Origin of the sequence: Microbacterium testaceum, assembly GCF_001476285.1 — a bacterium.
Lineage (GTDB): Bacteria > Actinomycetota > Actinomycetes > Actinomycetales > Microbacteriaceae > Microbacterium > Microbacterium testaceum_B.
The window spans coordinates 1-50032 of record NZ_LDRU01000091.1 but is presented as its reverse complement, the minus strand read 5'-3'; the positions used below and the strand labels follow the sequence as shown (position 1 = coordinate 50032).

The following is a 50032-nucleotide window of genomic DNA, read 5'->3' as shown; positions in this document are numbered from 1 at the left end:
CCCCGCCCGACCCCGCGCACTCAGCCCACCCAGAACCTGTACGCACCGCGGCTACGGGCGTAACCTGCCCGGATGACCGACGACGACGTCCTCGCCTGGCTGGCCGACAGCGACCCGGCGCTGCGCTGGAAGGTCGAACGCGACCTGCTCGGCGCGCCCGAGGAGCAGTGGCGAGCGACGCGGGCAAGGGTGCCGCACGAGGGTTTCGGTGCGCGACTCCTCGCCGCTCAGGGCGAGGACGGGCTCTGGGCCGGCGGCGCGCACTTCCCCGCCGGCTTCGAGTGGGGTGATCCGCAGCCGTGGACCGCGACCTCGTGGTCGCTGATGAGCCTGCGCGAATGGGGAGTGGATGCCGAGACCCTCCGCCCCGACACCGTCGGGCTCATCGACCGCAACGTCCGCTGGGAGTACGACGACCTGCCCTTCTGGGGCGGAGAGGTCGACGCGTGCATCAACGCCTTCACCCTCGCGAGCGGAGCGTGGTTGGGGGCGGATGTCAGCGGCATCCGGAACTGGTTCGTCGAGCATCAGCTCGGTGACGGCGGCTGGAACTGCGAGTGGGTGGACGGGTCGACGAAGTCGTCGTTCCACTCCACCCTGAACTCCGTGATCGCGATCCTCGACGACGAGTGGCGCACCGGCGGCACCCCCGAACTGCACGCGGCCCGGAAAGGCGGGGAGGAGTACCTGCTCGAGCGGAAGCTGCTGTACCGGCTGTCGACCGGAGAGCGGCACGCGTGGGCGCATCACCTGGGCTATCCGTTCCGTTTTCGCTACAGCGCGCTCCGCGCCCTCGACCACTTCCGCGCCGCGTCCGAACGCGACGGCACCGAGCCCGACCCGCGCTTGGCCGAAGCGATCGACCGGGTGCGCGCCTCGCGCAACACCGACGGCACGTGGCATCAGGCCTCCCCGCTCGAGGGGGCGGAGTGGTTCGCCGTCGACGTCCCGGCCGGCGAGCCCTCCCGTTGGCTGACGTTCTTCGCGCTGCGGGTCCTGCGCTGGTGGGACACCGCTCGCGCGTGAGCCCGACCGGGCAGGATGGGGGAATGGATGCCACCGTGCTCGCCGTCACCTCGAAGGGAACCGTGCGAGGGTTCCGACGGGGCGGGACGGCGGTGTTCCTCGGCATCCCGTTCGCGCAGGCGCCCGTGGGGGCCCTGCGCTTCGACGCGCCGACGCCCGTCGCCCCCTGGGACGGGGAGCGCGACGCGACCGCGTACGGGCCGACGGCACAACGGGGTGACGCCGGCATCACCCTCATCCCCGAGCCGAGCATGCCCGGCGACGCCACGCTGAACGTCAACGTCTTCGCCCCCGCCGATCGGGATCCGGATGCCACCCTCCCGGTGCTCGTGTGGATCCACGGCGGGGGCTACACCTCGGGGTCGCCCGCGAGCCGGTGGTACGACGGCGACGCGTTCGCACGCGACGGCGTCGTCGTGGTCGTGATCTCGTACCGGATCGGCTTCGACGGGTTCGGGCTCATCGACGGCGCACCCTCGAACCGCGGGCTTCGGGATCAGATCGCCGCCCTCGACTGGGTGCGCGACGAGATCGGCGCCTTCGGCGGCGACCCGGCGCGCGTCACCGTCGCAGGGCAGTCGGCGGGCGGCGGGTCGGTGCTCGCGCTGATGGCGAGCCCCGCGGCATCCGGTCTCTTCCACGGCGCGATGGCGATCTCGCCCGCGATCGGGGCGGTGCCCGCCGACACCGCTCGACGCTTCGCCGCGCGCGTGGCGGAACTCGCGGGGGTGTCGGCCGACCGTGACGGGTTCGCCGGCGTGACGGAGGAACGACTGGTCGAGCTGCAGAAAGCCGCGGGAAAGCCTCCGCGCGGACGCGCGATCGCCTCGCTGACGGCGCTCCTCGACGACGGGTTGCCGCTCGGACCGGTGATCGACGGAGACGTTCTGCCGCGGCATCCGCTCGACGTGCTCGCCGAGGAGACGGGCGTGCCGCTCGTGATCGGCTCGACCGACGACGAGTTCACGATGCTCACCGCTCGCTACCGCGGCCTGCTGCGGTTCGTGCCGGTGTCGCTCGCGTTGGCGGTGCTGGGTCTCGGGCGTTCGCGTCGCCGTGCGTACCTCGCGCGCACGCGGCGACAGGGAACGGCGGCAATCCTCGGTGGGTACGCGACCGACCGGGTGATCCGCGCGACGGTGTCGCGGGTCGCGCGGGCGCGGGGTGTCGCGCTCACCTGGGTCTACCGCTTCGCGTGGCCGTCGCCCGTGTTGGGCGGCGCGTGCCACTGCCTCGACGTGCCGTTCTGGTTCGATCACCTCGACGCGGACGGGGTCAGCGCGATCGCCGGGGATGCGCCTCCGCGAAGCCTCGCCGCGCAGCTGCACGGGGCGGCCGTTGCATTCGCGCGCGACGGCGATCCTGGCTGGCCCGCGTGGGATGCCACGGCACGACGGGCGCGGGTGTTCGACGGCGCGGCATCCGTCCCGTTCGTCGAGACCGACGCGTACGCCGACGTGGCACCGCTCGTGTGATTACCGTCGCGTGAGGGAGCAGCTTTTGTTGCCCGGGAGCAACGGAGGCCGACCCCTCACGCGCCGGGGTCAGAGCGCCGGAATCACCTCGCGCTCGAACAGCGAGATGCCGGAGGTGTCGTAGGCCGCCTCGGGGAAGTAGTGGATCGCGTAGCCGAGGCCGTGGGCGGCACGCTCGCGTAGCCGCTCAACGATTCGCTCGGGCGTGCCGAAGCCGTCGGAGGCGCGGTAGTCGGCTTCGATGGCATCCGCCCGCTCGTCACCGACGTGGGGGCGGAGACGGGCCACGACCGCGGCGAGACGATCCTCGGCCTCGGACTCGGTCTCGGCCACGATCGTGTTGAAGTTGGTGGACTGCGTGATGTCGCTCACGTCGCGACCGAGCGCTTCGCAGTGACCGCGCAGCACCGCGGTCTTGTGCTCGAACTCCTCGATCGAGCCGCCGAAGTTCGTGTACGACGCGTACTTCGCCGCGATCTTCAGGGTCACCTTCTCGCCGCCGCCCGCGATCCAGAGCGGGATGCCGCCCTCCTGGAGCGGCTTCGGCTGCACGATCGCGCCGTCGACCTCGTAGTACTTGCCCGACAGGGTCGCTTCGCCCGTCGTCCAGGCCTGGTGCATGATCTCGACCCCCTCGCGCAGGCGCCCGAGGCGCTCGCCGATGGGCGGGAAGCCGTAGCCGTAGGCCTTCCACTCATGCTCGTACCAGCCGCCGCCGATGCCCATCTCGGCGCGACCGCCCGAGATGGCGTCGACCGTCGCCGCGACCTTGGCGAGGTACGCGGGGTTGCGGTACCCCATGCACGTGCACATCTGGCCCAGGCGGATGCGGTCGGTGGCGGCGGCGAAAGCGGCCATGAGGGTCCATGCCTCGTGAGTCGCCTCGGCGCTGGGGACGGGCGTCGTGTGGAAGTGGTCGTAGACCCACAGCGATTTCCACGGGCCGTCGTCGGCGCTCTGAGCGAGCGCGTTCATGACGCGCCAGTGCTCACTCGGATCGATGCCGACGAGGTCGAAGCGCCAGCCCTGGGGGACGAAGATGCCGAATTCCATGGCCTCACCCTAGGCGCGGCCACCGACATCAGGGGCCGCACGGTCGGTTTCGGTCTGTCCGGGTCGAGGTCCGCGCGCGGGGCGGGGCGGGGCGCGGTACCGTCACGCGGAGTTCTCCGGCGACACGCCGTGCGGGGCGTGCCGTCATCGGCGTGTCGGCCCCCGACTCCGCGTGACGGTACAACCCACCGCGAAACGACACCGACCCGCGCCCGGCCGTACCGTCACGCGGAGTTCCCCGGCGACACGCCGCTCCCGTCGCGCCCTGAGCGGCGTGTCCTCCCCGACTCCGCATAACGGCACACCCCCGCCGAGCACATCCCCGACCCGTCACGCGGAGTCACCGGGCGACACGCCGCCACGGCGGCACCTCCCACGGCGTGTCTACCCCGAACTCCGCATAACGGCACACCCCGCCCTCAGGGCAGATCCGCCCTTCGCTGCCACGGGAACGCCCGCATCATGCTGAGCACCGCGACGATCGCCAGCCCGAGCGCGGCGGCGGAGCCGAGCAGGGGCCCCACCAGAGGCGAGAGGCCCCGTCGCGACTCGGGGACCAGCCCGGCCGCCTGCGGCTGTGTCGTCAGCGCCGCCGCGACCGGGAGAAACTGCTGCAGCGGCGCGGCGGCGGCGATCGTCCCCGGCGCGCGCCGCAGCGGGTTGTTCGGTGCGTCCGCAGGAGTACCTCCCGTCCCGGCCGACGGCGGCACGGCGACCGGCGCTGCCGAGGAGTAGCTCACCGTGAGGGGCGACGCCGGCTTCGCGGCATCCCGGACCCCGCCCGTCGTGAGCCAGTACCCCTGTTGTCCCGTCAGGCGGTGGAAGTCGACGAAGGACTGCGGGAAGGACCCCCAGTACGCCTCGTTCGTCCCTGAGCGTGCGACCTGCCCCGCCCCCACGCTCAGGACTCCGAGGTACTGCGGGGTGACCGTGAAGCCCCCGGTGCTCGAGAGATCGGCCGCGCGGATGTCAGCCAGCACGATGGTCTGCGCAGCGATCGGGCTCCATTTCGTCATGTCGTCCATCGAGGTGCCGTAGCCACTCGCGCTCGCCGTGAGCTGGCCGTTGCCCGCCGCGTCGAGGGTGAGTCGTGGGTCCGTCACGCTCCAGTAGGTCATGCCTCCGTAGAACACGATCGTGAACGAGCCCGACCACCGGATGTCGAGCGTGCCGTCGCGGCGCGTGCCCGTGCCGCCGTCGATGACGACCTGGTTTCCGCTGGTGCTCGCGGTCGAGGCGACCGACACCGCCGCGCCCGTCGGATCCTGGCATCTGGTGGCCCAGGAGGCGGTCGCCCACTGGCCCCCCGCCGTCGGCTTCTCGATGCGCACCCGGCCATCCTCGGCGCGGTAGAGGCCGTCGTTCTCGCCCCAGACCCGGGCGCCCCCCGCGTCGCCGGCGACACCGGCGCTGAGGAAGTTGCATCCCCCCGCGAAGGCTCCACCCCCAGATTCGGCGTTGAGGCCCCACCGCAGTTGCGCATCGACGATGGTGCCGTCTCCGCCCCCGGGGTCGCCCCCGGGCCCGGGCACCGTCACGATGACGTCGTCGGGACCCGCCGCAGCCGCCGGGGCCGCGCCGAACCCCAGCAGCAGGGCGGCCGCGAGAGCGACCCGCAGGACCGTGTGCGCCCTCATCGCGGCGTTCCCGTGGGCAGCAGCTCGGTCGGCGCGTCCGGAGAAGCGACGGGCTGACCCACCGGCCCCGTGTCGTTCGCGGCAGCGGACGGCGCGGGGTCGGTGCCGGCTGACGCGGCGACGGGATGAGCGGCAACGGCCGGTGCCGGCGCGGCGACGGCTGAAGCGGTGCCGGGTGAAGCGGCGACGGGATGAGCGGCAACGGACGGTGCCGGCGCGGCGGGAGGTGATGCGGCACCGGAAGACGCGCCGCCCGGCGTGGCCGGGGTGCCCGCCGCCGCGGCATCCGTCCGCACCGTCGCGGCAGCCGCGCGCTTCCGCTTCGCACGACGCCGTGTCCGCGCGCGCACGATCGCGGTGACGATGCTCGTGATGATCAACGCGACCGACAGCGCGATGCACGCCAGGAGCAGCACGATCACCCACGTCGGCGCGGTCGGCGCGTCGGAGACGGATGCCACCGCGGTCCCGCCGCTGACGGCGACCTCCGTCTCGGCCACCGCCCCCGATCCTGCCCCGCGCAGGGTGACGAGATGCGTGCCGTCGCGGATCTCGCGCGGCACCGGCAGAGCCGCGGCGACCTCGCCCTGCGCCCCGGCGGTGAGTGGACCCACGGCCGTGAGCCCGCCGTCGAGCGAGGCGACGACCTGTTCGCCCGGGGTGAAGCCCTGGCCGGTGAAGACGATCGACGTTCCCGCCGTGACCGCGGCCGACTCGACGCCGACGCGCACGGCACCCGCGGCGGCCGGCGCGCTCGCGGCGGCAGGGGCCTCGACCCCGGAGGCGGCTGCGAACGACACCGGCGTGAACGTCTCGTTGTTCGCGTTCTTCACCCCGTGCGCGCCGATGGTGATGATGCCGCAGGTGACGCGTCGGCAATCGACCTCGGTCACGTTGCCGTCGCGGTCCTGGCTCTCGAACACCGCCCCGGGAATCACCATCGACACCGACCACGATCCGTCGGCGCCCAACGTGCCGTTCGCGGAGCTCTCGGTCTGGCTGCCCGGGAACGCCAGGAAGCGCTGGTACCCGTTGTTGTCGGCCGATTCCGCGTCGGGCACGTACCGGTAGTCCGCCCCGACCACTCCCCCGGCGCTCGGGCGCCACGACCCGCCGCTCGGGTCGTCGACCCACCCGAACAGCACGTAGATGCCGCCGAAGCCGTTCGGGATCGACTGGAACCCCGAGCCCGAGACGGTCACGTCGGTGGCGTAATCGGGGCTCGCGGATGCCGCGCCCTCGGGGCCGGCGACCGTCACGGTCCCGGCGGCCCACGCGGGGGCTCCGGCGACGACGACGCCCGCAACGGTCAGGGTCAGGGCGGTCGAGAGAGCAGCGAGACGACGAGTCAGAGGGTTCATACGTGTTCTCCGGGGATGGGGGATGCCAGGGGCGAAGCGTCGGCGACGACGAGCAGTGTTCCGCGGGGCCCGTCGACGACGTCGATCGGATGCCGATACACCCGCGTGAGCAGCTCGGGATCGAGCACGTCGCGCGGGGGCCCGACCGCGACCAGCCGCCCGTTCTCGAGCAGGACGACGCGGTCGGCGTAGGCGGCGGCGAGCCCCAGATCGTGCAGGACGACGATGGCCGCGCCCCCGGCGTTCACGCGGTCGCGGGTGCGGGAGAGCACGCGATGCTGGTGGCGGATGTCGAGGCTCGCGGTGGGTTCGTCGAGCAGCGCGATCGCGCACTCCTGCGCGTACGAGCGGGCGAACGCCGCGCGGGCGCGTTCCCCGCCCGAGAGCCCCGTGACGGCCCGGTCGGCGAAGGCCTCCACCTCACCGGCGGCCAGCGCCTCATCCACCGCGTCGTCGTCGCGCGCGGCGGCAGGGTGCCGGCGCCACGGCGCCCGCCCCATCCGCACGACGTCGCGGACGACGAAGGGGAACGACACCTCATTGCTCTGGGTCAGGACCGACCGGCGGCGCGCACGCTCGGCGACGGGCCACGAGTCCAGCACAGCCCCGTCGAGCTCGACGGATCCCGTCGCGGGGGTGCGGTCTCCCGCGAGCACGGACAGCAGCGTCGACTTGCCCGCGCCGTTCGGACCGACGAGCACGACCATCTCTCCCGCGGCGAGGTCGAGGTCGACGTCGTCGAGCACACGTCGACCGCCGACGTCGGCCGAGATCCCGCGCGCACGCAGCACCGGCGTCATCCCCATCCCCCCGACCGGCGGCGCGTTCGGCGCAAGAGCCAGAAGAAGAACGGCCCGCCGATGAGGGCGGTGAGCATGCCGATCGGCAGCTCCGACCCGGGTACCGCGGTGCGCGCGACGAGGTCGGCGGCGAGCAGCAGCACCGCGCCGCCGAGGGCACTCGCGGGCAGGAGCAGGCGGTGACCGGGCCCGAGCACCATGCGCATGAGGTGGGGCACGACGAGACCGACGAAGCCGATGATCCCGCAGAAGGCGACCGCGGCGCACGTGAGCAGGGCGATCACGACGATCGCGATCACGCGCAGCCGCTCCACGCGCACGCCGAGGTGCTCGGCCTGCCGCTCGCCGAGCGCGAGGAGGTCGAGGCTCCCGGCGAAGAACAGGCACGCGACGATGCCGACGATGGCGAGCGGGGCGACGACGGCAAGGTCGTCCCACCGAGTGCCGTTGAGCGAGCCGAGCTGCCAGAACACGATCTGCTCGCGCTGCTGCGTCGACCCGAGGTAGGTGAACAGCGCGATCGCGGCACCACCGATCGCGTTGACCGCGATACCGGTGAGCACGAGCGTGACGACCTCGGTGCGTCCGTCGGCACGCGCCGAGGCGTAGACGATCACGGTCGCGGCCAGCCCTCCGGCGAACGCGAGGGCGGGCAGGGTGAGCGGGCCGAGGAACGTGAGCCCGAAGACGATGGATGCCGAGGCCCCGACCGCCGCACCCGACGAGATGCCGATGACCCCGGGCTCGGCCAGCGGGTTGCGGAACACGCCCTGCATGACGACACCGGCGGTGGCGAGCGTCGCCCCCACCAGCACCGCCATGAGCAGACGCGGCATCCGGATCAGCCACAGCGTGGCCTCGCCGTTGACGTGCTCCATGACCGCGCCCGGCCCGACCGACAGCACGCCGAGTCCGATCCCGCGCACCGCCTCGTTCCAGGCGCGCGCGAAGGCGCCGACGACCTGATCGGGCGGGATCGAGAGCTGCCCGCTTCCGGCCGACACGACGACGAGCACCACGAGGGCCACGGAGAGCGAGCCGAAGACCGCCGGGACACGCGCGCCGATCCGTGCTCTCGGTGCGGCGACGGGTGCGGCCGCGACCGCCGTCATCCCGTCGCCTCAGGCGCGTAGACGGCGACGGCGAGCGCGTCGAGCACGTCGGCGGCGGCGGGCCCGAAGCTCAGCACCGTGGTGTCGGACATGTCGACGATGCGTCGGTGGCGACCGGCATCCGTCTGGGCGACCGCGGGGAGGTGCTCGGTGAGACCGTCGACGCCGCCCACCGATTCGAGGCCCTTCGTCATCATGATCAGCAGGTCGGGGTTCGCATCGACGAGGGCCTCGTCGGTGATCGGGCGCATGCCCTTCCAGCCGATCTCACCGGCGACGTCGATGCCCCCGAGGGCCTCGATCAGGCTGTCCGCTCCGGACTCCTCGCCGAACAGGTAGTAGACGCCCGACTGCCCCCGGACGTAGAGGAACATCATGCGGAGCTTCTGAGCGGGGTCACTCGGCGCGACGGCGGCGATCTGCGCGATCTTGGCGTCGACCGCGGCGGTGCTGCGCGCGGCGAGCGCCGCCGCCCGCTCGGGTACGCCGAGAGCCGCTCCGACCTGCTCGATGAGCGATCCGACCGATTCGAGCGACCGGTGCGAGTCGACCACGACGACCGGGATGCCGGCATCCCTCATCTGCAGGATGGTGTCCCACGGGCCGAGGCTCGTGTCGGTGAGGATCACCGTGGGGGCCGCGTCGAGGATCGCCTCGGCGTTGAGGTCGTGACCGTTCTCGGTGACCACGGGCAGGTGCGCCGCCTCGGGGAATCCCGTCGAGATGTCGCGCGCGACGACCTGGTCGCCGAGGCCCAGCTCGAAGACGATCCGCGAGAGCGATCCGTAGATGTCGAGGGTGAGGATGCGCGAGGTGTCGGTCACGGTGACTCCGGTGCCCTGCGAGTCGGTGACCGTCGCGGGCAGCACCTGCGCACCGTCGGTGACCGGCACGATCGGCGCGGCGGCCGCGACCGCGGTCGACGGCCCCTCCCACGACAGCGGGTCGGCGAGCGGCGTCACCTCGGCCAGTGGGGGCGTCGAGCCGGCGACGTCGCCGTGCGCGGTTCCTGCGGTGTCGCATGCGCTGAGTCCTGTGGCCATGGTCAGGGCGAGCGCGAGCGCGACGATGCCACGAGTCGTTCGACGGATCATGAACGTACCTCCAAGTAAGGTGAGCCTACCCTTAACATTGCCTGGAAGCGGACTTCATGCTTAGGTAAGCCTAACCTGCCTTCCAGCACCCCACCGGGGTGCACCCGCGCATGCCGTCGGGACCCGTCGGAAGGTGGAGAAGGGAACGAACGTGGATTCCTCCACGCACAGACGCCGGTTCGTCCGCGTGACCACCGCGAGCCTCGCTGCCGCTGCGATCGCCCTCGGCGGGGCTCTCGTCGCCGCCCCCGCGCACGCCGCCGACACCACCGTCGACGGCGCCGTCTTCCGCTGGGGCATCAACGCCGAATCCAACGCGGCCGCCTTCGCCCCCGGCACGGTCAACCTGCTGTCGGCCGGAATCGTCACGGCGACCTCGTCGGCCGACCGCGTCACCACCTCGAACTGGAAGCAGAGCGACGGCAACACGCAGATCCTGAAGAAGCAGTCCGATGGCAGCTACGCCGCAGCGACGTTCGCGGGCCTGCGCACCGACGCGAACGGCACCACCATCACCTCCGGGAACGGACTGAACTCGGGACACATCGCCGAGATCACCGGCGGCACCGGCACGGTCGACGTGGATGCCAACACCGCGACGATCCAGTGGACCGGGTCGTTCACCTCGGCGTACTACTCGGGCATGACCCGCTCATGGATCACCGACCCGAAGCTCACCGTCGCGAGCGACGGCACCGGCACGGTCACCGCGACCCTCGGCGGCTACGGCACCTCGATGGACGATCCCGACAAGTTCGAGACCCTCACCCCGGAGCCGAATGTGGTGATCGCCACGCTGACCGGCGTCGACGTGACCCCCACCGGATTCACCGTGACCCCCGACTACCTCGGTCGCACGATCACCGTCCCCGAGGGCTCGGTCGCCCAGGTCACCTCCGGTGCGAACGCCGGGGCCTTCCCGCAGTCGTTCGTCGACTTCCAGGTGAAGACCGGTCAGGGCTCGTACTGGTACTCCTCGGGCGGTTCGGCCGACGCGCGCAAGCCCGCGAGCCCGCTCTCGGTCGCCTACACGGCCGCGCCCGTGGCATCCGCTCCCACCGTCACCGTCTCGAAGAGCAGCGGTCTCACCCAGGGTGAGACGGTCACCGTCACGGGCAGCGGCTTCCTGCCGTCGGGCACCGCCACCAACGGCACGCGACCGCCCCTGGCCGGAACCTTCAGCGGAACGTACGTCGTGTTCGGCAAGTTCGCCGACGTCTGGAAGCCCTCGGCCGGCGCGGCCTCGTCGGCACGCTCGGTGATCGCGCAGAAGTGGGCGGTCCCGGCCGCCAGCATGGCGACCGTCGGCGGCGCGAACAGCGGCGCGATCGAGCTGAAGGAGGACGGCACGTTCTCGGTCGACCTCGCCCTGAGCACCACCGAGGCGCAGAACCTCGCCGCCGGGAACTTCGGCATCTACACGTACGCCGGCAGCGGCACCGTGTACGCCCCCTTCGAGACGTTCACCCCGATCGCCTTCGCCTCGTCGACCGACGTGATCGTCGAGGTCCCGGACTGGGTCGACAACCCCACCGGCTCGTTCGGGTGGGCGTTCGAGGGCACCTCGCCGGCCAGCCTCGGCACCGCCGTGCAGGACGGCGCGAACTTCACGGCATCCGGATCGCTCACGAACATCGTCGTGACCGACACGCGCGCCGGAGGCACCGCGCCGTACACGTGGAGCATCTCGGGCCAGGTCGGGAACTTCGCGTCGAGCACGGGCGGGTCGTTCTCGAGCGACCTGCTCGGTTGGAAGCCCAAGCTCGTCACGGCCGGGCAGACCGTCACCGCCGGCGCGGAGGTCGCGTCGACCCGCCTCGGCGGCACCGGGCTCGGGGCGTCGCGCGTGCTCGCGTCGTCGACCGCGGCCGCGAACGCCACCGTGGGAGCCGACCTGTCGCTCGTGATCCCCGGCACGACCCCGGCCGGCGACTACACCGCGAAACTCACCATCACCGCCCTGCAGTAATCCACCCGACGGGGACTCCGACGCGCGTCGGGGTCCCCGTCGCCCGTCCCGCAGAAAGCCCGCCCGTGTTCCGACGCCCTCTCACGTTCGCCCTCCTCGGCTCCCTTCTCCTCGCGATCGTCGCTCCGGCACCCGCGACGGCCGCCGACGGCGGTGTCGCCTGGAGCGTGCAGACCGCCGACAACGCGCAGGGCGCGGGTCGCGCGAACTTCACGTACGACGTGGTCGAACCCGGGAGCGTGATCTCCGACGCGATGACCGTGGTCAACACCGGCACCGAGCCCCTCCCCCTCGCCGTCTATGCCGCCGACGCCTTCACGGCATCCACCGGCGAGATCGACGTCCTCGTCGACGGGCAGCCGTCGCAGGGCGCCGGGACGTGGGTGTCGGTCGCCACGACATCGCTGTCGCTGGCGCCGGGCGAGTCCGCCGAAGTGCCCTTCACCGTCACGGTGCCCGCCGACGCGCGCCCAGGCGACCATGCCGCGGGCATCGTGACCTCCCTCACGAGCACCGACGCTTCGTCGACACTGTCCGTCGACCGCCGCCTGGGCACCCGCATCAACCTCCGGGTCGCGGGCGAGCTGGTGCCGGCAGTCGCGTTGTCCGCGGTCTCGACCCGGTACGAGGCATCCTGGAACCCGTTCGACTCTGGGCGCCTCGTCGTCGAGTACGCGCTCGCCAATACCGGCAACACACGACTGACGGGGGCTGAGACGGTCGCCACCGCGGGCCCCGTCGGCACGCGTACCCCGCCGGTGCAGCTGACCGAGGTGCTACCGGGGTCGACCGTGGAGATCGCGCGCGAGGTGCCGGCGTTCTCGCTCGGGTGGGTGTCCGGCTCCGTCGACATCGCGCCGGAGTCCGTCGGCCTGGGTGCCGCACCGCTCGCGCCGGTGACGGCCGAGTTCTCGGTCGCGGCCGTGCCGTGGAGTCTGTACGCGCTCCTGGCCGTGATCCTCGCGACCGTGCTCGTCGCGGTGTTGCTCGTGCGGCGTCGCCTGCGCGCGACGGCGCCGGACACGACAGTGCCGGGTGGCGAGGCGGCGGCGTCTTAGGTCGCGACGGAGCCTGCGGCATCCGGTCACTGCGTCCGCGACGCCGGGAGAGACTCAGGCCGACTGAGCCGCCTTCGCGCGCGCAAGGTCGACGAACAGCTCGGTGTTGAACCGGTAGGCCACCAGCACCTCTTCGATCACGCGCTCCTTCTCGTCGTCGTCCCACGGAGCGGCATCCAACTGCTCGCGGTACACGTTCTTGAACGCGTCGGGGTCGGCGATGTCGCCGAACAGGTAGAAACCGATCCCGTTCGTGTCGAAGCCGAAGTGCCGCTGCATCAGCCGGCCGATGAACTGCCCGCCCGACAGGTCGCCGAGGTAACGGGTGTAGTGGTGGGCGACGAAGCCACCCGGCCAGGTCGCCGCGACGCGGCGGATCCGCGAGACGTACGCCTGCGTCGTCGGCAGCGGGGTGATGCGCTCGCGCCAGTCGGCGCCGATGAGGAACTCCAGGTCGGCCTCGAGAGCGGGAAGGCGCGTGAGCTTGTCACTGAGGAACACGGATGCCACGGGGTCGACGCGCATGCGCTCGGTGGCCTCTTCGAGCGCCTCGTAGATGAACCAGTGCTGCACGACGAGTGCGACGTAGTCGTCGCGCGTGCCCGACCCCTTCATGAGGTTCGTCATGAAGTCGGCGCCCTCGCTCGAGGAATGGGCAGTGCGCGAGCGCTCGCGCAGGGCGACGGAGAACGGGATGACAGCACTCATGGCGCCATCATACCGAGAAGGTTAGGCGAGCCTAACCTTCTTTCTCAGTGTGGTCGCGGCTCGACCCCGAGCCGCCGGCACGCCTCGTCGTAGAGTGCGACGATCTCGCGGCGCACCTCGCGGCGCTCGGCGATCGACCCGCCCGGCCACGGCACGCGCACCTCGGTGACGGCGCCGCCCTCATCGGCGACGACCCAGTCGCCCCCGTCGCCGTCGAACCCGGTCATGCGCGCCGAACCGACGGGCGTCACCGGACCGAACGCGCGGGCGATGAGCACGTTGTCGTCGCGGTGGTCGTCGTTCATGTGGGCGAGCACGGCTCGCTGGATCTCGGGGTCGAACACGTACGTCATTAGGTAAGCCTAACTTCGCGGACCGCCCGCCCGTCCGCCGTTCACTTCCGGTCCGGCATCCGATCGACGTTCCGCGCCGGGACCGAGCAACCGCGACCCGTCACGCGGAGTCGCCGGGCGACACGCCGCTCGAGCCGCGCCCTGAGCGGCGCGTCCTCCCCCGACTCCGCATAACGGCACAACCCCGCCGGGCACATCCCCGACCCGTCACGCGGAGTCAGCGGGCGACACGCCGCCACAGCGGCACCGCCCACGGCGTGTCGCCGCCCGACTCCGCACGACGGCACGCCCCGCGGCGCAGCGCCGGCCCCGCACGACGACCCGCACCGGTGGCGACCGGCCCGCCCGCACCGGTGGCGACCGGCCCGGCCGCTCAGTCCGCGAACGGCCCGGCCGCTCAGTCCGCGAACGGCTCCAGACGCTTGTGCATCACGGCCACGGCGTCGGCGTTGTCATCGATCAGCACGGAGTGCCGGCCGAGCGGCGCGGCGACGGCGCCCAGCGTGCCGCTGCCGGCGAACATGTCGAGCACCCGGTCACCGGGGCGGCTCGAGGCCTGCACCATGCGGCGCAGCACGCCCTCGGGCTTCTGCGTCGGGTAGCCGGTCTTCTCACGTCCCGTGGTCGGGACGATCGTGTGCCACCACACGTCGGTGGGCATCTTGCCGCGCGCGGCCTTCTCGGCCGTCACGAGGCCCGGGGCCATGTACGGCTCGCGGTCCACGGCATCCGAATCGAAGAAGTAGGTCGCCGGATCCTTCACGTACACGAGGATCGTCTCGTGCTTCGTGGGCCAGCGGCGCTTGGTCTTCGCGCCGTAGTCGTACGCCCAGATCAGCTCGTTGATGAAGTGGTCGCGCCCGAACAGCGCGTCGCACATGACCTTGGCGTAGTGCACCTCGCGGTAATCGAGGTGCAGGTAGAGCGTGCCGTCGTCGGCGAGCAGGCGCCACGCCTCGATGAGCCGCGGTTCAAGGAAGCCCCAGTAATCGTCGAAGCGGTCGTCGTAGGTGCGCAGGTCTCCGCGCAGGCGCGCGTACTCCCGCCCGTGGAAGCCGCGCTGCACGACCGGCGGCGGGGGCGGCTCCTCCTCGGGGAACGTCAGCATGTTCGGATCGTCGACGGATGCCGTGTCTTCGGGCTGCTCGGCATCCGGGGCCTCTTCGACCGGGGGCGTCCACGTCGCCGACTCGACGGCCTTCGAGCGGGTCCGCCCCGTGTTGAACGGCGGATCGAGGTAGACGAGCGCGAACGAACCGTCGGCGTAGGCCGGGGTGACGGTGAGGTTGTCGGCGTGGTGGATCTCGACGCGGCCGGGTTCGGGGGCGTCGGGGAGGACCTCGGTACTCACGGGACGCGCTGCAGCCACGCGTCGGTGGCGAACTTCGTCTCGACCAGCGCCTCGGCCTCGGCGTACTCCTCGTCGGTGATGTGCCCCTCGGTCGCGCCGTACAGCGTCGTGAACGTCTGGATGAAGCGGTCGATGACCTGGTCGCGCGGGAGGCCGGTCTGGCTGCGCAGCGGGTCGACGCGCTTGGCGGCCGAGACGGTGCCCTTGTCGCTGAGCTTCTCGCGGCCGATGCGGAGGACCTCGGTGAGCACCTGACCGTCCATGTCGTAGCTGAGGGTCGCGTGGTGCAGCACCCCGCCGTTGGCGAGGCGCTTCTGCGCGGCCCCGCCGATCTTGCCGTGGGGCCCGGCGATGTCGTTGAGCGGCTGGTACACCGCGTCGATGCCGAGAGAGCGCAACGCCTGGAGCACCCAGTCGTCGAGGAAGGCGTACGAGTCGGCGAAGGTCATGCCGGCGACGAGGGATGCCGGGACGTACAGCGAGTACGTCACGATCGAGTTCGCGGCCATGAGCATCGCCCCACCGCCCGAGATGCGGCGCACCACGTCGAAGCCGTGCTTCTCGGCGCCCTCGGGATCGACCTCGTTGCGCAGCGACTGGAAGGAGCCGATGACGACGGCGTTCTCGTTCCACTCCCACAGGCGCAGCGTGGGCTTGCGCAGCCCCGCACCGACGCGGCTGGTGAGCACCTCGTCGAGGGCGAGGTTCATGCGCGGGGAGACGGGACCGTCGTGTACGACCTCCCACTCGAAGTCAGCCCAGCCGGGTGCCGTCACGAGCGCGCGGCGGATCGCGGTCGCGACCGACTCGGGCGTGAACCCGAGCAGCTGCGCTCCCTCGGGCAGCGCCGCGCGGATCGCCGCGGCGATCGTGGGGACGTCGAACTCGACCGGCAGACCGTTGACGGCGGTGTCGATGTCGTCGAGGGCGTCGTCGGGCTCGAGGAAGAAGTCGCCCGCGAGGTGGAAGCTGTGGATGCGACCCTCGCGCTCTTCGAGGTCGACGACGACCAGCTTTCCCCCGGGGACCTTGTACTCGCCGTGCATACGTCCAGCCTACGGCGGGGGCGCGGCGGCCGCGGCGGGTCTGGAGGCGCCTGGGTTGCCGCCGTCCGCCGCCGAGACTGCGTCGAGCTGACATCTCCACTGCAGCGTGCAGTGGAGATGTCAGCTGCGTGCAGTCTCGGCGACCCTCTCGACCGGAGCGGGAGCGGTCGCGGCGCGGTGCCGCCGCTCGATCGCCTGACCCGCGTACGACGCCGCGATGATGAGCGCTCCGCCGGCGAAACCGGGCAGACCGAGGGCCTCGCCGCCGATCACCACCCCCACGGCGAGCGCCCACACGGGCTCGGTGCCCATGAGGATGCTGGCGCGGGTCGCCGACGTCCGCCGCACGGCCCACAGCTGCACGACGAACGCGAAGACCGAGCACATGAGCCCGAGGAACAGCACGTCGAACCATCCGGATGCCGTGAGCCGACCGACCGCGACGGGAAGGTCGACGCCGGCCACCGCCGACGACGTCAGCGCGCACACGACGAGCTGTACGAAGACCACCGCGAGGGTACTGTCGTCGCGGCCCCGCGTGAGCCGCGCGCTCGCCGTGACGTGGACCGCACGCACCACCGCGGCCGCGATCACGAGGGCGTCGCCCGCCGTCGGGAGACGGAATCCCGCGCCCGACACCAACAGCGCGACCCCCACGACGGCGGCGATCGCGGCGACGAAGTACGACCGCGGCAGCCACGAACGCGCGGCCACGCTCTCCAGAAGCGGGGTGAAGATCAGCGCGAGGCTGATGAGCAGCCCCGCGTTGGTGGCCGAGGTGAGGTGCACGCCCCACGTCTCGAGGCCGATCACCGCGGCTTGCGAGCACCCGAGGAGCGCCGCGATCGCGAGGCCGCGGCCGCGTGGCATCCGTTCCCTCCGTGCGAGGCAGATGACCCCGAGCGCGGTCGCGGCGACGAGGAAGCGCAGCGCGACGGCAGGGGCGACGCCCACCTCGTCGGTGAGCTCTTTGGCGGCGAGGAAGCTCGCGCCCCACACCGCGGCGACGGCGATGAGGAGGACGTCGACGAGGATCTCGGGAGGGCGGCGGGTCACGCATCCACCGTCGCCCCCGAAACCCGGAAGAACAATGGGCACTTGCTTCATCGTCCCGTAAGTTCGGACTTATGGATGCCACCCACCTCCGCCTGCTCCGAGAGCTCGGCGACCGCGGCAGCGTGGCGGCCGTCGCCGCGGCGCTGCACATCTCGGCTTCGGCGGTGTCGCAGCAGCTCGCGCACCTGCAGGCGCGAGTTCCCGTCGCGCTGACCGTCCGGCGCGGGCGCGTGCTGACGCTGACGGCGGCGGGCGAGGCTCTCGCGGCGGCGGGGACGCGCGTCGACGAGGCGTTGACCGCGGCGCGAGAAGCGGTCGGAGCGTTCCTCGACAGCGACGACCGGCCCGTGCGGGTGTCGGCCTTCCACAGTGCGGGACTCGCGCTGTTCGGTGCGCTGTTGCGCGAGCTCGATGGCATCCCTCCCCTGCACCTGTCCGACGCCGATGTCGCGCACAGCGACTTCCCCGGGCTCACCGCCGACCACGACCTCGTGATCGCGCACCGGCTCTCGCACGACGCGCCCTGGCCCGCCGATCGCGTGGTCTCGACACCGCTGCTGACGGAGCCGCTCGACATCGCCCTGCCCGCGGCGCACACGCTCGCCGCGCGGGACCGGATCACGGCGCGCGACCTCGCCGACGAACGGTGGGTGTCGGTGCATCCGGGGTTCCCGCTCGCCGGGGTGCTCGATCACCTCGCGGCGCACCTCGGTCGCCCGCTCGACATCGCCCACCGCATCAACGAGTTCTCGGTCACCGCCGAGGTCGTGCGTGCGGGCGCGGCGATCGCGGTGCTGCCGCGCACGACCGGGCTGCCGCCGGCCGTGGACGGACTCGTGCTGCGTCCGCTCGCGGACGTGGCGCTGGTGCGGCACGTCGACGCGCTCGCGCGCCCCGACGCCCTGGCGTACGCGTCGGTGCGGAGCGTCCTCCGCGCGCTGCGGACGGTCGCGGGGCGCGCGACGGAGGCCGCCGGCTGACGCGAGCGCGGGCTGACGCGAGCTCGGGCTCCCGCCTCCTCGAGGCGCCCCGAGCCCGGGCCGCGCTCACAGTGACTTGCGGCATATGCACGCGGGGCGCGTGCTCGGGCGAGCATTCGGCGCACGTCACGGGATACGGCGCGGCCACCGGTCCCTTCGACGAGCCGGGCGGGAACTACGCCAGGCGCCGCGAGAGCTCCCGGAGGGCGACGAGCTGGTGGTGCGGTCCGCCACCCTCGTGGCCGTTGTAGGGGTACACGCGGATGCTCTTCTCCCCCGCGTAGTGGTTGTACGCCGCGAAGACCGTGGACGGCGGGCACACGGCATCCCGAAGTCCGACCGAGAAGAGCGCGGGAACGCTCGAACGGGCGGCGAAGTTCACCCCGTCGATGTACGACAGCACGCGGAAGACCGCGTCCTCGTCGCCGCGTCGCGTCTGCAGGTAGGTGACGAGCTCGCTGTACGGAGCCGCGTCGGTGAGGGCGACCGCGCGACGGATCGCGCTGAGGAACGGGAAATCGATCGCGGCGGCGACGAGCCCCTCGGCGAGCGCCGCCGCGGCGAGCGCGATGCCGCCGCCCTGGCTGCCACCCCACACCGCGACGCGGTCAGGATCGATCGCGGGATGCGCGCGCACGGCGTCAACGGCACGGACCCCGTCGCAGAACACGCGGCGGTAGTACGAGTGCGCGGGGTCGTCGAGGCCGTCCGTCAGCCGACCGGAGGGGTGCGGGGCGCCCCCGACCGGGTCGGGGGTCGCGCCGGGGAGGGCGCCGCTGGTCTGTCCGCGCGTGTCCATCACGAGGACGGCGAGACCCGCGCTCGGCAGCAGCGTGTGCTGGTGCGCGAGGCCGCGACCGGAGTTGTACCCGATGTACTGCACGACGCAGGGAAGCGGACCGCTCGCCCCGCGCGGCCGCACCAACCAGCCCCGCACGACATGGCCACCGAAGCCCGCGAACTCCACGTCGTCGACCTCGACGCCGCCGACCCCGCTCTCCGCGGCCGGAACAGAGCGGAACCGCGGCTCCCAGCCTTGCCCGCGCGCCTCGGCCAGGGTGTCGGCCCAGAAGCGGTCGAAGTCGCCGGGCTCGTCGCGCGGCGGACGGAAGGTCTCGAGCTGGTCGAGCGGGAGATCGAACTGCGGCATGGGGCTCCTCAGCGGTCGAGAGAACGGGAGATGTGGTCACGGGTCGCGGCGAACGCGGCGGCGCGCACCTCGGCGAGGCCGTCGTACTCGCGGTGCCCGTACGGAAGGACGGCGAGCTCGAGCTCCGCTCCGGGGGCCGCGGCGATCGCGTTCGCGACGGCGAACTGCCCGGGCGGGGGGACGTGCCGGTCGCGCAGCGCGGCCTCGACCCGCACCGGCACGCGCGCGAAACCCGCAGCGGTCGACGCGTCGAAGAAGCGGAGCACCTCACGCGCGGACGGGTGCTTCGCGACGTATCGCCGCACCCGCTCGCCGCTGCCCTCGCACGGCATCCGCAGCCGGAGGTCGTACTGCCCGAAGCTCGGCACGATCAGCGTCGCCCCGACGAGCCGCTCATCCCAGGGCAGCGCGAGCGCACCGATCCCTCCCCCGAAGCTCTCGCCGACGAGGTACAGGGGCAGGTCGCCGGCGAGCGCGCGCAGCGCCGAGCCCGCGTGCCACAGGTCGACCGCGCACCGGCCGAGCACGTAGTCGTCGATCGAACGGATGCCGTGCAGCACATGCCCCTCGGCGGGGGTGGGCGCGCCGATCCCGGCGTTCAGGCGCCCCTGCCCCCGTGCGAGGGCGAAGAAGACCGCCGCGTCGTCGGGGACACGGTCGAACTCCGGCTCCTCGCGCCCGCCGTAGCCGTGGCTGTGCACGATCCCGACGCGGGTGGGATGCCCGTCCACCGCGGTGGCGAACCAGCCGCCGAGACGCAGGCCGCCCGACACGACGTGCTCCACCGCGAAGAGCTCGCGTCCTTCGCGGCGTCCGAGCGGGCGCACGCGAGGGTCGGGGTCGATTGCGAGCGCCTCGTCGTGCCACGAGCGCCACCGCTCGGCGAAGCCGGGCGGTGGCGGCACCGGCGGCACGGCCCGCAGACCCGCGAGGTCGAAGCCGTAGTCGCCGTCGCCCGGTTCGATCGTCGCGCCCGTCACGAGCGGACCGCCGTGGAAGACTGGAAGCCCGACCGAGAGGAGCGATCGTGCTCGCCGCCGAACGCCGATCCCGCCTGCTGGCGGAGGTGCGCCGTCATGGAGCCGCGGCCGTGCCGGACCTCGCCGCCGCTCTCGGCGTGAGCGAGATGACGATCCGCCGCGACCTCGACGTGCTCGCGGCCGACGGTCATGTCGACAAGGTGCGCGGTGGCGCGCGTCACCCGCGACCCGGCGACGCTCCGGCACGAGACCTGACCGCGCAGTCGCGCCGCAACGGCGCGGAGAAGGCCGCGATCGCCCGCCACGCGGCATCGCTGGTCGAACCGGGCATGGCCGTGGGGCTCAGTGGCGGATCGACGACGTGGGCGCTCGCCCGCGAGCTGCGGGGCATCGCCGATCTCACGATCGTCACCAACTCGCTGCCCGTCGCCGACGTCTTCGCGCGTCCGGACCGTGCCGACGAACCGTACACGCAGACGGTCGTGCTGACCGGCGGCGTCCGCACGCCCACCGACGCCCTCGTCGGCCCGGTCGCCGTGGCATCCCTCGAGCACCTGCACTGCGATGTCGTCTTCCTCGGTGTCCGCGGCATGGAGCCGACGGCGGGCCTGACCACCTCGAACCTCCTCGAGGCAGAGACGAACCGCGCGCTCGTCGCGGCCGGAGGTCGCGCTGTCGTGCTCGCCGATCACTCGAAGTGGGGCGCGGTGGGGCTCACGACCATCGTCGACCTGAACGAGGTCGACCTTGTGGTCACCGACGCCGGCATCGCGGACGACGACGCGGAGGTGCTCCGCTCGCACGTCGCCGAACTGTGGGTCGCGCCGCTCGCGTTCGCCGACGAGTAAGGAGCGCCGCCCCGCGCGATGGGGGACGGCGCCGGGTCGACACCTCACCGGGCCGTGCTCGCGCGGGCGATCACCGTGGCATCCACCACGATGTGCCGCACGGGGACGTCCGCGCCCGGAGGGGCCGCCATCTGCCGCTCGAGCTCGGTGAAAGCCGCCTCGACGATGCCCTGGTCGTCGGGCGCGACCGAGGTGAGCGCCGGTACCGAGTAGCTCGCGGCGTGCACGTTGTCGATGCCGATCACCGCGACGTCCGCCGGGACGGTGAGTCCCACCGCGTGCAGCTCGGCGAGCACGCCGAAGGCGACGGAGTCGTTGGAGCACACGATTCCGTCGAACGGGGTCCCGCTCGCGTGCAGCCTGCGGAGCGCCGCCGCGCCCTCCTCGGCAGTGAACGCGTCGACGGCGACGATCAGCGCCGCGTCCTCGGCGATACCCAGGCGGGCGACGGCGTCGCGGTACCCGGTGAAGCGCTGGTCGGCGGCATCCGAGGGTCGGGAGAGACGCGGACCGATGAAGGCGACCCGACGGCATCCGACGGATGCCAGGTGCGAGGTCGCGAGGTCGGCCGTGCGCCGGTTGTCGATCGAGATGTGCGTGAACGGGCTCACGGCGATGTGCTCGCCGAGGAGCACGAGCGGCCCCGGCGAGGTGCGGCGCGTGAGGTCTCCGACGGTGAGCGAACGCGGGATGTGGATGAGACCGTCGGTCGCGGGAAGGCCGACACCGTTGGCGATGTCGATCTCGCGCTGGTGGTCGCCCTCGGTCTGCTGGATGAGGATCGACAGCCCCCGCGCTTCCGCTCCGCGCGCCAGGAGCGTCGTCAGCTCGGCGAAGTAGGGCTCTTCGAGGTTGGGCACCGCGAGTGCCACGATCCCGGTGCGCTCGCGTCGGCTGAGAGGGGACACCCGCCGCACCGTCGAGGGGGAATCGGTCATCGGTGAACTCCTCGCGCGCCTGGTCGGCCGATCGACTCTGGGGGATACGGTATCGCGGGGCATCTCACTCCTGGACGCGGAAGGCGACGACGCGCGCCTCGGGGGATCCATTGGTCGCCGTGACCGTCACGCGCGCCGCGGTCACCGCGCCGATCTCGGGCGCCACGGGGTGCGCCCGCCGGCGTCGGCGGTTGTCCGCGACCTCGGCCACCGTGCGCCAGTCGCCCTCCACCGTCTGCACCTCGACGCGGTAGTCGCGCGCGAGTGAGGGCATCACGAGGTGCGGGTCGCGGTGGTGGTGCAGCGTGTTCAGCTCGACATCGGGATCGTCGTCGAGGACGAGCACGATCTCCCGCGGGCGCACGGGCTCATCCCAGTCGAGCCGGATCCACGCCGGCCCTTCCGGCAACGGCCGCGACGCCCACAGGTTCGGACCGCCGAAGGGGCGCTGATACCCGCCCACCGCGCGCTCGGGGGCGAGCGCCTCGGACGGAGCCGTCGAACGGAACACGATCGAGCGACCGCGCAGGGGCTTCGTCGGCCATTGCACCAGCAGTTCGTCGAGGCTGACGTGCACGTTCTGGTCGTCGGCATCCGAGGTGTGGACCAGGGTCAGGATGCCGGGGGGCAGATCATCCGTCGTGAACAGCGTCACGCCGGGCTGCGCGCGAACCACGATCACGGCGTTCGCGGGAGCCTCGGGCTGCCAGCTCACGGGGGCGGTCACCCAGCGGGCCTCCCCCGCGGAGACGGGGACCGAGACACGGTGCTCGAGGTGCTCGGGGACGACGTTCTGCGCGAGACCGGTCGAGAACACCTCGACCTCGAGCTCGGTGTCGGTCTCGCTCGTGACGAGGAGGTCGATGCCATCGAGGTGCGGGTGCACCGGCACGACGATCCCGATGTCGTGCGTGAGGGGATACGGCTCGCGCGGCGCCGACTCGTGCGGGCCGAGGCCCTCGCGCACGCCGGACGCCGAGACCCGCGCGGCGAGCGCGAGGTCGGACGGGTCGGCGTCGGCCACGCCGATGAGCGGAGCGTCCTGCCGGAGAAGCAGCTGACGCAGCTCGGCGCGATGGCTCTCGTACACCCCGCGCGGCGAGGTGCCGTGGGCCAGCGCGAGCGCGGCCGCGGTGCCGGCCGCCTCCCCCATCGCGGCGCACGTCGCCATCACGCGAGCCGCTCCGAAGGCGATGTGAGTGGCCGAGACGTCGCGGCCGGCCATGAGCAGGTTGTCGACATCGGCGGAGTAGAGGGAGCGGTACGGGATCTCGAAGACGCCGTTCGAGAAGCGCTGCACCGCTCCGGCCCCGGTGGAGTACATCCCCTCGGTCGGGTGCAGGTCGATCGACCAGCCGCCGAAGGCGACGCCGTCGTCGAAGCGCGTCTGCTCGAGCACATCGCGCTGGTGCAGCGTGTAGTCGCCGACGAGGCGGCGGTACTCGCGCTTGCCGGGGACGTTACCGATCCACTCGAGGTCGAGGTTCTCGGCGTCGAACTCGCCAGAGTTCTTGATGTGATCCCAGATGCCGAGGATCACCGAACGGAGCTCGTCGCGGATGCGCTCGTTGTCGTGGACGATGTCGAGCTCGCCACCCCACTCGATCCACCAGTAGTGCGCCCCGCTGTCGCCGCTGCGGATGATGCGCGACGACGGGATCGGGGTGTCGCGGATCGACTTGGCGGAGTCGGGCGCGACGAAGCGGACGGGGTGGCCGACGTCCTTCGTGTAGAAGAGGAGCGTCGAACCGAGGAACGTGCGCTCCGCCTCCTCGGGCGCCCAGTCCTCGTCGAACTCGTCGCGCGCCTCCTTGCCGAGGCGGGCGCGCGCGCCGGCGAGGTGTCCGATCAGTCCGTCGCCGGTGCCGTCGAGGAATAGCGGCGCCCGGAACACCGTCTCGGTCTCTGCCCCCATCGTCCAGCCGGTCACCGACTCGATGTGACGGGAGCCCTCGGGACCGCGGGCGACGACGTCGCGCACGTCGGTGTTCAGCAGCAGCGTGATGTTCGGCTCGGCCCGCACGGCGTCGAGCACGACGTCGTCCCAGTGCACGGGGTTGCCGTCGGGGTTGCGGTACTGGTTCTCGAGGTAGAGCTCGCCGATGATGCCGTTCTCGCGGGCCCAGCGCTGGTTGCCGTGGGCGGTCGCGCCGCACACCCAGACGCGCACCTCCGACGAGGAGTTGCCGCCCAGGACCGGACGGTTGTTGATGAGGGCGACGCGACGACCGAGGCGCGCGGCGGCGATGGCGGCGGAGACTCCGGCGAGTCCCCCACCGACCACGACGAGGTCGAAGTCGGCTGTGTGTGTACGCATGTCGCGTGAGTCCTTCCTGCGGACGCGGGGGCGTCCGGTGCGGTGCGGGGTGGGGAGGTCGGGGCTTACTCCACGGCGATCGCCTCGATCTCGAAGACCCGGGCCACGTCCGTGGCGGATGCCGAGGGGTCGCTGATGAGCAGGCGCACGCCGTCGGCGACGACTCCGGCGGCGGGGAAGCTCACCAGTCGCTGCGTGTTGGCGGTGACGGAGCCGATGCTCGTCCACCCCGCGGACGTGCGCACCTGCGCCTCGAAGGAGCGGAGGACGGCCGCCGAGCCCGCCTCGGCGCTGTAGCCGCTGCGCACGCGCACCTCCTCGAGCGCCACCGGAGCGGCCAGGCTCAGCGAGATCCACGGCGCCGTGTCTCCGACCGCCGAGATCCACCGACTGGCGTCGCTGCAGACGCCGTCGACGGCGCGTTCCGGGCCGGTGTCGGCGCGCAGGCTCGACGAGGCGGTCGCGGTGGCGCCCAGAGCGACGTTCACCCCACCCGGGTCGTCGCGGAGGTCGGCAACCAGCTCCGACAGGAAGGTGGCCGGACCGACCGGCACGCCGCGCGGGACGACCGCCCGCGACAACCGAGCCGGGGCTGCGACCGGAGCCGACAGGTAGACCACGTCGGCGCCGTCGGTCGATCGCTCCTGTGCACGCAGGCGTTGCTGCCCGAGGCGCGCCTCGCCGACACCGGCGAACGACCAGGTGGAGGTCGCGTCGTCGCGCTCGGCGACGACCGCGCGACTGCGCAGCTCACCGCAGACCTGGGCGGTCACGACGGTGTAGAGGCGGGTCGTGGAGCCGGCGCGCGTGACGTCGACGGCCGCCGAGGTGGCGACGCCGTCGCCGAGGGCCGCCGTGTCGACGACCTTCTCGTCGACCCAGGCCGAGCCGTTCCATCGGGCGAAGCGCGCGTCGTACGCGGTGCGGTCCTTCTCGACGAAGCGGTAGCCGACGCCCGCGAGAGACGAACCGTCGAGCGCGAGCTTCGCGGACTGCACCGCCGGGGTGTAACTGCCGATGGTTTCCCCCGCCGAGAACGGCCGCCAGACGATCGCTCCCGCCGAGGCAGGCGTGATCGGCCCCGACACCATGGTGCCCGCGACGTCCGTGAGTGTCCCGGTCGCGGGGTCGTACACGGCGTACGAGCCGAGGTGACGGGCGGGGTCGGCGGGGAACGGTCCCCACTCCCACAGCACGTGCACGCGGCCGTCGGGCGACACCTCGAGGTCGTCGGGGTAGAACGAGTAGCCCGTCGCGGCGGCGATCGTCGCCTCCCGCGCCCAGGATCCGGCATCCGGGTCGAAGTGGTACAGCACGCCCTCGCGCGCCCCGTCGGCGTCCGTTCCGGTGCGCACCAGCACCCAGGCGTCGCCGTCGGCACCGCGAGCGGTCACCGGGTAGGTGATGTCGACGTCGAGGTCGGGCATGGTCGAGGTGCGGTCCACCATCGTGCGCACATCGCCCGCGGTGTCGGAGCGGAAGTAGTTCCACTGCTCGTTGTGCATCGACACGAAGGCGTGGATGACCCCGTCGCCGTCGACCACGATCGAGGGCTGGTTGTGGCCGTTGTCGTCGGCGAAGGTGACGCACGCGGTCCCGGCCGTGGCGCGCAGGCACCCCTCGGTCCACGTGCCGTCGGCGGCGCGGGAGGCGAGGTGCACCTCGTGCCGCGCGGCCTGGGCCGCGGGCGCGTTGAAGGCGAAGAAGGTCACGTCGCCCACGACGTCGAGGGGGTTCCACCAGGCTGCCTGGTTCGACGAGTCGACGGCGTACGGCAGCTCTTCGACCGTCGTGGAACCGCCGGTCGCGTGGGCAGGCGGCGTGACGATCAGCCCGAGGGCGAACGCGGCGACGACCGCCGCGCTCCCCCCGCGGAGGGTCCGCATCTCAACCGACCAGCTTCTGTGCGGCCTCGCCGGCCTTCTTCATGGCATCCTTCGGCGAGGCGGACCCGACCAGGACGGCCTGCACCTGATCGGCGATCGCCGACTCGATCTGCGAGTAGGCGGTGAACTTCCACAGGGGGTTCGAGCTCGCGGTCGCGGTGATGCGCTCGCTGAACGCCGCGCCGAACGTGTCGGACGAGACCTCGCTCGACGCGAGGGCCTCGGTCGTTGCCGGCGGGAGCCCCCGCAGCTTGTAATCGGCGAGGATCGCGTCGAGGTCGCTCGTGGCGTACTGCGCGAAGTCCCCCGCCGTCGGCGCGCCCGCCCCGTTGACGACGGCGATCGCGCCACCCCACACGAGGGCGCGCGGGGTGTCGCCGGCCTTCAGGACCGGTCGCGAGACCGGAGCGAGCTTCGCCGCGAGGTTCGCGTCGGGCGACTCCTTGGTCACCGCGCCGCGGCCCACGGGGGCGTCGTCGTACATCGCGGCGCGGCCCTGCGCGAACAGGCTGCGGGCGTCGAAGCGGTCGACATCGGCGGCGATGAGGCCCTGGTCGTAGAGGCCCTTGTACCAGGTCACGGCCTCGACGCTCGCGTCGTCGCCGATCGTGATCGTGTCGCCGTCGACGAGCGGGCTGCCGAAGGTCTGCATCCAGATGAGGATGTCCTTGAGCTGCGCGGCCTTGGTCGAGGCGGCGTAGGGGATGAGCCCGCCGCCGAGACCCTTGAGGGAGACCAGAGCTTTCTCGAACTCGTCGACCGTGGTCGGGAACGCGTCGGCCGACAGGCCCGCCTTGCCGAGCGTCTCGGAGTTGGCGATGAGGCCGATCGCGCCGATCGTCCACGGCAGGGCGTACTGCGTGCCGTCGAAGGTCGCGGCCTGCAACGCCGACGAGGTGTACCCGCGACCGGATGCCAGCGACGAAAGGTCCTGGAGCTTGCCGGTGGCCGCGAGGCTCCCGAGCCACGCGACGTCGACGTGCGCGGCGCCCGTGAACTGCCCGCCGGTCACCTGCAGCATGAGCTGGTTGATGTACTCGTTGTACGGGAAGGCGGTGCGCTTGATGGCGACGCCCTTCGCCTTCTCGTAGCTCGTCAACGTCCCCTCGAGGGCCGGCTTGGCGGACTCCTCGGTGAGCGACCACGACGCGAACGAGAAGTCGGTCGGATCACCTCCGTCGAGACCCGCGGCACCGGCCGCGGGGCCGGCGGTGCCGCTGGGCACGCAGCCCGCGAGGACCGCGGCTCCGGCGCCGATGCCGAAGAGCTGCAGCGCGCGACGGCGGCTGATGAGGGGATTGGGCAGGGATGAAGCTGACATGGGTGTCCTCCTTGACGGTGCGAGCTTGACGGTGCGAGCGCGACGGTGTGAGCGAAGAGTGAGTGGGAGCCGGTCAGCCCTTGACCGCGCCCGCGGTCATGCCGCTGACGAGGTAGCGCTGGAGCAGCATGAAGGCGATGGCCACGGGCAGCGACACGACGAGCGAGGCCGCCATGAGCTCGGGCCACGCGGTCGCCGCCTCGCCGACGTAGGTGTTGACGAGTCCCGGCGGGAGCGTCTGCTTGTCGGGGCCGGCGAGCGTGAGGGCGAAGATGAAGTCGTTCCAGCCGCGCACGAAGGCGAAAAGGCCCGCGGCGACGAGACCGGGAGCAGCCAGCGGCAGGACGATCGAGTGGATCGTGCGCAGGCGCGAGGCACCGTCGACGCGCGCCGCCTCGATGAGCTCGTCGGGGATCGTGTCGAAGAACCCCTTCAGCATCCAGACGCACAGCGGCAGGGTGAAGGTCGTGAACGAGAGCACGAGGGCGGTGTAGGTGTTCAGCAGCCCGTAGGCGCTGAAAACGCTGTAGAGCGTCACGAGCAGAAGGGCCTGCGGGAACATCTGCGACGCGAGCACGAAGTACATCAGCTGGCGCCGTCCGCGGTACCGGAACTTCGAGAACGAGTACCCCATGTAGGCCGAGACGATGACCGAGAGTACGGCCGTGATGACCGAGACGATGATGCTGTTCTGCAGGTAGGTGAACAGCTGCGGGTTCGCCACGAGACCCGCGTAGGCGTCGAACGTGATCTCGGTCGGGAAGATCTTCGGCGGGTACGAGAAGACCTGGTCGCGAGGGGTGAGCGACGTCGCGAGGAGCCAGTACACCGGCAGCAGGGCGAAGCCTCCGCACACGATGACGGCGGCCCACGCGGCGAGACGGACGCCGGGACGGTCCGAGCGGAGACCGGATGCCAGCTGCCGTCGGCGCCGGCGCGGAGTCGGGGGCACCACGGGTGGCGCGTCGGGGGTCGGGGTGACGGTGGGCAGTGCGGTGCTGGTCATCGCTTCTCGCCCCTCTCGGAGAATCGGACGTAGACGACGACGAGCGCCATGAGCAGGACCATCCACAGCAGGCCCAGGGCACCGGCGTGACCGAGGTCGAAGCCGTGGAAGGCCGTCTCGTACACCGCTGTGGCGAACGTCTCGGTGGAGCCGGCGGGACCGCCGCCAGTGAGGACGTAGATGATGTCGAAGTGCTGGAAGTTCCAGATGAACTCGAGCAGCAGGACGAGCCCGATGATCCCGCCGATCTGCGGAACAGTGATCGAGAAGAACCGGCGGACCGTGCCCGCGCCGTCCATCTCGGCGGCCTCGTGCAGTTCGCGCGGAACCGTCTGCAGGCCGGCGAGGAGCATGACCATCATCCAGGGGAAGGACTGCCATGTCTTGGCGACGATGACGGCGAACATCGCTGTGCCGGGCTGAGCGAGCCACGCCTGCGGAGCGACCCCGAGCGGTTCGAGGATCGCGTTCATCACGCCGTAGTTGGCGTTGAAGATCCACATCCAGAGGAACGAGACGACGACGCCCGGGACGAGCCACGGGATGAGCATCAGGCCGCGCATGACCTTCGAGCCGCGGATCTGGGTGTTCAGGGCGAGCGCGAGCGCGAAGCCGATCACGAAGGGGGCGATCGTGGTGCCGAGCGTGAAGACCAGCGTCTGCGCGAGCAGGCGGAGGAAGTCGCTCTCGAGCACGTCGACGATGTTCTGGATGCCGACGAACTCCCGGCCGGGGAGGACGAGGCTCTGGCGGAAGAACGCCGTGACGAGCGCCGAGATCAGCGGATACGCCACGACCACGGCCATGAGAGCCATGCCGGGCACGACGAGGAGCAGCGCGAACATGCCGCTGCTGAGGCGCTCGGGACGGGTTCCGGCCGTGCGACGCGATCCTTGGAGCGGATTTGATTTGTTTGCTTTTGTTTGTTGTTGTTTGAGTGTCGTTGTCACGTCCGTGTGCACTTTCCTCGGCATTGAGGGACCGAAAGGCCCGGGGGATGCGGATTTCTCCGAATCGGACCGCCCCAGCTTCGCGGCTTCCGCGGCGCTGGTCAATTCGACGAGGTAACGCTTAGGTCACGGCGTGTTGATTTTCGTTTGATTCTGTTTCTTCCTGTTTGCGCACATCGGCGAAGTCGACCCGCCCTTCCACGAGCTCAGGGACCTCGGCCGCGCGAGAGGCCTCGGCCGCGCGAGAGGCCTCGGCCGCGCGAGGAGACCGCGCCGCGGCCTACGCCGCGGGGAGGCGGGCGTCGAGCCAGGCGAGAAGATCAGCGCGCACCTCGGCCTGCTGCACCTCGGCGAAGATCTCGTGCCGGGCGCCGGGGTACACGAGCGTCGTGACGTCGGTCAGGCCGGATCGCGAGCGATACGCGTCGGCCAGCAGGTGCACGCTGCGCGGGCCGCCGACCGTGTCGTCACGCCCGACCATCAGGAGCACGGGGACATCGCGCTCGAGGTTGCGGCGCGGGCGACCGAAGAGCTTCGCGGCCTCGATGGGACCGAACAGCTTCGCCAGCGGCACCGAGGTGGTCAGCGGGTCGGCCACGAAGTCGCGACCGACCTGCTCGTCGCTCGAGAGCCACTGCATGCCCGAACCGCCGAGCTTCTTCCACGGGCCGTTCAGGTCGCCGGGGTTGAGAGCCCCGGGCCACCGCAGGGCCGAGCCGCTCAGGACGACGGCGTCGAAGGCATCCGGATGCCGATCGAGCAGCATCTGCGCGAGGAACGAGCCCCACGAGTGCCCGAGGAGCACGAGCGGGAGGTCGGGGTGGCGCTCGCGGATGATCTGCGTGAGCGTCCAGACCGCGTCGCGAGCGGCGCCGAGACCGCCGGGACCGAGGCGCCCGAGCTTCGCGTGATCGCCGCCCCACTGCCGAAGGCCCGTGCGTCCGTGCCCGCGGTGGTCGTCGGCGTAGACCGTAAGGCCGTCGGCGACGAGAGCATCGATGAGCGCCGCGTAGCGACCGGCATGCTCGCCGACACCGTGCAGCAGCTGCACGACGGCGCGGGGATCCTCTGCCTCGTACACGTCGTAGACGATCGTGATGCCGTATGCGTCGACGAACTCAGGCATGCGCCGATCCTAGGGTCAACCCGGCGACCTCGGTTTATTTAGCAAAACTAATGAGCTATGCTAACGAATAGAGGAGACGGTATGCGCGCGAACGATCCAGGTCCGGACACGACCCTCACCTCGGCGGCATCCGAGCTCCGCATGGCGACGTTCCGTCTGGCGCGACGGCTCCGCGCGCAGCGCGCGGTCGACTCCATGAGCGACGGACAGTTCGCGGTACTCGCGGCCCTCACGATCCACGGCGAGCACACTCTCGGCCAGCTCGCCGAGCGCGAGCGCGTCACGGCACCCTCGATGAATCGCACGGTGTCACTCCTCGAGGACGCGGGATACGTCACGCGCACCCCGCACGAAGACGATCGGCGCAAGGTCACGATCGCCCTGACGGATGCCGGACGCACCGTCGTCGACGAGACGGTCCGGCGGCGCGACGCCTGGCTCGAAGAGGCCCTCGACGGGCTCACCCCGGCGGAGCGGCAGACCCTGGCCGCGGCGGCCGAGATCATGAGGAAGGTGGCGGAGAGATGAGCGCGATGTTCCGATCCTTCTCGGTCTTCAACTACCGCGTCTGGTTCATCGGCGCCCTGGTGTCGAACATCGGCGCGTGGATGCAGGCGACGGCGCAGAACTGGGTCGTTCTCACGCAGCTGACGGACAACGACGCGGCGGCGATGGGCGTCACCATGGCCCTGCAGTTCGCCCCTCCCGTGCTGCTCGTGAGCGTCACGGGATGGGTCGCCGACCGCTTCGACCGGCGCAAGCTCATCATGTGCACGCAGTCGGCGCTGCTTGCGCTGGCTCTGAGCCTCGGCATCCTGATCCTCACCGGCGTGATGACGCTCCCCCTGATGTACGGCTTCGCTCTCGCGCTCGGCGTGGTCACCGCCTTCGACAACCCGGCGCGGCAGACCTTCGTCTCCGACCTCGTCGAGAAGGAGAACGCCTCGAACGCCGTGGCGCTGAACGCGGCGTCGTTCAACACCGCACGACTCATCGGCCCCGCGGTGGCCGGCGTCATGATCGTGGTCGTGGGCACCGGCTGGGTGTTCCTCGTCAACGCCGTGACTTTCCTCGCCATGCTCGCGGCCCTGCTGATCATGCGGCCCCACGAGCTGGTGGTCCACCACCGCCGCGGCGGTCCCGCGCGGCTCGCGGACGGGTTCCGCTACGTGGCGAGGCGCCCCGACCTCGTCGTGACGTTCTCGATGGTGTTCCTGCTCGGGGCGTTCGGCATGAACTTCCCGATCTTCGCGTCGACCATGGCGCTGGAGTTCGGCCGCGGCGCCGACGGCTTCGGCCTGCTGAGCTCGTTCGTCGCGATCGGTTCGCTCGCCGGCGCCCTGCTCGCCGCGCGGCGCGAGCGCGCCCGGATGCGCGTCGTGATCCTCGGCGCGGGCGGGTTCGCGGTGGCATCCACTCTGTCCGTTCTCGCGCCGAGCTACGGCGCCTATGCCGCGACGCTCGTGCTCACAGGCTTCTGCGTGGTGACGACGCTGACCACCGCGAACGGCTACGTCCAGACCACGACCGATCCCGCACTGCGCGGACGGGTGCTCGCTCTGTACATGGCGATCCTGCTCGGCGGCACGCCCGTGGGCGCGCCGATCGTGGGCTGGGTCGCGAGCGAGTTCGGCCCGCGCGTGGCCATCGGCCTCGCCGCCGTCGCCGCGATCGTCGCGTGCGGGATCGGCGTCGCGTGGACGCTGTCGTCGGGACGCGTGCACAGGCACGAGAGCAAGCGCTTCCGCCTCACTCTCGACGAGACGCGGCCCCTGGCGGTCGTCTCCCCGGAGCCCGAGGACTTCAGCGACGAGGTGGCGGGAACGACGCCGATCCCTCTCGCCACCGGCGAGCGCGTGCCCCGACCCGGGGTGCATCGTCCCGCCTCGCATCACCCCTGAACCTCCCGGTCAAGGGATAGCCGCCACCCAATGTAGCTAGATAAGCTAGCTACATGAACGAACGCATGGTCGGGCGCCGCTGGGCGGGGCTCGTCTTCATCAGCATCGCCGTCTCGCTGATCATCGTCGACTCGACGATCGTCAACGTGGCCGTCCCCTCGATCGTCGAGGATCTCGGGATCTCGTCGACCGAGGTGCAGTGGGTCCAAGAGGCCTACACCCTCGTGTTCGCCTCGTTCCTTCTCGTCTTCGGCAGCCTCGCCGACCGGTTCGGCCGACGACGCCTCATGCTCATCGGCGTCGTCGTCTTCGCCCTCGCCTCGATCGCGGCATCCCTCGCCCCCACCGGCGGAGCCCTCATCGCGGCGCGGCTCGTGCAGGGCGTCGGCGGGTCGATGATCCTGCCGACCACCCTGTCGCTGATCAACGCGACCTTCCGCGGGAAGGAACGCGGAATCGCCTTCGCCGTGTGGGGATCGACGATCGGCGGTATGGCGGCCGTCGGGCCCCTGCTCGGCGGGTGGCTGACGACCGCCTTCTCGTGGCGGTGGGCGTTCGGCATCAACATCCCGCTCGGCGTCCTGATCCTGATCGGCGTCCTGCTGACGGTCGCCGAGTCGCGCAGCGAGCAGCGCGCGGCGATCGACGGCGTCGGCGCCCTGCTCTCGGTGCTCACGATGGCCCCGCTCGTGTTCGCTCTCATCGAGGGGCGCACGTACGGCTGGTGGACGGTCGACACCGTCCCGACGGTCGGTGCGTGGACGTGGCCCCTCGAGCTCTCGCCCGTCCCGATCGCTTTTGCGGTCGCGGCGATCGCCCTGGTGGCCTTCATCGCGTGGGGCGTCGGGCGCCAGCGGCGGGGCCTGTCGACCCTGCTGGCGTTCGACCTGTTCCGCATCGGGTCGTTCCGCAACGGCAACATCGCGGCGGCGGTGGTGTCGCTCGGCGAGTTCGGCATCATCCTCGCGCTGCCGCTGTGGCTGCAGTTCGTCGTCGGCTTCGACGCCCTGCAGACCGGGCTCCTCCTCCTCTCGCTCGCGATCGGTTCGTTCGTCGCGAGCGGGGTCGCGGGAGCCCTCAGCGGCAAGGTCGCCCCGGTGTGGGTGGTGCGCGGCGGCCTGCTCGCCGAGATCGTGGGCGTCGCCGGCGTCGCCCTGACGATCGGACCGGATGCCACCTGGGGACCGCTCATCCCCTTCCTCTTCGTCTACGGTCTCGGTGTCGGGCTCGCCACCGCGCAGCTCACCGGCGTGGTCCTCGCCGACGTCCCGCCCGCGGCGAGCGGCCAGGCGTCCGGCACGCAGTCGACCTCGCGGCAGCTGGGCGCGGCCCTCGGTGTCGCGATCCTCGGCACGGTCCTGTTCTCGACCACCGCGGGCGTGCTCGCGGGCTCGCTCGACGCTCGTGGCCTCCCCGTCGCCCAGCGCGACCAGGTCGTCTCGCAGGTGGTCGACAGCGCCGGGGCGGCGATCGCGGGCCTCGGTCAGTCCCCCACCACCCAGGACATCGCGGCTGATGCGCGCGCGGCATTCAGCGACGGGACGCGGGCCGCGGCGTTCACGGCCGCGGGCTTCCTGACGCTGGGGCTCGTGTCGACGGTGGCGCTGGGGAGGCGGAGAGAGGAGCGCTAGGAGCCCGCGCGCACCGTCGCCCGCGCCTCGGGGTACCCCGGCGCCGTGACCCGCACCGTGACCTCCCCGACCCCGGTGGGGCGCACGATCGCGAGAGCGCGGCCGTCGTAGGTCGTCACCGAGGCCGCCGACAACGGCTCCTCGGTGCGCGCCCGGCCCGTGCCGAGCCCCGCGAGCACGCCGGGGCCATCGACGCTGACGCTGACCACGACGTCGCGGTCGCAGGGCACGACGCCGGCCGCGTCTTCGAGGGCGATCCGCACGAAGGCGAGGTCGTCGAGACCGGCACCGATGGCGGAGGCCTCGGCCCGCGCCACGAGCGTGGGGTCGCCGGTGGTCGAGCGGAGCGTCGTGCGCCCCACCTCGACGCCGTCGCGGCGCGCGATCGCGGTGAGCTCGCCCGGCACGTAGACCGTGTCGAAGCGGGCGGTGTATTCGCGCGCCTCTCCGACCGGGGCGACACCGACCGTCACACCGTCGCGCTGCAGCTCGACCTCGTCCGCGTCGGCATAGACGTCGACCACGACGGGCGAGCCCGCGGGGACGTCCCACGTCCAGCTCGCCACGGTGTCGTCCCACGACCACGGGGTCACCGCCGTCGCGCGGCCGTAGTGCTGCGGGCGGTGCACGGCGAGGAACGGCTCGGTGCGCAGACCGTAGACGATCTCGCGGAAGAACGAGACCGTGCGGCGGTGGCCCGTGGCATCCAGGTCTCCGGACTCCGCGAACAGGTACGGATACGGGCCGGCCGTGTCGGTCGGGGCGTCCGAGACGGCGTCGACGTGGTCGACCCGGCCGATGCCGGCTTCGCCGAGGTAATCCCACCCCGTCCAGGTGAAGTCGCCGATCACGTGCGGGAGCGACGAGACGAGCGGCCACAGGGCGCCGATGCGCTCGGGGAAGGTCTCGGACCCGACGATCACGCGATTCGGGAACAGCTCCGCGTCGAGGGCGTACCGCGAGTCGGCGTAGTTGAAGCCCACGACGTCGAGCACCGCCGCGGACTCCTCGATCGTGCCGGTGACGAGCTCCGAGGCGTTCATCGCGGCCATCTGCGCCCCGAGGCCGGCCATGAGCGTGTTGGGGTCGGATGCCGCGAGCTCGGCGCGCGCTTCGGCGATGCGCTCGAGGTTCGCGATGATCCCGTTGATGCCGTTCGTGACGAAGCGGGTGTCGTCGAGAGCGCGCACGGCCTCGGCGAGGCGACGGCTCCACGCCGCGCCGTGGGGACTCGCGACCTCGAGGATCTCGTTGCCGATCGAGTACATGATCACGCTCGGGTGGTTCGCGTCCTTCGCGACGAGGGCCTCGACGTCGGCCCGCCAGTCGTCGGCGAACCGAACGGAGTGGTCGAACGCCGTCTTGGCGCGCGTCCACACGTCGCCGAGCTCATCCATCACGACCATGCCGTGGCGGTCGCAGGCCTCGAGCAACGCGCGGCCGGCCGGGTTGTGCGAGCTGCGGATCGCGGTGAACCCCGCCTCCTTCAGCAAACGCACGCGGCGGTCCTCGGCGGCGGCGATCGAGACGGCACCGAGGGGGCCGTTGTCGTGGTGCACGCACGCTCCCCGCAGCGTCACGCTCTCGCCGTTGATGCGGAGACCGTGCACGGGGTCGAGCTGGAGGGAACGGATGCCGAACACCGTGCGATCCCTGTCGAGGGGCGCCGCGTCGGCCTCGTCGGCGAGCGCGGTGTGCAGCTCGTAGAGCGCCGGGGTGTCGATGCTCCAGAGCTGCGGGCGCTCGACGGTCAGGCGGGCGCGGGCGACCGCGTCCTCCCCCGGCAGGACGGTGACCGGCGAGGACCCCGTCGCGACCGAGCGCCCCGCGGGGTCGCGCACCTCCCACGTCACGCGCGTCGTCCGCGTGTGCCGGGTCGTGTTGCGCACGCGCGTGGCGACGGCGACGATCGCCCGCTCGTCGTCGATGTCGGGCGTCGTCACGCGCGTGCCGTCGAGCGGCAGGTGCACGGGATCGGCCACGACGAGGTGCACGGGACGATGGATGCCGGCCCCGGTGTACCAGCGGGAATCCTTGTGCACGCGGGCCTCGACGCTGACACGGTTCGTCTCGCCGAAGCGGAGGAACGCGTCGGCCTCGACCGTGAAGGCCGCGTAGCCGCTGCCCTCGTGAGCCGCGCGCTCACCGTTCACGAAGACGACGGCGTCGCGATAGACGCCCTCGAATTCGAGGACGACGGTCTTGTCGCGCCACGACTCCGGGACCTCGAACTCGCGGACGTACTCGAAGGCCCCGCCCGGGTAGTAGCCGGACGTCACCCCCTGCGGACTGTCGGGCGAGCGTGGCAGATCGCGGAGGGCATCGTGCGGAAGCGTGACGTGCGTCAGGGTCGCGGCATCCTGTGCTTCGAAGGCACCGCGCTTCGGACCGACCGTCCATCCCTCGAGGAAGGGCTCGCGGATCATCGGGGGTCGCCCGCCTGCAGGTCGAGGACGTCCTCGAGGGCCTGCAGGTCGAAACCGCGGACCAGCAGCCGGAAGTGGGCAGCGAGGTCGTGGGCCATGTCGGTCGACGAGGGGTCGAGGAGCCACTGCACCTGCAGGCCGTCCATGAGCGCGGTCGTCGCGACGGCCGCACGGGCGGGATCGACCCCCTCGACGAGGCGCCCGGCCACCCGAAGACGCTCGAAGGCATCCGTGAGCCGGGTGCGGACGTAGATGTACCGGTTCTGGAAGTACTCGTGCGCGGGGTGCGTGGGAGACGTCGCCTCGGCGGAGAGGGTGCAGAAGAGCTCGACGACTCCCGGCATCGAGGCGTTGATCGCGGCGAGCTCCACGAGCCCCTGGAGGGTGGCGGCACCGTCGGTGAGGTCGAAGTCGACCACGGCCCGCGCCGCCTCGTCGCGGTGGTCGAGCACCGCGAGCAGGAGGGCGCTCTTGCGCGGGAAGTGGTGCAGGAGCCCCGCTTCGCTCATGCCGACGCGCTGGGCGATCTCGCGGAGAGACCCGGCTCGGAAGCCGGATTCGGCGAACACCTCCAGCGCGGCGTCGAGGATCGCCTGGCGGGTCGCCTCGCTCTTGGCGTACTCCCCACGCGGCTTGCGCGGCGTGCGCGTCGTCTCGGTCATTGAGCCACCGTATCCGTTCGCTCAGTGCCCCATCGGCTGAGCGAACGACCTTCCCGTGAACCGTTTTATAACGAATTCCTAGCGACCGCTAGTTTTTAACGCCAAAAATCTAGCGGGCGCTCGGAATTGCTGTTACCGTCTCGGCGCAGGGCGATCCACTGGGGTTTCGCCACGATGAAGGGACCAACGATGTTCCGATGGAAGGCCACAGCAGCCCTCGCCGTCGCCGCAGCTCTCGTGCTGACGGGATGCTCCGGCGGAGGGTCGGGGAGCGAAGGCTCCGGCAGCGCTGATCGACTCACGCTGACCGCGATCGCCTCGCCCACGAGCTACGACATCGCCGCCGGCGCCGAGTACGGCAACCGGAGCCCGTTCTTCCAGGCGGTGTTCGACACGCTCCTGCAGAAGGACTCCAAGGGTGAGATCCAGCCGTGGCTGGCCACCGCCTGGGAGTACAACGACGACAAGACCGTCCTGACGCTGACCCTGAAGGACGGCGTGAAATTCACGGATGGCACGCCCGTCGACGCCGAGGCGGTCGTCGCGAGCATGGAGCGCTTCCGCGACGGCACCTCGCCCCAGGCGGCGACGCTCGCGGGCAAGGAATTCGCCGCGGTCGACGCCACCACGGTGACCATCACGCAGGCCGCTCCCGACCCGTCGCTGATCAACCTGCTCTCGATCGCCCCCGGCCTCATCGAGGCGCCGTCGTCGTTCGGCAACGCCGACGTCGCGACGAACCCGATCGGCTCGGGCCCCTACATCCTCGACACCGCCTCGTCGGTCACGGGCACCACGTACAACTACACCGCGAACCCGGACTACTGGAACAAGGACGCGGTGAAGTACCAGAACCTCACCATCAACGTCCTCGAGGACCCGACCGCGACCCTCAACGCCATCCGCGCCGGTGAGGCGAACGGCGCGAAGATCGCCGACAACAACACCATCTCCGAGGTCGAGGGCGCCGGCTGGACGATCGAGTCCAACGAGCTCGACTTCCAGGGCCTGCTCCTGCTCGACCGCGCCGGGACCATGGCGCCCGAGCTCGCCGACGTGAAGGTGCGACAGGCCATCAACATGGCCTTCGACCGCGAGGCGCTGCTGCAGTCGCTGCAGAGCGGCTACGGCACCGTCACCGAGCAGGTCTTCCCGAAGACCTCGGTCGCTTACGACGAGTCGCTCGACAGCACGTACCCGTACGACCCGGCCGCCGCCAAGAAGCTCCTCGCCGACGCGGGGTACCCCAACGGCTTCACGCTGAACATGATGTCGACGCCCGCCTTCCAGCAGACGTTCGACCTCGTCGCCCAGCAGCTGTCGGACATCGGCATCACGGTCAACTACACCGACCCCGGTACCGGCAACTTCATCACCGACATGCTCGCCCCGAAGTACCCGGCGACGTGGATGGCGCTGGAGCAGAACCCCGACTGGCAGCTGATCAACTTCATGATCGCTCCGGACGCGACGTTCAACCCCTTCAAGTACGAGGACCCGAAGGTCGACGCGCTCATCTCGACGATCCAGACCGGATCGCAGGCCGAGTCGGACACCGCCGTCAAGGAGCTGAACAAGTACATGGTCGACCAGGCCTGGTTCGCCCCGTTCTTCCGTGTCCAGGGCACGTTCGCGACCGACGCGAACACGAACCTGGAGTTCTGGCCCACCAACGCCTACCCGTCGATCTTCGACTTCTCGCCGAAGAACTGATCCGTCCGTCGGTCCGTCCGCGCCCCGGCGCGGGCGGGCCGACCCGGGCCCCAGGGACCACACATGCTCGCATTCATCGTGCGCCGGCTCCTCTCCGGAGTCGTGCTCATCGCCGTCATCTCCTTCCTCGCGTTCACCCTCCTCTACGCCGCCGGCGGCGATATCGCCCGTCGCATCCTCGGAGAGAACGCCACCGCCGAGACCGTCGCCAAGAAGACCGCCGAGCTGGGCCTGAACCGCCCCCTCCTCGTGCAGTACGGCGACTGGCTCTCCTCCGCCGTCACGGGCAACCTCGGCCGCAGCTGGTTCAACGGCGAGCTGGTGTCGGTGAGCGTCTCGGGCCGCCTGTCCGTCACCCTCTCGATCGTCATCGGCGCGACCCTCGTGTCGGCGATCCTCTCCGTCCTCCTCGGCGTCCTCGCCGCTCGCCGCGGTGGTGCGATCGACGCCGGCGTCCAGTTCCTCTCGCTCGTCGGCTTCGCCGTCCCGGGCTTCCTCATCGCACTGGTGCTTGTGCTCGTGTTCGCGGTGAACCTCGGATGGTTCAAGGCCACCGGGTACACCCCCATCACCACCTCGTTCGGCGGGTGGGTGGCATCCGTGGTCCTCCCCATCGTGGCGCTCTCGATCGGCGCGATCGCCACCGTCGCGCAGCAGGTGCGCGGCTCGGTGATCGACGCCACCTCGCGCGACTACGTCCGAACCCTCCGGGCCCGCGGCCTCAGCGAGAACTCCGTCATCTACCGCCACGTGCTGCGCAACGCCGGCGGCCCCGCCCTCGCGGTGCTCGCCGTGCAGTTCGTCGGCCTCCTCGGCGGAGCGGTCATCGTCGAGCAGATCTTCGCCATCCCCGGCATGGGTCAGCTCAGCGTCCGCGCCACCACGCAGGGCGACATCCCCGTCGTCATGGGCCTGGTGATCGCCTTCGCGATCATCGTCGTGGTGGTCAACCTCCTCATCGACCTGGCTCAGGCCGCTCTCAACCCGAAGGTGCGACTGTCATGACCGCCATCGACGTTCCCCCCACCGTTCCGGTCGCCCCGGTCCGCGTGGCACTGTTCCGCCGCCTGCTGCGGCGGCCCATCGGCCTCATCTCGCTCGGCTTCCTGGTGCTCGTCGCGGTGCTGGCGATCATCGGTCCGCTCATCGCCCCGCAGGACCCGAACTTCGCCGACATCCGCGCGATCCTCGCGAGCCCCTCGGGCGCCCACATCCTGGGCACCGACGGCAGCGGTCGCGACGTGCTCTCGCGCCTGCTCGCCGCCACCCAGACGAGCATCGCCGCCGCCCTCATCGCCCTCGTCGTCGCCGTCGTGCTCGGCGTGGTCAGCGGCCTGATCGCCGGCTACTACCAGGGCTGGTTCAACACCGCGGCGACCTGGGTCACCGAGCTGAACATGGCGCTCCCCGGCATCGTCGTGCTGCTCGCGGCGCGCGCCGTGCTCGGCCCCTCGGTCTGGCTGTCGATGGTGATCTTCGGCATCCTGCTCGCCCCCGCGTACTTCCGCCTCGTCTACGCCTCGGTCACCGCCGTGCGCAACGAGCTGTACGTCGACGCGGCACGCGTGTCGGGTCTCAGCGACCTGCGCATCATCGGACGCCACGTCTTCTCGGTCGTGCGGGCGCCCATCATCATCCAGTCGGCGATCATCGCCGGCATCGCCATCGCGATCCAGTCGGGCCTGGAGTTCCTCGGTCTCGGCGACGTCAACGTCCCCACCTGGGGATCGATGCTCACCGACGGCTTCAAGAACATCTACAAGAACCCGGTGCTCCTCGTCTGGCCTTCGCTCGCGATCGCCCTGACCTGCATCGCCCTGACGCTGCTCGCCAACGTGCTGCGCGACGAGCTCGAGCGCACGGTGACCGTGCGTCGCCGCCGCCGTCGTGCGGTGCTCACCGCGACCGGCTCGATCGCGACCGCGACCACCTCCGTGGCACTCGGCGGTGGCGACCTCACCGACCCCGACGAGATCCCCGAGGTCGCCGACGGCGACGTGATCGTGCATCGCGAGGACGCGCGGAGCAAGTCGACCGAGACGGTGCTGCGCGTGCGCGACCTGCACGTCGGGTACGACCAGTCGGACGGCTCGCACATCGAGGTCGTCCACGGCGTCTCGCTCGACATCCGCAAGGGAGAGGTGCACGGCCTCATCGGCGAGTCCGGTTCGGGCAAGACCCAGACCGCGTTCGGCGTCCTGGGGCTCCTGCCCCGCGGCGGCTCGGTCACGGGCGGCACGATCTCGTTCGACGGCGTCGACCTGGCCGACGCCTCGGAGCGCGTATACGCGGGCGTGCGCGGCAAGCGCATCGGGTACATCCCCCAGGAGCCGATGAGCAACCTCGACCCCGCCTTCACCATCGGCAGTCAGCTGGTGGAGCCGCTGCGCAAGCACCTGCACCTGTCGGCCAAGGACGCGCGGGAGCGGTCGCTCGATCTGCTCGCCCGCGTGGGCATCCCCGAGCCGAAGCGCACGTTCGACGCGTACCCGTTCGAGGTCTCGGGCGGTATGGCGCAGCGCGTGCTCATCGCCGGGGCCATCTCGACCGACCCCGAACTGATCATCGCCGACGAGCCCACCACGGCTCTCGACGTCACGGTGCAGGCCGAGGTTCTCGAGCTGCTGCGCGACCTGCAGCAGGAACGCCAGATGGCGATGCTGCTGGTCACGCACAACTTCGGCGTCGTCGCCGACCTCTGCGACCGGGTCACCGTGATGCAGAACGGCCGCTTCGTCGAGCAGGGTCCCGTTCGGGCCATCTTCAACGACGCGCAGCACCCGTACACGCGGGCGCTGCTGGACGCGATCCTCGACGAGGGTCCCGCGCGGCCGCCGCTCGGCGCCGAGAACGGAGTGGTGGCATGAGCACCCCGCTGCTGACCATCGACGACCTCGTCGTCGAGTACCCCGGGAAGGGCTTCCGCGCGAAGCCGTTCCGAGCTCTCAAGGGCGTCTCCCTCGACATCCTCCCCGGCGAGACCGTGGGCCTCGTCGGCGAATCGGGGTCGGGCAAGACCACGCTCGGCCGCGCGGCCCTCGGCCTCGCGCCGGTGAGCGGCGGGAAGATCACCTACGACGGGCGCGACATCTCGCACCTCGGCCGCGCCGAGCGCCGCGCCCTGAGCTCGGAGATCCAGGTCGTCTTCCAGGACCCGTACTCGTCGCTGAACCCGTCGATGACGATCGAGCAGATCCTCATCGAGCCGCTCACGGTGGCCGGGGTCTCGGCATCCGATGCCAAGAAGCGCGTCCGCGACCTGCTCGACCAGGTCGGGCTCCCCGGTGATGCCCGCAACCGTCTGCCGCGCGAGTTCTCGGGCGGCCAGCGTCAGCGCGTCGCGATCGCGCGGGCGCTCGCTCTGCAGCCGCGGCTCATCGTGTGCGACGAGCCGGTGTCGGCTCTCGACCTGTCGACCCAGGCGCGCGTGCTCGACCTGTTCATCGAGATCCAGAACCGCACGGGGGTGGCGTACCTGTTCGTCACGCACGACCTCGCCGTCGTGCGCCACATCAGCCACCGCGTGGCCGTGATGTACAAGGGCGAGATCGTCGAGACCGGCGACGCCGACCGGGTCACCTCGGCCCCCGAGCACCCGTACACGCAGCGCCTGTTCATGGCGGCTCCCGTGCCCGACCCCGACCGCCAGGAAGAGCGTCGCGCTGCGCGCCGCGCTCTGCTGTCGGCATCCTGACCCTCCCCACCGGAAAGACCACCGTGACCGCTACGCCTGCCACCGACCACCTCGTCCCGCTGCTCTCGGCGCTGACCCTCGAGCAGAAGGCGGCCCTCGTGCAGGGCGCCGACTTCTGGACCACCGTCCCCCTCCCCGAGATCGGGCTGCGGGCGATGACCCTCTCGGACGGCCCCGCCGGCGTCCGCGGTCCCCGGTGGGACGAGCGCGAGCCCTCGCTCAACATGCCGTCGGGGTCGGCGCTGGCCGCCTCGTGGGACGTGGATCTCGCCTACCGCTACGGGGCGGCCGCGGCATCCGAGGCCCGCCGCAAGGGCGTCGACGTCGTGCTCGGACCGACGATCAACCTCCACCGCTCTCCGCTCGGCGGTCGCCACTTCGAGTGCCTGAGCGAGGACGCCGAGCTCACCGCTGAACTGGGTGCGGCGTACGTGCGCGGCCTGCAGGACAACGGCGTCGCCGCGACCCCGAAGCACTTCGTCGCGAACGACTCCGAGACCGACCGCTTCACGGTCGACGTGCAGGTCGACGAGCGGGCGCTGCGCGAGCTGTACCTCGCCCCGTTCGAGCGCACGGTCGACGCCGGCGCGTGGTCGATCATGAGCTCTTACAACGCCGTCGACGGCGTGACGATGACCGAGAACGACCTGCTCGAGACGCCGCTGAACTCGGAGTGGGGCTTCGACGGCGTGGTCATCAGCGACTGGACCGCCGTCCGCTCTCTCGACGCCGTCGCCGCGGCGCAAGACCTCGCGATGCCGGGGCCCGCTCCCGCGTGGGCCGACCTCGTCGACGCCGTCCGCGACGGCCGCGTGCAGGAGGCCGACCTCGACCGCAAGGTCCTGCGTCTGCTGCTGCTCGCCGAGCGGGTCGGCGCCCTCGAGGGCAGCACCGCGATCGAGCCCACCCCGGTGGATGCCACCGAGTTCGCGCGCGAGTCGGCGATCGCCGGCACGGTGCTCCTGAGCAACGACGGCATCCTCCCCCTCGACGCCGGGGCCGTGGCATCCGTCGCCGTCATCGGACAGAACGCGCGCGACGCGCGCACCCAGGGCGGGGGCAGTGCGACCGTCATCCCCGCGCACATCGTCTCTCCGCTCGCGGGCCTGCGCGACGCGTTCGGCGACGACCGGATCACGTACGAGCTCGGCGCCGTGACCCAGGAGGGCGTGGCCGAGCTGCCCCTGTCGCAGATGCGCAACCCCGCCACGGGCGAGCCCGGACTGCGCGTCCGGTTCCTGGATGCTGCGGGCACCGAGCTGTTCGCCGAGGACCGCCGCGCCTCGGCCCTGGTCTGGTTCGGCGGCGACGCCCCGATCGAGGCCAGCCGCACCGTCGTCTTCGAGACCGTCTACACGCCCGAGCAGTCGGGTGCCGTCGAGCTCGGCTTCGCCGGCGCCAACCCCGCGCGGGTGTTCGTCGACGACGAGCTCGTGCTCGACGACAGCCCCGTCCTCGAGGGCACCGACCTGGGAGCCGCCTTCCTCAACCCGCCGTCGATCACCGCCACCGTGCAGGTCGAGGCCGGGCGCGAGATCGCGGTGCGCGCGGAGTTCTCGCGCGACGGTTCCGGGACACTGTCGGGTGCGATGAGTGCGACCCTCGGCATCGCGCCCGAGCGGACCGACCCCGACGAGCTCATCGCCCGCGCGGTCGCGGCCGCCGAGGCCGCCGAGGTGGCCGTCGTCGTCGTCGGCACGAACTCGAAGGTCGAGTCCGAGGGGTACGACCGCACCTCACTGGATCTGCCGGGGCGTCAGGACGACCTCGTGCGCGCCGTCGCCCGGGCCAACCCGCGCACCATCGTGATCGTCAACGCCGGATCTCCCGTCGTGCTGCCGTGGGCGAGCGACGTCGCCGCCGTCGTGCAGGGCTACTTCGGTGGCCAGGAGTTCGGCACCGCCCTCGCGGCCGTCCTCACCGGGGCTGCCGAGCCCGGCGGGCGCCTCCCCACCACGTGGCCGGCGAGCATGGCCGACGTGCCGGTGCTCGAGGTCACCCCGACCGATGGCGTGCTGCGCTACGACGAGGGCATCCACGTCGGCTACCGCGCGTGGCTGCGCACCGACACCGCACCGGCGTTCCCCTTCGGCCACGGCCTCGGATACACGAGCTGGTCGTGGGATGCCGCGGAGCGCGACGGGGACGACCTCGTGGTCCGCCTGACCAACACGGGCGAGCGCGACGGCCGTCAGGTAGTGCAGGTGTACGCCGAGCGCGCCGAGTCGAGCGTCGAGCGCCCCTCGCGCTGGCTCGTCGGATTCGCCACCGTCACCGCTGCCCCCGGCGAGAGCGTCGAGGCACGGGTCACGGTTCCCGCGCGGCGCCTCGCGCACTGGGACGGCGCGTGGGTCACCGAGCCCGGCGACTTCACGCTGCTCGCGGGGGCGTCCGTCGTCGAGACGCCGTTGCACACGGTCTGGTCGGTGTCGGAATGAGCCCCCTCGAGACCGCGCACCTGCACGGGCGCGCCGACGACCGGGTCGCCGACGCCGTCGCGCGGCTGGACGCCGCCCTCTCGGGCGACCCCGAGCTGTCGTTCCAGGCCGCGGCGTTCCATCGCGGCGAGCCGGTGCTCGACGTCTGGGGCGGACGTCACCTCGGCGAGGACTCGGTTCTCGTGCCGTTCTCGGTGACGAAGAACACCATCGGCATCACGATCGGTCTCCTGGTGGAGCGCGGACTCCTCGATCTCGACGACCTCGTCGCCGATCACTGGCCCGAGTTCGCGGCAGCGGGCAAGCAGCGCGTCACCGTGCGCCAGCTCCTGTCGCACCAGGCGGGCCTTGCGCAGACCGATCCTCCGCTCGACCGCTTCGACGCGCTCGACCAGCCCGTCGCGGCCGCGCGACTCGCCGCGACCCGGCCCCTCTGGCATCCGGGAAGCGCCTTCGGGTATCACGGGGTGACGATCGGCAATCTCGGTGCCGAGCTGATCCACCGGGTGACCGGACGGACGATGCACGCGTTCTACGAGGAGGAGATCCGCGCCCCGCACGGCATCGACTTCTACCTCGGACTCCCCGCCGACCAGGAGCACCGCCGCGTCGACCTCCAGCCGATGACCCCGCCCGCCGCGGGCGTCGGCGCGCATCGACCGACGGCGCTCGGCGTGCGCGTCTTCGGCAGCGCTCCGCCGACGCCCGACGTCGCGAACGACCCGCGCAGCTGGCGCTACGGCCACCCGGCCACCTCGGGCACGGGCAGCGCGCGGGGCATCGCGCGCCTGCTCGCGGCCGCTGTCACCGGGGTAGAGGGCGCCGCGCCCTTCCTCTCGGCCGACACGGTCGCGCAGATCGGGCAGCAGCAGGTGCACGGCTACGACGAGGTGCTCGGTCAGCACGACCGGGCGCACGCGATCGTGTTCCAGAAGCCCACGCCGGCGATGCCGTTCGGCGGCGTGACTGCCTTCGGGCACGACGGCGCCGCGGGCGGCCTCGCGTGCGTCGATCCCGAGACGGGGATCGCGTTCGCGTGGACGATCGCGCGCGGCGCGTGGCCGGGCGGCGGAGACCCGCGCGCGGTCGCCCTCGCCGCCGAGCTCGGCCGCCTGTTCGCCGACTGAGCCGACCGAGCCGACCGTCCCTTCTCCCGCCGCCGCCCGCGACACCCCGCCGGGCGGCGGCGGACCCGACCCCCTCGAGGACCATGACGACCACCGCCGCACTCCCCAACCCGCTCATCGCGGGCTTCCACCCCGACCCCTCGGTCGTCCGCGTCGGCGACACGTGGTACCTCGCGACCTCGACGTTCGAGTACCTTCCCGGCATCCCGATCCACCGCTCCACCGACTTCGTCGAGTGGGAGCTCATCGGCCACGTCGCCACCCGGCCCGGTCAGCTCGACGTCGAGAACGTCCCGACGGCGGGCGGCGCGTGGGCACCGACGCTGCGGCACCGCGACGGGGTCTTCCACGTCGTGGTGACCGACGCGATGGGCCGCGGCATGCTGCACTTCACCGCGACGGATCCGGCGGGACCGTGGAGCGACGGCGACCTGCTCACGGTCCCCGACGGCTCGCGCTCGCTCGACGGCATCGACCCCGACATCGCGTGGGATGCCGAGGGCACGGCGTACATCACCTACTCGGGGCTCATCCTCGGCGGTCCGGACGCGGGCACGCACACCGGCATCCAGCAGGCCCGCGTCGACCTCGGAACGCACCGCGCGCTCGAGGAGCCGCGGTCGCTGTGGTCGGGTGTGGGCGGGATGTTCCCCGAGGCGCCGCACCTCTACGAGATCGAGGGGCGCTGGTACCTGCTCATCGCCGAGGGCGGCACCGAGCGCGGTCACGGCGTCTCGCTCGCTCGCGCCGATTCCCCCGAGGGCCCCTTCGAGGCGGCCCCGAACAACCCGCTCGTCTCGGCCCGATCCACGACCCGGCCGGTGCAGAACACCGGTCACGGCGACCTCGTCACCGGTCCCGACGGCGAGTGGGTGTGCGTGCTGCTGGGCGTCCGGCCGCGCGGCATGACCCGCGCCTTCTCGGCGCTCGGGCGCGAGACGTTCGTCACGCGCGTCACCTGGCAGCCCGACGGGTGGCCCACGATCGAGCCCGTTCCGCTGAACCCCCGCCCCGGCAGGCGTGTCGAGGTCGCGTTCTCGCCCGAGACGGTGCTCGACGGCGGGTGGATCGCGGTCCGCTCGCTGCCCACCGACCACGCCGACCTCACCTCGCGGCCGGGATGGATGCGTCTGGATGCCGATGGCTCGACGCTCGGCGATCCCCGTCCGGTGTTCGTCGGCCGCCGTCAGGTGCACCTCGGCCAGCGCACGTCGGTCACCCTCGACGTGTCCGCGGGGATCGGCGGTCTCGCCGTCCGCTACGACGAGCGCTTCCACGTCGAGGTCGAGGCGGGGGCCGGTGAGATCGTCGCGCGCGCCGTGGTCGGCGACCTGGTGCAGGAGTGGCGCGAGCCCCTCTCGGCCCCTGTGCTCACGCTGCACATCGACTGCGCGCCCGGCAGCTCCGCGGTGAGCTTCGCACCCGCGATCCACGCTCTGCACCTCGCGGCCACCGTCGAGGAAGAGCGCATCGCTCTCGCCGAGGTCGACGGGCGCTTCCTGTCGTCCGAGGTGACGGAGTCGTTCACCGGACGCGTGATCGGCGTGTACGCCCGAGAGGGCATGATCGACGCGACCGCCTGGGTCGCCGAGGGAGACGACGAATGACCACCGACACCCGTGTCGCCGCGGTGAAAGCCGAGCTGCGCACCGACTCGCCGTTCGTCGCGACGCCCACGCCGCGCCTCACCTGGCGCACCGAGACGTCGACCCCGTCGTGGCGTCAGGCCGGCGCCGAGGTCACCGACGGCGAGAGCACCATCACGCTCGAGGGCGCGGAATCCGCCCTCGTCGACTGGCCGTTCCCGCCGCTGGCCCCCGGCGAGCGCCGCGAGGTGCGGGTGCGGGTGACCGGCGTCGACGGCGCCGTCAGCGCGTGGAGCGCGCCCCTCGCCGTCGAGGCCGGCTTCCTCGCCCCCGACGAGTGGATCGCCGAGCCGATCGGCCTGGCGGATCCGGAGCGTGAGGCCCAGCCCGCGCTCGTGCGGACGACGTTCCGCCTGGATCGGCCGGTCCGCCGCGCCCTGCTGCTGTGGACCGCCCTCGGCAGCGCCGAGCCCGAGATCAACGGCCGCGCCGTCTCCGACGACGTCCTCGCCCCGGGCTGGAGCGCGACGCGCGACCGCCTCGTGCACGAGAGCGTCGACGTCACCGACCTGCTCGTCGAGGGCGACAACGTCGTGGGCGCGACCCTCGCCGGCGCCTGGTACACCGAGCGCTACGGCTTCTTCACGTTCACCGACCGCGTCTATGGCGACCAGCCGTCCTTCCTGGCGCAACTGCGCGTGACCTTCGCCGACGGCACGGTCGAGACCCTCGCACCGACCGGCGCCGCTTGGACCGCGACGGGCGACACCGAGATCGTCGCGAGCGGCATCTACGCGGGCGAGCATCAGGACCTCCGCCTCCGCGCCCCCTGGTCGACTCCGGATGCCGCGACCTCCGGCGATGACCGAGGCTGGGCGCCCGCGCGAGTCGGCGTCGTCGCCCGACCCGGCTACGAGAGAGTCCCCCGCCCCGAGGCGCGCATCGCCGAGCCGGTCCGTCGCCACGAGAGCCTCCCCGTCGTCGCGCGCCTGACCACGCCGTCCGGCGGAGAGGTCCTCGACTTCGGGCAGAACCTCGTCGGCCGCCTGCGCCTGCGCGTGCGCGGCGAGGCGGGGACGACGGTCACGATCCGCCACGCCGAGGTGCTCGACGCAGGCGAGCTGGCGCTCCGCCCCTTGCGCAACGCGAAGGCCACGGCATCCTTCGTCCTGTCCGGCGGCGACGACGTGCTCGAGAGCCGCTTCTCGTTCTACGGCTTCCGCTACGCCCAGATCACCGGCATCGACGTCGCCGACGAGCAAGTCGAGGCCGTCGTGCTGCACAGCGACATGGAGCGGACCGGCTGGTTCGCCTCGTCGCACGCGCTCGTGAACCGGCTGCACGAGAACGTGGTGTGGGGCATGCGCGGCAACTTCCTCGCCCTCCCCACCGACTGCCCGCAGCGCGACGAACGACTCGGCTGGACCGGCGACCTCCAGGTGTTCGCGCCGACGGCGTCGTTCCTCTACGACTGCGACGGGTTCCTCACCTCGTGGCTGCGCGACCTCGCCCTCGAGCAGGAGCGCGCCGGCGGGGTCGTTCCGCTGGTGATCCCGGCCGCCCTCCCCTCGTTCGCGGGCGGCGGTCCCGTCGCAGCGTGGGGCGACGCCGCCGCGGTCACCCCGACCGTTCTGCACGAGCGGTTCGGCGACCGCGAGGTGCTCGCGGCGCAGTACCCGAGCATGCGCGCGTGGGTCGAGGCGGTGCGGACGGATGCCGGGGACTCGGGCCTCTGGGCCGGACGCATGCAGCTCGGCGACTGGCTCGACCCGAGCGCGCCGCCCGACCAGCCCGGTAAGGCGAAGGTCGACGGCGACATCGTCGCTACCGCGTACTTCGCGAGGTCTCTCCGCCAGGTCGCCGAGGCGGCGGCGCTGCTGGGGAACACTTCGGATGCCGAGACCTACGGTGCTCTCGCCGAGCGCAGCCGTCGCGCGTTCGTGACGGAGTACGTCACCCCCGCCGGCCGCATGATGAGCGACGCCCCCACCGCGTACGCTCTCGCCCTCGCGTTCGACCTCGTGCAGGACGCCCCGACGCGCGCGGCCCTCGCCGACCGGCTCGCAGCGCTCGTCCGCGAGAGTGGGTACCGCATCTCGACCGGCTTCGTCGGCACGCCGATCATTGCGGACGCGCTCAGCGACGGGGGTCACCACGACGCGGCCGAGCGCCTGCTGCTGCAGACGCAGTGCCCCTCGTGGCTCTACCCGGTGACCCAGGGGGCGACGACGGTGTGGGAGCGGTGGGACAGCC

At 71.7% G+C, this 50032-nt stretch carries 39 protein-coding genes; 17 read left to right on the top strand and 22 right to left on the bottom strand.

Annotation, left to right across the window (positions count from 1 at the left end; genetic code table 11):
* Window positions 1-72 precede the first annotated feature (72 nt).
* Together NS283_RS15040 and NS283_RS15035 are read left to right on the top strand one after the other, a co-directional pair.
* Window positions 73-1026, top strand: a complete 954-nt coding sequence (locus NS283_RS15040) for a hypothetical protein (RefSeq protein ID WP_058597669.1) — start codon at window positions 73-75, stop codon at window positions 1024-1026.
* Between the two features lie 23 nt (window positions 1027-1049).
* Window positions 1050-2501, top strand: coding sequence for a carboxylesterase/lipase family protein (locus tag NS283_RS15035; RefSeq protein ID WP_058597668.1), 1452 nt, complete (start codon window positions 1050-1052; stop codon window positions 2499-2501).
* A 69-nt stretch (window positions 2502-2570) separates the two neighbouring features.
* Here NS283_RS15035 and NS283_RS15030 read toward each other — a convergent pair whose 3' ends face one another.
* The 6 genes from NS283_RS15030 to NS283_RS15005 form a co-directional block, all read right to left on the bottom strand.
* On the bottom strand, window positions 2571-3554 hold the full coding sequence (locus NS283_RS15030; protein WP_058597667.1) for an LLM class F420-dependent oxidoreductase: 984 nt from the start codon (window positions 3552-3554) through the stop codon (window positions 2571-2573).
* 419 nt (window positions 3555-3973) lie between these two features.
* Window positions 3974-5191: a hypothetical protein gene (locus tag NS283_RS18980; protein WP_058597666.1), complete on the bottom strand. Its 1218-nt coding sequence runs from the start codon at window positions 5189-5191 to the stop codon at window positions 3974-3976.
* On the bottom strand, window positions 5188-6552 hold the full coding sequence (locus NS283_RS15020) for a hypothetical protein (RefSeq protein ID WP_058597665.1): 1365 nt from the start codon (window positions 6550-6552) through the stop codon (window positions 5188-5190). The genes NS283_RS18980 and NS283_RS15020 overlap by 4 nt, the downstream gene beginning before the upstream one ends.
* Window positions 6549-7352: a heme ABC transporter ATP-binding protein gene (locus tag NS283_RS15015; protein ID WP_058597664.1), complete on the bottom strand. Its 804-nt coding sequence runs from the start codon at window positions 7350-7352 to the stop codon at window positions 6549-6551. The genes NS283_RS15020 and NS283_RS15015 overlap by 4 nt, the downstream gene beginning before the upstream one ends.
* Window positions 7349-8464, bottom strand: a complete 1116-nt coding sequence (locus NS283_RS15010; RefSeq protein ID WP_058597663.1) for a FecCD family ABC transporter permease — start codon at window positions 8462-8464, stop codon at window positions 7349-7351. Before NS283_RS15010 ends, NS283_RS15015 begins: the two co-directional genes overlap by 4 nt.
* Window positions 8461-9558, bottom strand: coding sequence for a heme/hemin ABC transporter substrate-binding protein (locus NS283_RS15005; protein WP_058597662.1), 1098 nt, complete (start codon window positions 9556-9558; stop codon window positions 8461-8463). The genes NS283_RS15010 and NS283_RS15005 overlap by 4 nt, the downstream gene beginning before the upstream one ends.
* Before the next feature lie 187 nt (window positions 9559-9745).
* Here NS283_RS15005 and NS283_RS15000 point away from each other — a divergent pair, with 187 nt between their 5' ends.
* Together NS283_RS15000 and NS283_RS14995 are read left to right on the top strand one after the other, a co-directional pair.
* Window positions 9746-11527, top strand: a complete 1782-nt coding sequence (locus NS283_RS15000) for a hypothetical protein (RefSeq protein WP_153003386.1) — start codon at window positions 9746-9748, stop codon at window positions 11525-11527.
* A gap of 65 nt (window positions 11528-11592) precedes the next feature.
* Window positions 11593-12585 (top strand): WxL protein peptidoglycan domain-containing protein, encoded by a 993-nt coding sequence (locus NS283_RS14995; RefSeq protein WP_058597660.1) that lies wholly within the window; start codon window positions 11593-11595, stop codon window positions 12583-12585.
* 54 nt (window positions 12586-12639) lie between these two features.
* Here the strand turns inward: NS283_RS14995 and NS283_RS14990 are convergent, their stop codons facing one another.
* From NS283_RS14990 to NS283_RS14970, 5 genes are all read right to left on the bottom strand, one after another.
* On the bottom strand, window positions 12640-13293 hold the full coding sequence (locus NS283_RS14990) for a heme oxygenase (biliverdin-producing) (protein WP_058597659.1): 654 nt from the start codon (window positions 13291-13293) through the stop codon (window positions 12640-12642).
* A 44-nt stretch (window positions 13294-13337) separates the two neighbouring features.
* Window positions 13338-13646, bottom strand: a complete 309-nt coding sequence (locus NS283_RS14985) for a DUF2470 domain-containing protein (RefSeq protein ID WP_058597658.1) — start codon at window positions 13644-13646, stop codon at window positions 13338-13340.
* Window positions 13647-14043: 397 nt separating this feature from the next.
* Window positions 14044-14997: a DNA-methyltransferase gene (locus tag NS283_RS14980; protein WP_241492264.1), complete on the bottom strand. Its 954-nt coding sequence runs from the start codon at window positions 14995-14997 to the stop codon at window positions 14044-14046.
* Window positions 14994-16043, bottom strand: coding sequence for a lipoate--protein ligase family protein (locus NS283_RS14975; protein ID WP_058597657.1), 1050 nt, complete (start codon window positions 16041-16043; stop codon window positions 14994-14996). The genes NS283_RS14980 and NS283_RS14975 overlap by 4 nt, the downstream gene beginning before the upstream one ends.
* A 120-nt stretch (window positions 16044-16163) precedes the next feature.
* The gene (locus NS283_RS14970; protein WP_058597656.1) at window positions 16164-17099 is read right to left on the bottom strand and encodes a DMT family transporter; all 936 of its coding nucleotides are present in this window, start codon (window positions 17097-17099) and stop codon (window positions 16164-16166) included.
* A 71-nt stretch (window positions 17100-17170) separates the two neighbouring features.
* On the opposite strand from NS283_RS14970, the gene NS283_RS14965 reads away from it, so the two are divergent.
* On the top strand, window positions 17171-18079 hold the full coding sequence (locus tag NS283_RS14965) for a LysR family transcriptional regulator (RefSeq protein ID WP_058597655.1): 909 nt from the start codon (window positions 17171-17173) through the stop codon (window positions 18077-18079).
* Window positions 18080-18254: 175 nt separating this feature from the next.
* Here NS283_RS14965 and NS283_RS14960 read toward each other — a convergent pair whose 3' ends face one another.
* Window positions 18255-19229, bottom strand: a complete 975-nt coding sequence (locus NS283_RS14960; RefSeq protein ID WP_058597654.1) for an acetylxylan esterase — start codon at window positions 19227-19229, stop codon at window positions 18255-18257.
* A gap of 8 nt (window positions 19230-19237) precedes the next feature.
* Window positions 19238-20209: an acetylxylan esterase gene (locus NS283_RS14955; protein WP_058597653.1), complete on the bottom strand. Its 972-nt coding sequence runs from the start codon at window positions 20207-20209 to the stop codon at window positions 19238-19240.
* Window positions 20210-20256: 47 nt separating this feature from the next.
* Between NS283_RS14955 and NS283_RS14950 the strand changes: the two genes are divergently transcribed.
* Window positions 20257-21057: a DeoR/GlpR family DNA-binding transcription regulator gene (locus NS283_RS14950; protein WP_058597652.1), complete on the top strand. Its 801-nt coding sequence runs from the start codon at window positions 20257-20259 to the stop codon at window positions 21055-21057.
* Window positions 21058-21101: 44 nt separating this feature from the next.
* On the opposite strand, the gene NS283_RS14945 is transcribed toward NS283_RS14950, so the two are convergent.
* The 7 genes from NS283_RS14945 to NS283_RS14915 form a co-directional block, all read right to left on the bottom strand.
* The gene (locus NS283_RS14945; protein WP_058597651.1) at window positions 21102-21995 is read right to left on the bottom strand and encodes a LacI family DNA-binding transcriptional regulator; all 894 of its coding nucleotides are present in this window, start codon (window positions 21993-21995) and stop codon (window positions 21102-21104) included.
* Window positions 21996-22059: 64 nt separating this feature from the next.
* Complete coding sequence (locus NS283_RS14940) at window positions 22060-24312, bottom strand: FAD-dependent oxidoreductase (protein ID WP_058597650.1); 2253 nt, start codon at window positions 24310-24312, stop codon at window positions 22060-22062.
* 65 nt (window positions 24313-24377) lie between these two features.
* Window positions 24378-26198, bottom strand: coding sequence for a BNR-4 repeat-containing protein (locus tag NS283_RS14935; RefSeq protein WP_058597649.1), 1821 nt, complete (start codon window positions 26196-26198; stop codon window positions 24378-24380).
* Window position 26199: 1 nt separating this feature from the next.
* Entirely contained in the window at window positions 26200-27519 is a 1320-nt protein-coding gene (locus NS283_RS14930; protein ID WP_058597648.1) for a sugar ABC transporter substrate-binding protein, read from the bottom strand.
* 73 nt (window positions 27520-27592) lie between these two features.
* Window positions 27593-28525 carry a carbohydrate ABC transporter permease gene (locus tag NS283_RS14925; protein WP_058597647.1) on the bottom strand — a complete coding sequence of 311 codons (933 nt, stop codon included), beginning with the start codon at window positions 28523-28525 and terminating at the stop codon, window positions 27593-27595.
* Entirely contained in the window at window positions 28522-29370 is an 849-nt protein-coding gene (locus tag NS283_RS14920) for a carbohydrate ABC transporter permease (RefSeq protein WP_058613811.1), read from the bottom strand. Before NS283_RS14920 ends, NS283_RS14925 begins: the two co-directional genes overlap by 4 nt.
* 385 nt (window positions 29371-29755) lie before the next feature.
* Entirely contained in the window at window positions 29756-30601 is an 846-nt protein-coding gene (locus NS283_RS14915) for an alpha/beta fold hydrolase (protein WP_058597645.1), read from the bottom strand.
* Between the two features lie 81 nt (window positions 30602-30682).
* Between NS283_RS14915 and NS283_RS14910 the strand changes: the two genes are divergently transcribed.
* Genes NS283_RS14910 through NS283_RS14900 form a run of 3 tightly spaced genes read left to right on the top strand, consistent with a single transcriptional unit; the run spans window position 30683 to window position 34133 of the window.
* Entirely contained in the window at window positions 30683-31129 is a 447-nt protein-coding gene (locus NS283_RS14910) for a MarR family winged helix-turn-helix transcriptional regulator (protein ID WP_058597644.1), read from the top strand.
* The gene (locus tag NS283_RS14905) at window positions 31126-32502 is read left to right on the top strand and encodes an MFS transporter (RefSeq protein ID WP_058597643.1); all 1377 of its coding nucleotides are present in this window, start codon (window positions 31126-31128) and stop codon (window positions 32500-32502) included. The genes NS283_RS14910 and NS283_RS14905 overlap by 4 nt, the downstream gene beginning before the upstream one ends.
* Window positions 32503-32555: 53 nt before the next feature.
* Complete coding sequence (locus tag NS283_RS14900; RefSeq protein WP_058597642.1) at window positions 32556-34133, top strand: DHA2 family efflux MFS transporter permease subunit; 1578 nt, start codon at window positions 32556-32558, stop codon at window positions 34131-34133.
* Here the strand turns inward: NS283_RS14900 and NS283_RS14895 are convergent.
* Together NS283_RS14895 and NS283_RS14890 are read right to left on the bottom strand one after the other, a co-directional pair.
* A complete protein-coding gene (locus tag NS283_RS14895) occupies window positions 34130-36559 on the bottom strand; it encodes a glycoside hydrolase family 2 TIM barrel-domain containing protein (RefSeq protein WP_058597641.1) in 2430 nt (809 codons plus the stop codon). The two genes, NS283_RS14900 and NS283_RS14895, sit on opposite strands and share 4 nt — an antisense overlap.
* Window positions 36556-37221, bottom strand: a complete 666-nt coding sequence (locus tag NS283_RS14890; RefSeq protein ID WP_058597640.1) for a TetR/AcrR family transcriptional regulator — start codon at window positions 37219-37221, stop codon at window positions 36556-36558. The genes NS283_RS14895 and NS283_RS14890 overlap by 4 nt, the downstream gene beginning before the upstream one ends.
* A gap of 189 nt (window positions 37222-37410) precedes the next feature.
* On the opposite strand from NS283_RS14890, the gene NS283_RS14885 reads away from it, so the two are divergent.
* The 8 genes from NS283_RS14885 to NS283_RS14850 all read left to right on the top strand — a co-directional run.
* Window positions 37411-38934 (top strand): ABC transporter substrate-binding protein, encoded by a 1524-nt coding sequence (locus NS283_RS14885; protein ID WP_058597639.1) that lies wholly within the window; start codon window positions 37411-37413, stop codon window positions 38932-38934.
* Window positions 38935-38997: 63 nt separating this feature from the next.
* Window positions 38998-39939, top strand: coding sequence for an ABC transporter permease (locus NS283_RS14880; protein WP_058597638.1), 942 nt, complete (start codon window positions 38998-39000; stop codon window positions 39937-39939).
* On the top strand, window positions 39936-41801 hold the full coding sequence (locus NS283_RS14875; RefSeq protein WP_058597637.1) for a dipeptide/oligopeptide/nickel ABC transporter permease/ATP-binding protein: 1866 nt from the start codon (window positions 39936-39938) through the stop codon (window positions 41799-41801). The genes NS283_RS14880 and NS283_RS14875 overlap by 4 nt, the downstream gene beginning before the upstream one ends.
* Window positions 41798-42628 (top strand): ATP-binding cassette domain-containing protein, encoded by an 831-nt coding sequence (locus tag NS283_RS14870; protein ID WP_058597636.1) that lies wholly within the window; start codon window positions 41798-41800, stop codon window positions 42626-42628. Before NS283_RS14875 ends, NS283_RS14870 begins: the two co-directional genes overlap by 4 nt.
* Window positions 42629-42783: 155 nt before the next feature.
* On the top strand, window positions 42784-45066 hold the full coding sequence (locus NS283_RS14865) for a glycoside hydrolase family 3 protein (protein WP_241492265.1): 2283 nt from the start codon (window positions 42784-42786) through the stop codon (window positions 45064-45066).
* On the top strand, window positions 45063-46193 hold the full coding sequence (locus NS283_RS14860) for a serine hydrolase domain-containing protein (RefSeq protein WP_058597634.1): 1131 nt from the start codon (window positions 45063-45065) through the stop codon (window positions 46191-46193). The genes NS283_RS14865 and NS283_RS14860 overlap by 4 nt, the downstream gene beginning before the upstream one ends.
* An 83-nt stretch (window positions 46194-46276) precedes the next feature.
* Window positions 46277-47800: a glycoside hydrolase family 43 protein gene (locus NS283_RS14855; RefSeq protein WP_058597633.1), complete on the top strand. Its 1524-nt coding sequence runs from the start codon at window positions 46277-46279 to the stop codon at window positions 47798-47800.
* On the top strand, window positions 47797-50032 hold a 2236-nt coding region (locus NS283_RS14850; RefSeq protein ID WP_058597632.1), incomplete at its 3' end, for a family 78 glycoside hydrolase catalytic domain. The genes NS283_RS14855 and NS283_RS14850, both read left to right, overlap by 4 nt.

Excerpts from the sequence above, each read along its gene's own strand:
- NS283_RS15040 (WP_058597669.1), top strand. The coding sequence starts at position 73 with ATGACCGACGACGACGTCCTCGCCTGGCTGGCCGACAGCGACCCGGCG.
- NS283_RS15035 (WP_058597668.1), top strand. The coding sequence starts at position 1,050 with ATGGATGCCACCGTGCTCGCCGTCACCTCGAAGGGAACCGTGCGAGGG.
- NS283_RS15030 (WP_058597667.1), bottom strand. The coding sequence starts at position 3,554 with ATGGAATTCGGCATCTTCGTCCCCCAGGGCTGGCGCTTCGACCTCGTC.
- NS283_RS18980 (WP_058597666.1), bottom strand. The coding sequence starts at position 5,191 with ATGAGGGCGCACACGGTCCTGCGGGTCGCTCTCGCGGCCGCCCTGCTG.
- NS283_RS15020 (WP_058597665.1), bottom strand. The coding sequence starts at position 6,552 with ATGAACCCTCTGACTCGTCGTCTCGCTGCTCTCTCGACCGCCCTGACC.
- NS283_RS15015 (WP_058597664.1), bottom strand. The coding sequence starts at position 7,352 with ATGACGCCGGTGCTGCGTGCGCGCGGGATCTCGGCCGACGTCGGCGGT.
- NS283_RS15010 (WP_058597663.1), bottom strand. The coding sequence starts at position 8,464 with ATGACGGCGGTCGCGGCCGCACCCGTCGCCGCACCGAGAGCACGGATC.
- NS283_RS15005 (WP_058597662.1), bottom strand. The coding sequence starts at position 9,558 with ATGATCCGTCGAACGACTCGTGGCATCGTCGCGCTCGCGCTCGCCCTG.
- NS283_RS14990 (WP_058597659.1), bottom strand. The coding sequence starts at position 13,293 with ATGAGTGCTGTCATCCCGTTCTCCGTCGCCCTGCGCGAGCGCTCGCGC.
- NS283_RS14985 (WP_058597658.1), bottom strand. The coding sequence starts at position 13,646 with ATGACGTACGTGTTCGACCCCGAGATCCAGCGAGCCGTGCTCGCCCAC.
- NS283_RS14975 (WP_058597657.1), bottom strand. The coding sequence starts at position 16,043 with ATGCACGGCGAGTACAAGGTCCCCGGGGGAAAGCTGGTCGTCGTCGAC.
- NS283_RS14965 (WP_058597655.1), top strand. The coding sequence starts at position 17,171 with ATGGATGCCACCCACCTCCGCCTGCTCCGAGAGCTCGGCGACCGCGGC.
- NS283_RS14960 (WP_058597654.1), bottom strand. The coding sequence starts at position 19,229 with ATGCCGCAGTTCGATCTCCCGCTCGACCAGCTCGAGACCTTCCGTCCG.
- NS283_RS14945 (WP_058597651.1), bottom strand. The coding sequence starts at position 21,995 with ATGACCGATTCCCCCTCGACGGTGCGGCGGGTGTCCCCTCTCAGCCGA.
- NS283_RS14940 (WP_058597650.1), bottom strand. The coding sequence starts at position 24,312 with ATGCGTACACACACAGCCGACTTCGACCTCGTCGTGGTCGGTGGGGGA.
- NS283_RS14935 (WP_058597649.1), bottom strand. The coding sequence starts at position 26,198 with ATGCGGACCCTCCGCGGGGGGAGCGCGGCGGTCGTCGCCGCGTTCGCC.
- NS283_RS14930 (WP_058597648.1), bottom strand. The coding sequence starts at position 27,519 with ATGTCAGCTTCATCCCTGCCCAATCCCCTCATCAGCCGCCGTCGCGCG.
- NS283_RS14925 (WP_058597647.1), bottom strand. The coding sequence starts at position 28,525 with ATGACCAGCACCGCACTGCCCACCGTCACCCCGACCCCCGACGCGCCA.
- NS283_RS14920 (WP_058613811.1), bottom strand. The coding sequence starts at position 29,370 with ATGTTCGCGCTGCTCCTCGTCGTGCCCGGCATGGCTCTCATGGCCGTG.
- NS283_RS14915 (WP_058597645.1), bottom strand. The coding sequence starts at position 30,601 with ATGCCTGAGTTCGTCGACGCATACGGCATCACGATCGTCTACGACGTG.
- NS283_RS14910 (WP_058597644.1), top strand. The coding sequence starts at position 30,683 with ATGCGCGCGAACGATCCAGGTCCGGACACGACCCTCACCTCGGCGGCA.
- NS283_RS14905 (WP_058597643.1), top strand. The coding sequence starts at position 31,126 with ATGAGCGCGATGTTCCGATCCTTCTCGGTCTTCAACTACCGCGTCTGG.
- NS283_RS14900 (WP_058597642.1), top strand. The coding sequence starts at position 32,556 with ATGAACGAACGCATGGTCGGGCGCCGCTGGGCGGGGCTCGTCTTCATC.
- NS283_RS14895 (WP_058597641.1), bottom strand. The coding sequence starts at position 36,559 with ATGATCCGCGAGCCCTTCCTCGAGGGATGGACGGTCGGTCCGAAGCGC.
- NS283_RS14890 (WP_058597640.1), bottom strand. The coding sequence starts at position 37,221 with ATGACCGAGACGACGCGCACGCCGCGCAAGCCGCGTGGGGAGTACGCC.
- NS283_RS14885 (WP_058597639.1), top strand. The coding sequence starts at position 37,411 with ATGTTCCGATGGAAGGCCACAGCAGCCCTCGCCGTCGCCGCAGCTCTC.
- NS283_RS14880 (WP_058597638.1), top strand. The coding sequence starts at position 38,998 with ATGCTCGCATTCATCGTGCGCCGGCTCCTCTCCGGAGTCGTGCTCATC.
- NS283_RS14875 (WP_058597637.1), top strand. The coding sequence starts at position 39,936 with ATGACCGCCATCGACGTTCCCCCCACCGTTCCGGTCGCCCCGGTCCGC.
- NS283_RS14870 (WP_058597636.1), top strand. The coding sequence starts at position 41,798 with ATGAGCACCCCGCTGCTGACCATCGACGACCTCGTCGTCGAGTACCCC.
- NS283_RS14865 (WP_241492265.1), top strand. The coding sequence starts at position 42,784 with ATGACCCTCTCGGACGGCCCCGCCGGCGTCCGCGGTCCCCGGTGGGAC.
- NS283_RS14860 (WP_058597634.1), top strand. The coding sequence starts at position 45,063 with ATGAGCCCCCTCGAGACCGCGCACCTGCACGGGCGCGCCGACGACCGG.
- NS283_RS14855 (WP_058597633.1), top strand. The coding sequence starts at position 46,277 with ATGACGACCACCGCCGCACTCCCCAACCCGCTCATCGCGGGCTTCCAC.